General features: G+C 68.9%; 42 protein-coding genes and 1 tRNA gene (1 of these 43 running past the window's edge). 34 read left to right on the top strand and 9 right to left on the bottom strand.

What is annotated here, in order from left to right:
- Nucleotides 1–37 precede the first annotated feature (37 nt).
- A complete protein-coding gene (locus ABJF88_00005) occupies nt 38–4,978 on the top strand; it encodes an Ig-like domain-containing protein (GenBank protein ID MEP0545293.1) in 4,941 nt (1,646 codons plus the stop codon).
- Nucleotides 4,979–5,032: 54 nt separating this feature from the next.
- Nucleotides 5,033–6,166 (top strand): hypothetical protein, encoded by a 1,134-nt coding sequence (locus tag ABJF88_00010; protein MEP0545294.1) that lies wholly within the window; start codon nt 5,033–5,035, stop codon nt 6,164–6,166.
- A 290-nt stretch (nt 6,167–6,456) separates the two neighbouring features.
- On the opposite strand, the gene ABJF88_00015 is transcribed toward ABJF88_00010, so the two are convergent.
- Together ABJF88_00015 and ABJF88_00020 are read right to left on the bottom strand one after the other, a co-directional pair.
- A complete protein-coding gene (locus ABJF88_00015; protein ID MEP0545295.1) occupies nt 6,457–10,563 on the bottom strand; it encodes a YCF48-related protein in 4,107 nt (1,368 codons plus the stop codon).
- 330 nt (nt 10,564–10,893) lie between these two features.
- Nucleotides 10,894–10,967 (bottom strand) — tRNA-Arg (locus tag ABJF88_00020).
- A 181-nt stretch (nt 10,968–11,148) separates the two neighbouring features.
- On the opposite strand from ABJF88_00020, the gene ABJF88_00025 reads away from it, so the two are divergent.
- The 8 genes from ABJF88_00025 to hpt all read left to right on the top strand — a co-directional run bounded on the left by ABJF88_00025 (nt 11,149) and on the right by hpt (nt 19,617).
- Nucleotides 11,149–12,480: a DUF512 domain-containing protein gene (locus ABJF88_00025; protein MEP0545296.1), complete on the top strand. Its 1,332-nt coding sequence runs from the start codon at nt 11,149–11,151 to the stop codon at nt 12,478–12,480.
- 69 nt (nt 12,481–12,549) lie between these two features.
- The gene (locus ABJF88_00030; GenBank protein MEP0545297.1) at nt 12,550–13,590 is read left to right on the top strand and encodes a type II CAAX endopeptidase family protein; all 1,041 of its coding nucleotides are present in this window, start codon (nt 12,550–12,552) and stop codon (nt 13,588–13,590) included.
- 45 nt (nt 13,591–13,635) lie between these two features.
- A complete protein-coding gene (locus ABJF88_00035; protein MEP0545298.1) occupies nt 13,636–14,016 on the top strand; it encodes a DUF2007 domain-containing protein in 381 nt (126 codons plus the stop codon).
- Nucleotides 14,017–14,105: 89 nt separating this feature from the next.
- Nucleotides 14,106–14,924: a phosphatidate cytidylyltransferase gene (locus ABJF88_00040; GenBank protein MEP0545299.1), complete on the top strand. Its 819-nt coding sequence runs from the start codon at nt 14,106–14,108 to the stop codon at nt 14,922–14,924.
- 103 nt (nt 14,925–15,027) lie between these two features.
- Entirely contained in the window at nt 15,028–15,219 is a 192-nt protein-coding gene (locus ABJF88_00045) for a hypothetical protein (protein MEP0545300.1), read from the top strand.
- Nucleotides 15,220–15,293: 74 nt separating this feature from the next.
- The gene (gene mutL / locus ABJF88_00050) at nt 15,294–17,243 is read left to right on the top strand and encodes a DNA mismatch repair endonuclease MutL (GenBank protein MEP0545301.1); all 1,950 of its coding nucleotides are present in this window, start codon (nt 15,294–15,296) and stop codon (nt 17,241–17,243) included.
- 376 nt (nt 17,244–17,619) lie between these two features.
- Nucleotides 17,620–18,993, top strand: a complete 1,374-nt coding sequence (gene tilS, locus ABJF88_00055; protein ID MEP0545302.1) for a tRNA lysidine(34) synthetase TilS — start codon at nt 17,620–17,622, stop codon at nt 18,991–18,993.
- A gap of 42 nt (nt 18,994–19,035) precedes the next feature.
- Entirely contained in the window at nt 19,036–19,617 is a 582-nt protein-coding gene (hpt, locus tag ABJF88_00060; GenBank protein ID MEP0545303.1) for a hypoxanthine phosphoribosyltransferase, read from the top strand.
- A 30-nt stretch (nt 19,618–19,647) separates the two neighbouring features.
- Here hpt and ABJF88_00065 read toward each other — a convergent pair whose 3' ends face one another.
- Nucleotides 19,648–20,970, bottom strand: coding sequence for an HD domain-containing protein (locus ABJF88_00065; protein MEP0545304.1), 1,323 nt, complete (start codon nt 20,968–20,970; stop codon nt 19,648–19,650).
- A 123-nt stretch (nt 20,971–21,093) separates the two neighbouring features.
- Here ABJF88_00065 and ABJF88_00070 point away from each other — a divergent pair, with 123 nt between their 5' ends.
- From ABJF88_00070 to ABJF88_00105, 8 genes are all read left to right on the top strand, one after another.
- Complete coding sequence (locus ABJF88_00070; protein MEP0545305.1) at nt 21,094–22,479, top strand: polysaccharide deacetylase family protein; 1,386 nt, start codon at nt 21,094–21,096, stop codon at nt 22,477–22,479.
- Nucleotides 22,480–22,611: 132 nt separating this feature from the next.
- Nucleotides 22,612–28,218, top strand: a complete 5,607-nt coding sequence (locus ABJF88_00075; protein MEP0545306.1) for a PAS domain S-box protein — start codon at nt 22,612–22,614, stop codon at nt 28,216–28,218.
- A gap of 33 nt (nt 28,219–28,251) precedes the next feature.
- Nucleotides 28,252–29,553 (top strand): ATP-binding protein, encoded by a 1,302-nt coding sequence (locus tag ABJF88_00080; GenBank protein ID MEP0545307.1) that lies wholly within the window; start codon nt 28,252–28,254, stop codon nt 29,551–29,553.
- A complete protein-coding gene (locus ABJF88_00085; GenBank protein ID MEP0545308.1) occupies nt 29,546–29,989 on the top strand; it encodes a response regulator in 444 nt (147 codons plus the stop codon). The genes ABJF88_00080 and ABJF88_00085 overlap by 8 nt, the downstream gene beginning before the upstream one ends.
- Before the next feature lie 235 nt (nt 29,990–30,224).
- A complete protein-coding gene (locus tag ABJF88_00090; GenBank protein MEP0545309.1) occupies nt 30,225–31,655 on the top strand; it encodes a response regulator in 1,431 nt (476 codons plus the stop codon).
- Nucleotides 31,652–32,335, top strand: a complete 684-nt coding sequence (locus tag ABJF88_00095) for a TIGR04282 family arsenosugar biosynthesis glycosyltransferase (protein ID MEP0545310.1) — start codon at nt 31,652–31,654, stop codon at nt 32,333–32,335. The genes ABJF88_00090 and ABJF88_00095 overlap by 4 nt, the downstream gene beginning before the upstream one ends.
- A 62-nt stretch (nt 32,336–32,397) precedes the next feature.
- Entirely contained in the window at nt 32,398–33,453 is a 1,056-nt protein-coding gene (fbp, locus tag ABJF88_00100; protein MEP0545311.1) for a class 1 fructose-bisphosphatase, read from the top strand.
- Nucleotides 33,454–33,590: 137 nt separating this feature from the next.
- On the top strand, nt 33,591–34,571 hold the full coding sequence (locus ABJF88_00105) for a hypothetical protein (GenBank protein ID MEP0545312.1): 981 nt from the start codon (nt 33,591–33,593) through the stop codon (nt 34,569–34,571).
- Between the two features lie 13 nt (nt 34,572–34,584).
- Here ABJF88_00105 and ABJF88_00110 read toward each other — a convergent pair whose 3' ends face one another.
- Both ABJF88_00110 and ABJF88_00115 read right to left on the bottom strand, forming a co-directional pair.
- Nucleotides 34,585–35,238, bottom strand: a complete 654-nt coding sequence (locus tag ABJF88_00110; GenBank protein MEP0545313.1) for a hypothetical protein — start codon at nt 35,236–35,238, stop codon at nt 34,585–34,587.
- A 127-nt stretch (nt 35,239–35,365) separates the two neighbouring features.
- A complete protein-coding gene (locus ABJF88_00115; protein ID MEP0545314.1) occupies nt 35,366–35,920 on the bottom strand; it encodes a hypothetical protein in 555 nt (184 codons plus the stop codon).
- 220 nt (nt 35,921–36,140) lie between these two features.
- Between ABJF88_00115 and ABJF88_00120 the strand changes: the two genes are divergently transcribed.
- The 6 genes from ABJF88_00120 (at nt 36,141) to ABJF88_00145 (ending at nt 43,097) form a co-directional block, all read left to right on the top strand.
- A complete protein-coding gene (locus ABJF88_00120; protein ID MEP0545315.1) occupies nt 36,141–36,854 on the top strand; it encodes a hypothetical protein in 714 nt (237 codons plus the stop codon).
- A gap of 43 nt (nt 36,855–36,897) precedes the next feature.
- The gene (locus tag ABJF88_00125; GenBank protein MEP0545316.1) at nt 36,898–37,716 is read left to right on the top strand and encodes an enoyl-CoA hydratase-related protein; all 819 of its coding nucleotides are present in this window, start codon (nt 36,898–36,900) and stop codon (nt 37,714–37,716) included.
- 91 nt (nt 37,717–37,807) lie between these two features.
- On the top strand, nt 37,808–38,806 hold the full coding sequence (gene purM, locus ABJF88_00130) for a phosphoribosylformylglycinamidine cyclo-ligase (protein ID MEP0545317.1): 999 nt from the start codon (nt 37,808–37,810) through the stop codon (nt 38,804–38,806).
- 37 nt (nt 38,807–38,843) lie between these two features.
- The gene (locus ABJF88_00135) at nt 38,844–39,896 is read left to right on the top strand and encodes an NAD(P)H-dependent glycerol-3-phosphate dehydrogenase (GenBank protein ID MEP0545318.1); all 1,053 of its coding nucleotides are present in this window, start codon (nt 38,844–38,846) and stop codon (nt 39,894–39,896) included.
- 65 nt (nt 39,897–39,961) lie between these two features.
- On the top strand, nt 39,962–40,621 hold the full coding sequence (locus ABJF88_00140; protein ID MEP0545319.1) for an ATP-binding protein: 660 nt from the start codon (nt 39,962–39,964) through the stop codon (nt 40,619–40,621).
- A 130-nt stretch (nt 40,622–40,751) separates the two neighbouring features.
- On the top strand, nt 40,752–43,097 hold the full coding sequence (locus ABJF88_00145; protein ID MEP0545320.1) for a DNA topoisomerase IV subunit A: 2,346 nt from the start codon (nt 40,752–40,754) through the stop codon (nt 43,095–43,097).
- Nucleotides 43,098–43,172: 75 nt separating this feature from the next.
- On the opposite strand, the gene ABJF88_00150 is transcribed toward ABJF88_00145, so the two are convergent.
- Nucleotides 43,173–43,550, bottom strand: a complete 378-nt coding sequence (locus ABJF88_00150) for a hypothetical protein (GenBank protein ID MEP0545321.1) — start codon at nt 43,548–43,550, stop codon at nt 43,173–43,175.
- Nucleotides 43,551–43,950: 400 nt separating this feature from the next.
- On the opposite strand from ABJF88_00150, the gene ABJF88_00155 reads away from it, so the two are divergent.
- The gene (locus ABJF88_00155; protein MEP0545322.1) at nt 43,951–45,882 is read left to right on the top strand and encodes a DNA topoisomerase IV subunit B; all 1,932 of its coding nucleotides are present in this window, start codon (nt 43,951–43,953) and stop codon (nt 45,880–45,882) included.
- 3 nt (nt 45,883–45,885) lie between these two features.
- Here the strand turns inward: ABJF88_00155 and ABJF88_00160 are convergent, their stop codons facing one another.
- Both ABJF88_00160 and ABJF88_00165 read right to left on the bottom strand, forming a co-directional pair.
- Nucleotides 45,886–46,713, bottom strand: a complete 828-nt coding sequence (locus ABJF88_00160) for a DUF3667 domain-containing protein (protein MEP0545323.1) — start codon at nt 46,711–46,713, stop codon at nt 45,886–45,888.
- 65 nt (nt 46,714–46,778) lie between these two features.
- The gene (locus tag ABJF88_00165; protein MEP0545324.1) at nt 46,779–47,663 is read right to left on the bottom strand and encodes a DMT family transporter; all 885 of its coding nucleotides are present in this window, start codon (nt 47,661–47,663) and stop codon (nt 46,779–46,781) included.
- A 184-nt stretch (nt 47,664–47,847) separates the two neighbouring features.
- Between ABJF88_00165 and ABJF88_00170 the strand changes: the two genes are divergently transcribed.
- Complete coding sequence (locus ABJF88_00170; GenBank protein ID MEP0545325.1) at nt 47,848–50,298, top strand: M14 family zinc carboxypeptidase; 2,451 nt, start codon at nt 47,848–47,850, stop codon at nt 50,296–50,298.
- A 15-nt stretch (nt 50,299–50,313) separates the two neighbouring features.
- Here the strand turns inward: ABJF88_00170 and ABJF88_00175 are convergent, their stop codons facing one another.
- A complete protein-coding gene (locus ABJF88_00175; GenBank protein ID MEP0545326.1) occupies nt 50,314–50,811 on the bottom strand; it encodes an FxsA family protein in 498 nt (165 codons plus the stop codon).
- Between the two features lie 243 nt (nt 50,812–51,054).
- On the opposite strand from ABJF88_00175, the gene ABJF88_00180 reads away from it, so the two are divergent.
- From ABJF88_00180 to ABJF88_00215, 8 genes are all read left to right on the top strand, one after another.
- Nucleotides 51,055–51,576 carry a siphovirus Gp157 family protein gene (locus tag ABJF88_00180; GenBank protein MEP0545327.1) on the top strand — a complete coding sequence of 174 codons (522 nt, stop codon included), beginning with the start codon at nt 51,055–51,057 and terminating at the stop codon, nt 51,574–51,576.
- A 236-nt stretch (nt 51,577–51,812) separates the two neighbouring features.
- Nucleotides 51,813–52,481: a hypothetical protein gene (locus ABJF88_00185; GenBank protein MEP0545328.1), complete on the top strand. Its 669-nt coding sequence runs from the start codon at nt 51,813–51,815 to the stop codon at nt 52,479–52,481.
- A gap of 312 nt (nt 52,482–52,793) precedes the next feature.
- Nucleotides 52,794–53,276, top strand: coding sequence for a DUF305 domain-containing protein (locus ABJF88_00190; GenBank protein MEP0545329.1), 483 nt, complete (start codon nt 52,794–52,796; stop codon nt 53,274–53,276).
- A gap of 45 nt (nt 53,277–53,321) precedes the next feature.
- Complete coding sequence (locus tag ABJF88_00195; protein ID MEP0545330.1) at nt 53,322–55,145, top strand: hypothetical protein; 1,824 nt, start codon at nt 53,322–53,324, stop codon at nt 55,143–55,145.
- Between the two features lie 129 nt (nt 55,146–55,274).
- Nucleotides 55,275–55,490: a hypothetical protein gene (locus ABJF88_00200; GenBank protein MEP0545331.1), complete on the top strand. Its 216-nt coding sequence runs from the start codon at nt 55,275–55,277 to the stop codon at nt 55,488–55,490.
- A gap of 258 nt (nt 55,491–55,748) precedes the next feature.
- Nucleotides 55,749–56,867 (top strand): YHYH protein, encoded by a 1,119-nt coding sequence (locus tag ABJF88_00205; GenBank protein ID MEP0545332.1) that lies wholly within the window; start codon nt 55,749–55,751, stop codon nt 56,865–56,867.
- 94 nt (nt 56,868–56,961) lie between these two features.
- Nucleotides 56,962–57,645, top strand: coding sequence for a response regulator transcription factor (locus tag ABJF88_00210; protein MEP0545333.1), 684 nt, complete (start codon nt 56,962–56,964; stop codon nt 57,643–57,645).
- Nucleotides 57,642–57,671: the 5' portion of a HAMP domain-containing sensor histidine kinase gene (locus ABJF88_00215; protein MEP0545334.1), read on the top strand. 1,419 nt of this gene lie beyond the right edge of the window; only the first 30 of its 1,449 coding nucleotides appear in the window; it begins with the start codon at nt 57,642–57,644; its stop codon lies off the right edge, out of view. Before ABJF88_00210 ends, ABJF88_00215 begins: the two co-directional genes overlap by 4 nt.

A 57,671-nucleotide genomic window follows, 5' to 3' on the forward strand; every position in this document is an offset into this window, starting at 1 on the left:
GGCCGGGGCGCTCACGGCGTCCGGCCCCGCTGGCGGGGTGCTCCGCTTCATCGGCTTCGACGGGACGCTCCGGGTGACGGGCGGCGGCGGGGTCACGGTCGCGGGTGGGACGCTCGACATCGAGAGCGCGCTCGACAACGCCGGAGAGCTGAGCGTTGAGTCCTCCGCTATGCTAAGCCTCGAAGGGGTATTGGCGAACAGCGGCACACTCGGAGGCTCCGGCACGCTCACGGTCAGCAACGCTACGCTGTTCACAAACACCGGCACCGTCGCACCTGGACTTAGCGCTGCTGTCGCTATTCTCCCCGTCGGCATCCCATCGGGCTCGCTGCCCTTCGGCCCTGACGGAAGGTTGGAGGTCGAACTCGGCGGCCTGGAGCCGGGCACGGGCTACGACCGCCTCGCCGTCGGTGGAGCCGTCGCGCTTGGCGGCGAGCTCGCCCTCTCGGTCCTCGATGGGTTTACCCCGGAGCTGGGCCAGACCTTCGAGGTGCTGACGTTTACCTCGAGCACGGGCGATTTCGACGCCTACACCGGGACCAGCCTCGGCAACGGGACCGGCCTGGCCCCGTCATTTACCGAGACGTCGCTCGTCCTCACCGTCGTACCGGACGGCAACAATCCCCCCATCGCCAACGCTGATACGGCTTCTACGCCGGCAGGCGTCCCGGTCCTCATCGACGTGCTCGCGAATGACACCGATCCCGACGGCGATGCGCTCCTACTTGCGGGCGTGCGGCCCCCTGCGAACGGGACGGCTGAAGTCGCGGACGACGCGGTCCGCTATACGCCGAGCGCCGGGTTCGCCGGCACCGACAGCTTCACGTACACTGTCAGCGATGGGAATGGCGGAGCGGACACGGATACCGTCACCGTCACCGTTATTCCTGCGCCGAATGTGCCGCCCGTCGCCGTGGACGACGCGGCGGCCGTCGCGGTAAACGGGACCGTCCTCATCGATGTGCTCGCGAATGACAGCGATGAGGACGGCGACGCGCTCGTGCTTGAGGGCGTTGAGCCTCCCGTGAACGGGACGGGCGAAGTAGCGGACGGTGAGGTTCGGTACACGCCCAACAGCGGGTTCGAAGGCACGGACTCCTTCACCTACGCCGTAGGCGATGGGAACGGCGGCTTCGACGTGGCAACCGTCACGGTCGTGGTTACCGATTTGCCGTACGTGCTCACCGGCCCCGAGCCCGGAGCGCAGATGGGGGTGGACGACGACATCGAGATCTACGTGGGCCAGGTCCCGGTGTTCATCGACAACAACGGCTTCGCTGGGCTGTTCGGCCCCCTCGCTTTTGAGGCGCAGCCAGGAGACAGCCTCCGCGTGGTTGCGATAGACAGAGGAATATGCCAGGGCCTCACCCCTTTCTATCTGACCGTCGTCGCAACGGGAGAGCAGGTCGCGCTGGACAGCGTCGGCGTCAACTACCAGACGGGCTGCATCAGCGGCCCCACGATCTTCTACGACAGCACGTTCGTTCTGCCCTCCGACCCGGCCGGGAATACCCCGCCCGTCGCCGTGGCTGACACGGCGGCGGTGGCGGCGAATGGGTCAGTCCTCATCGACGTGCTCGCCAACGATTTCGACCTCGACGGCGACACCCTCGACCTCTTCGATACGTCGGGTCCGGGCAACGGTACCGCCGAACCCGAAGGCGAGATGGTTCGCTACACGCCGAACGCCGGCTTCGTCGGCACCGACAGCTTCACGTATGTCGTCGGTGACGGAAACGGCGGGATAGGCATGGGGATGGTGACGGTCACGGTCAGCTCCGCCGCCAACACTCCGCCCGTCGCCGTGGACGACGCAGCGGAGACGCAGGCGGCCGTGACCGTATTCATCGACGTGCTCGCCAACGACTCCGACGCCGACGGCGACACGCTACGGATCGAGGGCTTCACTTTGCCTGAGAACGGGACGGCCGTGGTGGCGGGCGGGCTGTTTCGCTACGCCCCCCGTGCCGGGTTCGTAGGCACCGACAGCTTCTTCTACACCGTGGGCGACGGGAACGGCGGGCTTGACGAGGCCACCGTCACGGTCACCGTCACGGAGGGGAGCGGCCCCGTGCCCGGCACGTGCACCCCGGGCCTCGCCTCCGCCGACCTCGCCGTCAACGACGTCAGCGCCCGGCTCTACACGACGGGAAGCCTGTTCTACGACGAGGGTTCGGGCGGGCAGTACCTCGTCCCGCAGGCGAGCGGGATCGCGCCGATCTTCGCCGCCGGCGTCTGGATCGGCGGGCAGGTCGGCGGGGAGCTGCGGACGGCCGCGTCCACGTACGCCTCCGGCGTGGCCGACCCGGAGTTCTGGCCCGGCCCGCTCGGCGACGACGGCCGCCCCGTGGACCCCGACGACTGCGCCGCCTTCGACCGGATCTACAGCGTCGACCGGAGCGCCATCACGGCGTACGAGTCCACGGGCGTCGCGAGCGACGACCTCGCGGGCTGGCCCGTCGGGCTGGGCGCCCCCGCCGTCGATGCCGACGGCGCCCCCATCGCCGCGACGAGCCTCGACCAGACGCTCGACCTGGAGGCGGGGGAGCGGCCCGTGCTCTTCGGCAGCCGGGTCTCGTTCTGGGTGATGAACGATGTCGGGAACGTGCACACCTCGTCGGGCCGGCCGCCCATCGGGCTGGAGGTCCGCGCGCTGGCGTTCTCCTTCGACGATGCCGACGCCGCCCTCGATCAGTCCACGCTCTACCGCTACGAGCTCGTGAACAAAGGCGGCGCACCGCTCGAGGAGGCCCGCTTCAGCCTCTTCCTCGACCCCGACGTCGGCGGCGCGCTCGACGACTACGTGGGGAGCGACCCGGCGCGCGGGCTCGGCTTCGCTTACAACGCCGACGCCGACGACGACCTGTACGGCTCGCCCCCGCCCGCCGTCGGCGTGGACCTCTTCCAGGGGACGGGTTCCTTCGCGTACTACAGCAACGACGTCGGCGCGGCGACGGGGGACCCGACGTTCGGCGTGGGCGCGACGTACTACAACTACATGCGCGGGGTCTGGAGCGACGGCACGCCCATCACCGAGGGCGGCACGGGCTATCGCTCCGGCGGCCCCGTGACTCCGTACGCCTTCCCCGGCGACCCCGAGGGCGAGGCGTTCTGGAGCGAGGTCAACGCCGACGGTGCAGGCGGTGACACCCCGCCCGACGACCGGCGGTTCGTGCTCTCCGCCCCGTCGTTCGCCCTTGCCCCCGGTGCCTCGCAGACGTTCGACTTCGCGATCCTCTTCGCGACGGGCGCCGACCACCTCAACAGCGTCACGGCGCTGAAGCAAGCGTCGGACCGGCTCCAGGCCCTCTACGACACGGGCGACCTCTACCGGGAGGCGAGCGAGGAGGCGAGCGTAGAGGTGGTCGCGCCGCCCCAGACCGCGGCCGGGAGTGGGTTCTCCGTCGGCGTGGCCGTCACAGGGTTCGTCCCCACGGTGGCCGAGCTGCGGTACCGCCCCGTCGGGGCGACGGGGTACGGGAGCACGCCGCTCACCGTGAGCGGCGACGGGTACGAGGGCGCCATCCCGAACGCGGCCGTCACCCTCCGCGGTGTCGAGTACTACGTGTTCCTCTCGAATGGGGCGCGGACGATCACCTTCCCCGCCGACGAGCCCGAGACGAACCCGCTCCGCGTCCGCGTCGGCGTCGCGCAGCAGGCGTCGAGCGTCATGCTGCCGGGCGATGCCAGCGCCGTCACCGCCTACCGTATGGTGTCGGTGCCGCTTGTGCTCGACGACCCCTCGCCCCTTGCCGTCTTCGGCGACGATTACGGCGACTACGGCCCGACCTCGTGGCGGCTCCTGCGCTACCTCCCCCTCGCCGAGCGCTACGCCGAGTTCCCCGATCTCAACGCTGCCGTCGTGCCCGGTGCCGCCTTCTGGCTCGCCGCCTACGCCGAGGCGTCGGGATCCTTCGACGTCGAGAACGGGCTCTCGGTCGATGCCTCCGAACCGGTGCTCCTCACGCTCGCGCCGGGGTGGAACCAGATCGGTACCCCCTTCGCGTTCCCCGTCGCGTGGGACGCCGTGCTCGGGAGCGAAACCGATGGCATTCAGACGCCCGACTTTTGGGACGGGACGCAGTACGTAGAACGAGCCGTGCTCGACCCGTGGGTAGGCTACTTCGTGCTCAACGGCACGGAGGAGACCGTCACGCTTCGGGTGCCGCCGACCGAGGCGGGCCAGACGCGCTCGGCGACGCGGCCCGCAGCGAAAGAGGGCGAGGAGGGCTACCGCCTCCGCCTCCTCGCCGAAGCGCGGGACCGCGGCCTCCGGGATACGCAGAACCTGCTCGGCTTCGCCGACGGTGCGGCCGAGGGACGTGACCGCCTCGACCGCGCCGAGCCGCCGCCGATCACGACGCACCTCCGGCTGAGCGCCGTCGAGGACGGCGTTCGCCTCGGCCGCAGCTTCCGCCCCGCCGGCACCGACGGCGCCGCCTGGGAACTCGAAGTCACCGCCACGCCGGATGTGCTCGACGCCGGGCCGCTCGCGGTCCGCGTCGCGCTCGAAGAAGTCGGCGGGCGGCCGGACGGCTACGACGTGCACGTGCTCGACCTCGACCGCGAGGTGCCGCTGACGCTGCTCGAAAGCGCCTTCGAGCTCACGCTCAGCGCCGCGCGCCCGGTGCAGCGGCTCCGCCTCATCGCCGGGACCGACGGCTTCGCCGACGCCGCACGGGGGGGCATCTCCCTCGCCCCCGTCGCCTTCGCCCTCGCCCCGGCCTACCCCAACCCGTTCGCTGGCACGACCACGCTCGCCTACGAGCTCCCCGAGCCGGCCGACGTCACGCTCGACGTGTTCGACCTCCTCGGCCGCCGCGTGGCCGTCCTCGCCGACGGGGTGCAGGAGGCGGGGCGCTACACCGCGAGGTGGGACGGGACGGTGGCGGGGGCACCCGCGGCGAACGGGGTGTACGTCTACCGGCTCCGCGCCGGGGGCTTCACCGCCTCGCACAAGATGGTCCTCCTCCGCTAGCCGGCATCCCGTCCGCGCTCCGACCGGGCTCTCTCCTCTGAAACCGTGCTCCCGATGAATCGACTTCCGATGAACCGGCTCTGTCTCGTCCTCTTCCTCACGCTTCCGTTCGCGGCACCGCAGGCGCAGGTGGTCCCGTCCGGCGGGGAGGGCTCGCTCTACATCGGGAGCCAGCGGCCGCCGGTCCGGATCACGACGGTGGGGACGTTCCAGCGCTACAGCGGCGCCCTCGCCGACGATGCGGACGAGGTCGAAGTGGCGGCGTTCTCGACGCCGTTCACCATCTTCGCTCCCGTCGCGCGCAACCTCGCGCTTAGCCTGCGCACGAGCTACACCTCGGTGGAGGGAAACGACCTCGCGGGGGTGAGCGGGCTGACGGACACGCAGGCCACGCTCAGCTACTTCCGGCCGCTCGGGCCGGGGAGCGCCGTCGTGAGCGCGAGCGCGAACCTCCCGAGCGGGACGACGGAGCTGAAGCCGGACGAGGCGGCGACGGCCTTCCTCGTGGGGCAGAACTTCTACGGCTTCCGGCTGCCGAGCCTCGGGCAGGGCCTCAACGCCGCCGCCGGGCTGACCTATGCCTTCCCCCTCGGCGAGGCCGTCGTGGTCGGGCTCGGCGCGGCGTACCAGGTCCGCGGCGCTTACGCCCCGACCGTGGGCGCCGACGATTACGACCCCGGCGACGAGCTCCTCCTCACGGGCGGGTTCGACTACGGCCTCGGGCCGGCCTCGTCGCTCGCGCTCGACGTGACGTACGCGATCTACGGCGCCGACGCCTCCGGCGACCTCGCGTTCGAAAGCGGGAACGCGCTTTCCGTCACGACGAAGTGGACGGGCGAGGTCGGCCGCCGCCGGGCGAGCCTGCTCGGGCGCTTCCGCTCGAAGGGGGGGACCGAAGTGGCGGAGGATCCCGGGGTCCGGCTCGGGCAGGACCCGGTGATCCCGACGCAGGGGCGGGTGCTCGGGGACGTCCAGCTCGTCGGCGGGGGGCGGCTCGGGCTCGGGGTGTTCGCCCAGGGTCGGTTCTACGCTGCGAGCGACCTGTTCACCGAAAAGGTGGTCTTCGACGTCGGCGCGGCGCCGTCCTTCCGGGTGCTGCCGAACGCGACGCTCCTCACGCGGTTCGCTGTGACGTTCGGGGACCTCGCCGGGTTCGAGGCCAGCGGTGGGCTGTCCTGGGAGCTGTGAGTTCTGAGAGCTAGGCCGAGAATCATGGCTTTGGAAGGAATCCCTCTCCATAGCTGATCAGCAGGCCCCCGACGCCGCCGTGCAGGGCGGGCCGTTGCGCCCGCCTCGGCCGAGGCCGTCGCCCGCGCCTTCCAAGACGCCCGCCGCACGGACATCACCGCGCTGCTCGAGACGCTCGTCGAACTCGGCCAGGCGCGCGCCACCGAGGCCCGGAGTGAACACAATGAACGACCGCAAGCGTGGCGAGGGGTCCAAGCGGGGGATCCCGCTCCGCTCACCGCACGATCCGCTCACCGCACGAGGAGCACGCGGCGCGTTGCGGCGGCGGCGTCCGTGGAGAGGCGGACGAGGTAGGTCCCGCTCGGGAGCCCAGCCGCGTCCCAGCGGACCTCGTGGTGGCCGGCGGGCTGGAGCCCGCTCAGGAGACGGGCCACGCGGCGGCCGAGCACGTCGTAGACCGTCAGCTCTACATCCGCGGGCGCGGGGAGCGCGACGCCGAACGTCGTCGCCTCGCGGAACGGGTTGGGGTAGGCCGCCTCCAGCGCGAAGGCGAGTGGGAGCATGGCATCACCTTCGGACGGCACGTCGACGCCGACGCCGAAGCGGCCCTCCGCCGCCGGGCCGCCGTTGTAAGCGGTGTCCACGGCGCGGACGCGCCATGTGTAGACGCCCTCGGGGAGCCCGCTCAGCGTCCATTCCGTCGCGGCGCGGATGGTGCCCGGCTCGGGCAGGCGGCGCGGCGTGGCGACGGGGACGCCGTCGCGGTAGAGCTCAAGGTCGTAGGTCAGCGCGGAGGCGGGCGTGCTGTCGTCCGTCGCCGGGTTCCACGCGAGCGTGACGGTGCCCGTCTCGTCGTCGACGGTCGCCTGCATCCCGGAAGGCCGGGTCGGCGCGGCGTTCGAGCCCGTAGCGTCGTAGCGGTAGAGGTGCATCTGCGCCTCGACGAGGCCGTTCCCGCCGGGCACCCAGTAGTCGCCCGCGATGAAGTAGTCGAGGTCGCCCTCGCCGTCGATGTCGAGCCAGGAGAACGTGCCGCCGCGCGTGCCGGACGAGCGGGGCGCGGGGAGGTCGTCGCCGGCGTCGGTGAACGTGCCGTTGTCGTTGACGTAGATCCGGGCGCGGCCTTCGATCTGCCCGGTGCCGGGGTTGTGCGTGCCGGTGAGGAGGATGTCGATGTCGCCGTCCGAGTCGTAGTCGGCCCACGTCGCGGCGGTGAAGTCGAACCAGCCCTCGCACGGGATGCACTCGATGACGTCGAACGGGGTGAAAACGTCGGCGTCGTTCTCGTAGATGCGGAGGGCGCGGTGCGTGAACGTCCCGTCCTTCTCGCCGAGGTTGCCGGCGATGAGGAAGTCGTAGTCGCCGTCGTTATCGTAGTCGCCCCACTGCGCCTCGCCGTGCTCGATCGTGAGGTCGCCGAGCACGTTCTCGCCGACGAACACGCCGCCGCCGTCGTTGCGGTAGCGGCGGATGAAGCCGTTCGGGGTGAGCGGGGCGAGGTGGACGAGGAGGAGGTCGAGGTCACCATCGGCGTCATAGTCGGCCCAGAGGCTCTGCGCGTGACGGGTGGGGGCGAACGTCGAGTCGGTCTCGGTGAACGTGAACCCGCCCGCGCCGTCAGGGCCGTCATTGCGGAGGAGCGCCGTGCGGTGGCGGAACGAGCCGGAGTCGTAAACGGAGGGGAGGAGGAGGTCGGGGTCGCCGTCGTTGTCGTAGTCGGCGAGCGTGATCGACTGGAGGTCGAAGTCGGCCTGGTCGTTGTCCTCGTAGTAGCCCGGCAGGCCAGAATCGGTGGCGACGAGCGTGCCGCCGTCGTTCCGGTAGATCACCGTCTCGCCGTCGGTGCCGACGACGAGGTCCTGGTCGCCGTCCCCGTCGAGGTCGCCCCACGCGAGGTCGGACGCGCCCGTCGTGAGGTCCCCGAGGGGCACGTCGATGTACTCGAAGTCCCACGCTTCGGGCGAGGCCTCGCCGTCGTTGCGGAGGAGCACGAGCCGCTCCACCACGCTCTCGCCGTAGACGACGTAGAAGCCGAGCACGGCGATGTCGAGGTCGCCGTCGCCGTCGTAGTCGGCGGGGGCCGTTGTCGCCACCCAGAAGTCCTCGTCCTGGGGCGTCACGAAGAGCGGGTCGAGTGGGGTGACCTCGGTGAAGTCACCGAAGGTGCCCCCCGGGCCGGACTGGACGACGATGACCCGGCCGCCCTGGCCCGTCGCGCCGACGTCGTCGGTGACGGTCAGGCGGACGATGTAGGTGTCGGCCTCGACGAAGGTATGCGTGGGGTTCTGCTCCGTCGAGGTGGAGTCGGGCGTGCTATCCCCGAAGTCCCAGAACCAGTCGACGACGGTGCCGTCGGGATCGGTGCTGGTGTCGGTGAACGTGACGGTGAACCCCGTGGCTTCGAACTCGAAGGACGCCACGGGCGGCCGGTTGAGTGGGGGCGGGGGCGGGCCCGTGAAGTGCTCGATGGCGCCCTGCCACCCCACCACCCACGCGTCTCCCGCCGGCGTGGCGGCGATCGCCGAGAACGAACTGAGCGCTCCTTGCCCGATCTCGAGCACGGCCCAGGTCTGGCCGCCCGTGGCCGAGTAGTAAACAGTATCGTCGTTTGTGCTGACCCACAGTTCGTCGGGGCCGAGGAGGTAGACGTCGGTGAGTTGGACGTCGGTATCGGCCGGGATCGGTAGGATGTCCCACGACACGCCCCCGTCCTCGCTGCGCGCGGCGTAGCCGTACCAGCCCACGGCGTACCCTACGTTCTCATCGGCGAAGTCCATGTCGCGGATCTGCTGGCTGGTGCTCGTCGGGAGCTCGCCCTGCGTCCACGTCGCGCCGCCGTCATGGCTGTAGTAGTAGCGCCCGCTCGTGTTGGCGGCCCAGCCATGCGTGCCCTCGATATCCACGGCGACGTACGCCCCTCCGAACCCCGGCACGGGCGTCCACGTCGCGCCGCCGTCGGTGGTGTGGAAGAGGGCCCGGCCGATGGCGCCCGACCCGATCACCCACCCGTCGAGCTCCGACGTGAAGTGGACGTCGGAGGCGTCGAGGTTGGCAGGCGCAGCGGCGGCCGCGTTCCACGACGCGCCTCCGTCGGCGCTCTGGTAGACGAGCCCGTCCTCGTCGACGGTGGCGACGCGCTCGCTGTCGACGGCCTGGACGGCCACCAGGTCCAGCGATGTGAACGGCGCGACCTGCCGCCACGGCGCGTCTCCCGTCTTGGTCAGTACAACTCCGTTATCCCCGACGGTGATCAGGCGGCCATCGGCGAAGCGGTCCACGTCGGCGAGGTGGGAGCCGGTGCCGCTGCTGATCTGCGTCCAACTGGCCCCGCCGTCGGTGGTCTTGATGACGAAGCCGTTCCCGTACCCGAAGTAGCCTGTCTGTGCATCGGCGAACGCGGGCCGGCCGCCGTTGAAGAAGGTCGGCCGGGGGCCGAGGGATGCGAACGACTGTGTCCACGTCTGCCCGGCGTCGGTAGAATAGTGCATGCTGCCCTGGAGGTCACTCGCAACGACGGCCGGCACGGCCGGCACGGCGAACCCACCGACGCCCTGCGGGATCACCTCGCCGAGGTCGGTCCACGACTGGCCGCCGTCGGCAGAGCGGAGGACGCGGTCGTCGTAGTTCTGGAACGGGCCGGTCCGTCCCCAGGCCAGCACCACGTCGGAGGTGACGGCCTGAAGCCGGGTACGGCCGAGGGCCGTAGTCCCGACGGCCGTCCACGTCTGGCCGCCGTCTACGGAGCGGAGGAACGCGTCTTCGGCGATGGCCACGGCGGTGGTGGCGTCGAGGAACGTGACGGCGCTCACGGTGTCCGCATAGACCTGCGAGAAGGTGTCCCCGCCGTCGGCCGTGCGGTAGAGGCCCGCTGTCGAGACCCCGAGCCCTGTCTGGCCGTCGGCGAAGTCGAAGGCGACGATCGCATGCGGGGCGTCCTCCCACGAGAGGCCCCCGTCCCGGCTGATCCATGCTTCGCCGTTGGTCGAGGCGAAGCCGAAGCTCGGCGAGTAGAACGCCATGAAGTAGGTCGAGCCCAGCACGGGGAGTTCCTCCCACGTCGTGCCGCCGTCGGTGGTCCGGTAGTTCCGGTTGCCGTAGGCCCAGCCGAGCTGGCTGTCCAGGAAGAAGACGCCGTGGAGGGGGTCGTGGAGGTTGAAGGGGACGTCCCGCTGCGTCCAGGTCGCGCCGCCGTCGGCCGATTCAAAGAGGGCGCCTCCGTCATCGAACGAGTCGTCCGAGGTGGCGAGGAACACGCGTTGTGGGGTGGGAGCCCCTACCCCGCGTACGTCCAGGGCGGTAGGGATCGGACTCTCCGTGGTCCACTGCGCGAGGGCGTGCGGCCCGAGGAATACGCTGAGGAGGAGAACGAGGGTGGAGGGGGCGTAGAGGTGGCGCATGAGCGCGGGGGCCGGTGGCGAAGCGGAGGGGTTAGCTTTAGTACTCCAAATGGGATGCCGGGTTTTTATGAGGGCTCCAGCTTATGACCTACCAGGGGCCAGCCAGCAGGAGAAGAGGCCAGCCGGACCTCCGCTCGGGTGTGCACCGTGCGCACCCTGCGCATCCCATGCGCAGCGTGCAGAGAGGCGTGGTAGCGATGGGGGAGGGGCGGCCAGAGACGGGGCGCGGGATCGGCGAGCCAACCGGTTCGCCGATGAGGACATGGGAGCGTTCGCCCCAAAGACAGAAGGGCCCCGGTCGACGCTAACGTCGACCGGGGCCCTTCCAGGTACGCCCGAGAGGATTCGAACCTCTGGCCTCCAGAACCGGAATCTGGCGCTCTATCCAGCTGAGCTACGGGCGCGCTTGAGAATCCCAAGCTACGCACGGTCCGGCGGCGGAATCAACCGCGCCGGGGGGATAATCGGTGAACCCGGAGCCCGAGCTAGAGGGCGGGGAGCCGGGGCGGCATGGGATTTTCACGGACCCGCACCCGACGCGCAGCGTTCGCTCATTTCGTATCGCTCTCATTCTCCCCGCCTCGCATGCCCGTTACCGTGACCGCTGTCGAACCGGGCTCACTCGCCGATGACCTCGGCTGGGCCACCGGCGACCAGATCCTCGCCATCAACGGCGAGTCGGTTCAGGACGAGCTCGACCTCCGCTTCAAGGCGGCCGAGGAGCGCTTCGTCGTGAAGGTGCGGATGGCGGGCGGGCTCCGCGAGCAGTCGGTCTCGCGCGACCTCGACGAGCCGCTCGGCGCGGCGTTCGAGGAGTTCCGCATCAAGACCTGCGGCGACGACTGCGTGTTCTGCTTCGTCGACCAGAACCCCGTCGGGCTCCGCGACACGCTCTACTTCCGCGACGGCGACTTCCGCATGTCGTTCCTCTACGGGAACTACATCACGATGACGAACCTCCGTGACCGCGACATGCAGCGGATCGTGGAGCAGCGGCTGAGCCCGCTCTACATCTCGGTCCACTGCACGACGGACGAGATCCGCCGCCGCATGATGGGCCACCGCACGCAGCAGGACCGGCTGATGGAGAAGATGGATTTCCTCCGCCGCCGGGGCATCGACATGCACGCCCAGGTCGTCCTCGTCCCCGGCTTCAACGACGGCGACGCGCTCGTCAAAACCGTCGAGGATCTGTACGCTATGAACGACCGGATGCTGTCGCTCTCGATCGTGCCCGTCGGGCTGACGCGGCACCGGCGCGAGCTGACCGACCTTCGCACGCTCACGCAGGACGAGGCGCTAGCGCTCGTCGGACGGGTCGAGGCGTGGCAGGCGCGGTTCCGCGACGAGATCGGCCGCGGCTTCGTCTACCTCTCCGATGAGATGTACCTCCTCGCTGGGCTCGACTTCCCCGACGAGGACGACTACGACGGCTACCCGCTGATGGAGAACGGCGTCGGGATGAGCCGCGACTTCCTAAACGAGCTCGACTACCAGCGCGAATTCTTCCCGGCGTCGCTCCCCGAGCCGCGCCGGCTCACGCTCGTCTCCGGCACGCTGACGGCTCCGCTCCTCGAAGAGCGCATCGCGCCCGTCCTCCGCGAGGTTGAGAACCTGGACGTGGATGTCGTCACGGCGGAGAACACGCTCTTCGGGGACTCGGTGACGGTGAGCGGGCTGCTGAACTTCAAGAGCTTCCTCGCCGCGCTCCGGCCGCTCGCCGACGCGGGGCGGCTCGGCGACCTCGTCGTGCTTCCGCCGGACTGCGTTAATTTCGAGGGGCTCTTCCTCGACAACCGCGACGGCCAGAACACGCCTGACGATCTCTCGGCCGCCCTCGGCGGCGTGCCCGTCGAGGTGTTCGGCGGCGACTGGTCCGAGGTCATCGAACGGCTCGGCGACCTCGTCCCGTGCTGAGCACCGCGCGCGGCGCATGCGTGCTGCGGGCCGGCACGCGGCCTGCCTCTCTACCCCGACCCAGTCTCCATGTCTGACCCCTTCGTGCGCCGTCCCGACGAGGCCCCCGAGCCGGCGCCGGTTCCGCCTATCGTCGCCGCGCCGCTGCCCTACACGCCGGGCGAGTTCGTCGTCCTCCGAGACCCGTTGCCGGGAGCAGAGCCGATGCGGCTGAGCGGCGTGCTGGAGCGCCAGCGGTTCCACCCGTTGCTTACGGCGTTCCTGACGTTTGTCGGCGGCTTCGTGATTTACCAACTCGTCGGGACGGTCGTGATGCTCGTCGCGGCGATCCGGTCGATGGGAGGGGAGGCGCTGGATGTGGAGAGCGTGCTGGCGGCCGTGCAGACCGATGCGTTCGCGCTTTTTGGTGGCAACGCGATCGGGCAGGTCGCCGGGTTCCTCCTCTTCGTGCTCTTCATGACGTGGCTCCACACCCCGGACGTGGCTTCGTACCTCCGCGTGCGCCGGATCGATGGGGCGCAGCTCGGGCTAGCGGGCGTCGGCCTGCTGACGTTGCTGCCGCTCGTGTCGTGGCTCGGCGAGCTGAACGCACGGCTGCCCCTCCCCGAAGCGTGGCAGGCGTGGGATGAGCAGCAGTCCGCTCTGCTCGAACAGGTACTCGGCGCCGAGCTCAACGTGTTCTACGTCCTCCTCGTCGTCGCGCTGACGCCGGCGATCTGCGAAGAGGTGATGTTCCGGGGCTATCTGCAGCGGCAGGTCGAGCGGCGGCTCGGCGTCGTGTGGAGCATCGTGCTCGTCGGCCTCGTCTTCGGCATGTTCCACCTCCGCCCGACGCAGGTGCTGCCGCTCGCCACGCTCGGGATGTACCTCGGCTTCTCGGTGTGGGTGACGGGGAGCCTTTGGGCGGGTGTGCTGATCCACCTCATGAACAATGGCCTCGCCGTGATCGTGAGCGACTACGTCAGCCGGAGCCCGGACGTGGACGCGGTGGCGCTCGAATCTCTCGCGGTGCCGTGGTATCTTGCCATCGTGAGCGCGGCCGTCGTCGCCGGCGTCGCCTTCCTCATGCTGCGGCGTCGACAGGCCCTCCTCGCCGACTTCCCCGCGTGACCCGCTAGTCCCTTCTCCTCTTTCGCCTCTCCCGACCTGACCGCTATGGCTGACGATCCCCGCACGTACCAAGACTGGGTGGCCGTGTTCAACACCTCGACCGACTACGAGGCCGACCTCCTCCGCGACCGGCTCGACGCCGCCGGCATCGCCGCCGTCGTGCTCACGCAGCGCGACCACGCCTTCAACCTCAACGTCGGCGACCTCGCGCCCGTCCGCGTGATGGTGCGGCCCGAGGACGTCGGCGCGGCGCAGGAGGTCATCAACGAGAAGCCGTTCACGGACGAGGAACTCACCGAGGCCGCGATGAACGCGGACCCCGACAGCGAGGACGCCCACACCGCCGACGAGGAGGGCATGCTCGACTCCGGCCCCGATGCCATCCGCTTCTCCGCCCCCGACGACGACGACCCGGTGAAGCGGTAAGAGGTTGCTGGTTTGGGGTTCGGGGTTGTGAGTCCTGCATCGACCCCCTCGTAACCTCGAACCCCCCAACTCCCCACCCCCGACCTCGCATGAGCAACCTCACACAGCGCGTCCTGACGGCCCTCATCGGGGCTCCGCTGGTCGTGGGGGTGGTCTACCTCGGGGGGTGGTTCTTCGGCGGGCTGATGCTGCTCGTCGGGCTGTTGGCGCAGCGCGAGTTCTACGGGCTGGCCGAGGCGGCGGGCATCCGCCCGCTGAAGAGCGTCGGCCTCGTCGTGGGGGGGCTGCTGATCGTGCGGTCGCTCGTCCCGCTCGCCGTCCCGCTCGCCGTCCTCGGACTGATCGTCGTCCTCGTGGCCGAGCTCTACCGCCGGCTCGACGGGCCGATCCCGAACGTCACGGCGACGGTCTTCGGCGCGATCTACCCCGCGCTCCTCGTCGGCTACTTCGTCGACCTCCGCGTGCTCGGGGCGACGGGCGGGCTCGGCGACATGGGCGCGTTCTGGCTCACCGTCGTCGTCGTCGTGGCAATCTGGGCGTCGGACACGTTCGCGTACTTCACCGGCCGCGCGTTCGGCTCGCACCCGCTCTTCCCGCGCATCTCGCCGAAGAAGACGATCGAGGGCTCGGTCGGCGGTGTCGTCGGGGCGATCGTGGTCGTCGTCGCGTTCAAGCTCTTCCTCGTCCCGTTCCTGACGTGGGGCGACGCCGCGTTCGTTGGCCTCGTCTGCGGGGCGTTCGGGCAGCTCGGCGACCTCGTCGAGAGCCTGCTCAAGCGGTCAGTCGGGGTGAAGGACTCGGGCCACTACCTCCCCGGCCACGGCGGAATGCTGGATCGGATCGACGCGATGCTCGTCGCGATCCCCGTCGTGGTGTTGTATTTCGATTACGTCCGTGGCGTGTGGTGATGCGGGGCCGGATGCGCGGGGCCGCGGGCGGTCCGTGACGGAACGGTGGCAGAGGGGGTCGGTATAATGGCGCCGACCGAAATCCGCCCAGGCACCCGGCTCCATGTTGACCCCGAGACACCGTCCCAAAGCCCGCCGTTTCCACTACGAACCGCGTTTTTACGACCCCAGTAAAGACGAGCGGATCAAGCAGCGGATCCGCTTCAAGAGCAAGACCCGACGCGGGAAGCAGCCGGCGTTCATCGCCGTAGCGGTACTGCTCCTCATCGCGTTCTACATCTACACCAACCTGTAAGCGAGCCGCGTTCTACCGCTGCTGCTTTTCCACCCCGTGCGAGCCCCGGCTCCACGCGCTCCCAACCCCACCGCGTGCCCCGACCCGACCCGATGGCCTCCCTGCCCGACACGCCGGACGAAGCGGGAACGTCTTCGGCCGTGCCCGACGAGTCCGCGCCGGACGGGCTGATCCGCGTGCTGCCGGAGACGCTCGCGAACAAGATCGCGGCGGGGGAGGTGGTGCAGCGGCCGGCGTCGGCGCTGAAGGAGCTGATGGAGAATGCGCTCGACGCGGGGGCGGGGCAGGTGACGGTCGTCCTCCGGCAGGCGGGGAGCGAACTCGTGCAAGTGGTGGACGACGGCTGCGGCATGGGCCCGGCCGATGCCGCGACGTGCTTCGGCCGCCACGCGACGAGCAAGATCACCTCCACCGACGACCTCGAGCGGATCCGCACGCTCGGCTTCCGGGGCGAGGCGCTCGCCTCGATCTCCGCCGTGGCCCACGTCGAGCTGAAGTCGAAGCGGCGGGGCGATGCGGCAGGGACGTGCGTGCGCTACGAAGGGGGGACGTGCGTGGCGCAGACGCCGTGCGCCGCGCCGGACGGGACCTCGGTCGCCGTGCGGAACCTCTTTTACAACGTACCCGCCCGGCGCAATTTCCTGAAGTCGCCCGCGACGGAGTTCAAGCACCTCGTCGAGACGTTCCAATTTCTGGCGCTCTCGAACCCCGAAGTCGGCTTCACGCTCGTCCACGACGACGCCGAGGTCTACCGCCTCCCGCCCTCCGAAGGCGGGTTCGACGCCGCGCTCCGCCGCCGCATCGGCGATCTGATGGGGACGCCCGACGAAGCCCTCGTCTCCGTCGCCGAGGCGACGAGCTACCTCTCCGTCCGCGGCTTCGTCGGCGGGCCGGAGCAGGCGCGGAAAGGCCGCAGCGATCAGTACCTCTTCGTCAACGGGCGCTACATCAAGAACCGCTCGCTCGACCACGCCGTCGCCGCCGCTTTCGACGACCTGCTGCCGAAGGGGACGTTCCCGCTCTTCGCCCTCTTCCTCACGCTCGACCCGCGCCACGTCGACGTCAACGTCCACCCGACGAAGACGGAGGTCAAATTCGACGACGAGCGCGGGATCTACGGCTTCCTCCGCGCCGTCGTCAAAAAGGCCCTCGGCGACGCCGACGTGATCCCGAGCCTCGGCGACGGCTTTCCGAGCAGCCGCGCCGAGCAGTCCGTCGTCACCGCATCGCCGGCCGACTTCCGTCCGGTGCAGTTCGAGACCACGACGCACGTCGAAGCCGGCGGGAGCCGGTCCGCGTCGCCGATGCCGTCCGACCCGACCGCGATCCGGTCGTTCGAGCGACAGCGGCCGCTCGGCGATGACTTTGAGTTGGAAGTGGAGTCCGCGAAGTCCATCCCCTCCGGCCCGCGCCCGATGGAGCCCGAGGGCATCGAAGACGACTTCACGCCCGGCGACCGGCCCCCCGTGTGGCAGCTCCACAACCGCTACGTCGTCACGCCGATCCGCTCGGGGCTCATGCTGCTCGACCAGCGCGCCGCGCACGAGCGCATCCTCTACGAGCAGGCGCTCGCCGCGCTCAACGGCGGCCTCGCGTCGTCGCAGCAGCTCCTCTTTCCTGTCACGCTGGAATTCCCGCCAGCCGACTTCGAACTGCTGCAGGAACTGCTGCCGAACCTCGCCCTCCTCGGGTTCGAGATCACGCCGTTCTCGGGGCGGACCGTCAAGGTCGAGGGAGTCCCCGCCGATGTGCAGGTCGGCCGCGAGCGGCTGATCTTGGAGGAGGTGCTGGAGCAGTACAAAGCGTACCGCGACGGCCTCCAACTGCAGGACCGCGACAACCTCGCGAAGAGCCTCGCGCGTCGGAGCGCCATCAAGCCCGGCAAGGCGCTCAGCGACGACGAAGCCCGCTCACTCATCGACCAGCTCTTCACCTGCGAGATGCCGTACGCCTGCCCGCACGGCCGCCCGACGATGATCAAAATTTCGATGGAAGAGCTCGAGCGCCGCTTCAATCGGGGGTGATTGGGAAGGAGCCTGCCCAATTACCTCGCTCGCCGCGCTTCGCGCCGTAGGGGCGCGAGGCGTCGCGCCCTGGTCGGGATGGATGGGCACTCTGAGGAGGAACGGCTCGGGGCACACGGCTCGGGGCTCTGTTGAGAAGCTCGAATGGATGTCATCCTGAGCGGAGGCCGCAGGCCGCAGACGAAGAACCCGTAGGGACTCGTCCCGAAGGCTCGGCGAAGCCCATCTTTCCGGGGAAGCCCGCAGCAGACTGTCGCAACTGTCTCCGCAGAGATCCCTCGGCTCCACTCCGTTCCGCTCGGGATGACCACGTAGAGAGCTCCTCACCAGAGCACTCGGCGCGGCGAGTACCTTTCTCGTCCCTGACCGCGCCGCCATGCCCTTCCTCCAGCGATTCATCGATTTTGTTGCCGAGCGCGCCTTGCTCGCGCCGGGAGAACGCGTGGTCGTCGGCGTCAGCGGGGGGCTCGACTCGACGGTGCTGCTGCACCTCGTGCGAGCGGCCGGCTTCGATCCTGTCGCGGCGCACGTCAACTACGGCTTGCGTGGCGCAGCATCGGACGCTGACGAGGCGTTCGTGCGCGAGCAGGCCGAGGCGTGGGGCATTCCGGTCCACGTCCACCGCGTCGAACTCGGAGACGGCTCGGTGCAGGCGGAGGCGCGGGAGGCGCGGTATCGGTTCTTCGACGAGCTGGCGCGTGAGGTCGGAGCCCGAGCCGTCGCCACAGCGCACCACCGCGACGATCAGGCGGAGACGCTGCTGCTGAACCTGCTGCGCGGGGCCGGTCCGACCGGTCTCGCCGGAATGCCCCACCTCCGATCGCTTGCCCCCGGCTCGCCCGCCGACCTCGTTCGTCCGCTGCTGTGGGCGACGCGGGCCGAGATCGACGTCTACGCCCGCGAGCACGGGCTCCGCTGGCGCGACGACGCGACGAACGCGACGAGCGACTACCGCCGCAACGCACTCCGGCACGAGGTGCTGCCCCTCATCGAAACCCATTTCCCCGGCGCTGCCGCGCGAATCGCGCACACGGCCGATGTGCTCCGCGACTACCTCGACAGCGGGGCCGCGCTCGCCCCCGACGTCCTCTTCGATGCGGCAGCGGAGGAGAGCGAAGAGGGGCGAGGGCTCCGCATCGATGTACTCGCGGCGCAGCCCGAGGTCGTGAGGCGGGGGCTCCTGCTCGAAGCGCTCCGGCGGTGGGCGCCGGACGCTCCTCGCACAACGGCTTCGGTGGCGGAGCTCGACGCGCTCGTTGACGCGCAGCCGGGGCGCCGCGTCGCGTGGGCAGGCGTGACGGTGTGGCGCGAGCGGGATCGGATCATATTTGCCCCGCCGCACGAACCTGCCACGTTCGCCGTCGAGGTGGAGCCTGGAGAGACACCGACGCCAACCGGCACGCTGCGAGTGGAGTTGCTAGACGGTGTGCCAGCAGCCTTCGCCGCGTCGCCGCTCGTCGAGGTCGTGGACGCGGATCGCCTGCGGTTTCCGCTCATGCTGCGGCCGTGGCGGCACGGCGACGTCGTGCGCCCGCTTGGGCTCGACGGGCACAAAAACGTTAGCGACGTGCTTACGGAAGCGCGCGTGCCGCCGCATCGCCGTGCGCGGGAGCCCGTGCTCGTTTCGGACGGGGAAATCGTGTGGGTCGTCGGCCACCGGCTTGGGTCGGCGTTCGCGGTCGGGCCCGCTACGCGCCGCGCCGTCCGGCTGACGTGGTTGCCGTCGGATTCACTGGCACCCGACGCGTAGGGGCGCTACCTTCGGGTGCCGCTCATCTCACCGCGCCCTTCCATGTCCGACTCCGCCGCCCCCGCCATCGCTGAGACCGTCACGTGTCGCGGCGAGACGTTCCGGATCTACCTCGACGCCGAGACGATCGCCCGCCGCGTCGCCGAGATCGGCCGCGCCATCAGCGAGGAATACGAGGGCCAGCGGCCCATCCTCATCGGCGTGCTCAACGGGGCGTACATGTTCCTCGCCGACCTCATGCGCGCGGTCACGATCGACTGCGAGGTGGACTTCCTCAAGCTCTCGTCGTACGGCGCGGAGAAGGTGTCGAGCGGGACGGTGACGGAGCTGAAGAAGATCGACGCGCAGATCGAGGGCCGCCACGTCATCGTCGTCGAGGACATCGTCGATACCGGGCTCTCGATGCAGTTCATCACCGATCTGATGAAGGAGGCGAAGCCCGCTTCGGTCAAGACGGCGACGCTGCTCCACAAAAAAGCCGCGACGAACCCCGACCTCAATCTGCGACTCGACTACGTCGGCTTCGAGATCGACAACCTGTTCGTGATCGGCTACGGGCTCGACTACGGCCAACTCGCCCGCAACCTCCCCGCCATCTACATTCTCGAAGATCAGGCGGCGTGACGCTCGGGCGAGACGCATCATGCTGCGTCTCTACGGTTCGGTGGGAAACGCTTCGGCGAGGTCGAGGGTGACCTGTTTCGGGGCGCAGACGTAGTGCCGCACGACGGCCCCGGTGAGGGCTCCGACGGCGGCCACATCGGTCGCGCGCGATAGCTCGCGGACGCGCCCGTCACGCTCCAAGATCGAGATGGAATCATCGGCGCGCTGGTACGCGTCGAGCGAGGAGCGGCCGACGGTGAGGTACGCACCGGCGTCGGCCACGGCATCGGACGGGGTGGAGAGGCCGGAGGTGACGAGCCACTCGGCGACGCGCTCGCGCCACAGGGCGAGGTCCTCGGGCGTCGGCTCGGCGGGGAGGTACGTCGTGCGGAAGAGGTCGCGGTCGACGAAGCGGCGGGCGAGGTCGGCGAGGATCGGGTCGGCGGCGTCGGTCCAGCGGCTCAGGCTGTAGAGGAGGTCGGTGTCGTCGAGCCGGCAGAAGGCGTCGAGCACGGCGGGTTCGTCGATCTCGGACGCGGTGACGCGGCGGCGGAGGAAGAACAGCAGGGCGGGGGAGGAGGCGAGCACGGCCGGGTCGCTGTCGGCGCAGCACCGCCGCGCGCGGGAGAACGCGGAGCGGAGGAGGTGGTCGGCCGCGATGACGGTCTTGTGGAGGTAGACCTGCCAGTACATCAGCCGGCGCGAGAGGATGTAGCTCTCGACGGCGTACGCGCCCTTCGCCTCGATCACGATGTCGGCGCCAGCCCCGCCTTCGAGCGGGTGGACGCGCATCGTTTTGATGATCCGATCCACGCCGATCACGCCCTCGGCGACGCCGGTGTAGAACGAGTCGCGGCGGAGGTAGTCGAGCCGGTCCATGTCGAGCTGCGACGAGAGGAGGCTGTGGAAAAACGGCCGGTCGTACGCGCTGTCGAAGATGGTGAGGGCGAGGTCGAGCGCGCCGTCGAAGCGCTCGTTGAGCCGTTGGATCAGCACGCGGCTCATCCGCTCGTGCCGGAACGGTCCGTTGGCGTCGGGCCCGATGAGGTCGGTTTCGAGCGTATGCGAGAAGGGGCCGTGGCCGACGTCGTGGAGGAGGACGGCGACGAGCGCCGCTTCGTGCTCGGCCTCGGAGATCGGCGTGCCCTTCTCGGCGAGGCTGAGGAGCGCCTGCTGCATCAGCGCCGTCGCCCCGAGGGCGTGTTGGAACCGTGTGTGCTCGGCACCGGGGAAGACGAGGTGGCCGAGGCCGAGCTGCCGGATGCGGCGGAGCCGCTGGAACTCGGGCGTCTCGATGAGCGGGAGCAGCAGCCGCTTGGGGACGGAGATGAACCCGTGGACGGGGTCGGAGAAGATTTTAAAGCGGCTCGCCACAGGAGGAGTCGGAGGGGGAACGTAGAGACGCAGCACGCTGCGTCAGTCGAACGGGACAGAGACCGGCGGGATCCGGCGGCAGCGTTGAATCGAGGGCCTGTTCCGGCGTATCGTGCGCTCCCGATGCCCGACTTCGCGCCCATACCCTGCTGCATCGAAGCGCCCCCGGCGTTCGTGCCGAAGGCGCGCTGGGCACTCGACGCGCTGCTTGCGCCGCTCGGTCTTGCGCCGGTGTGGACGGAGCGCGATGCGCTCGACGCCGGGCTCTACTACGGTCCGACGCCGGACGGCCTGCCCGCCGACGTGCTCGCCCTCCGCCTGCATCCCGCGACGACGGACTACTTCGACAGCGGTGAAGTCTACGACCCCAACGGCGCGAGCAAGCTGGCATGGGACGGCGAGCGCTGGCCCGTCCTGTTTCCGTACGAGCAGCCCGCGCCGGCCGACCTCATCGCCTCCGCCTTCTTCTGGCTTTCGGGCTGGCAGGAGGTCACGACGCGCGAGCGCGACGAGCACGGCCGCTTCCCGTATCGCGCCTCGCTCCAGGCCACGCTCGGCTGCGCGGCGCAGCCCGTCGTAGACGTGTACCGCGAAGTGCTCGCAGACAAGTTGGCGGCGCTCGGCGTCCCGGTTCGGCGGCAGTTGTGGGAGGGGAAGGCGTGGGCCGTGGCGCTCTCGCACGACGTGGACCTGCTGCGGAAGCGGCGGCTCGGGACCGTCGCCCGCTCGTTCGTCCGCCGGGATGGGCAGCGCGGCGCAGCGCTCCGGCAGGCCGCTCTCGCCCCCGATCCCCGGCGTGAGAGCCTCCGCCGTATGGCCGAGGCCGAGCAGGAGCGCGGGGTCGGCGCGACGTACTTCTTCAAGACGGCGGCGCGCGGGCCGTGGGACGTTCCGTATGCCCACGACAGCCCGACCCTCCGCCGCCTCGTCGCAGGCCTCGAAGCGGACGGGTTCGAGATCGGGCTGCACCCGAGCTACTTCGGGCACGACCACCCCGGCCACCTCGCCGAGGAGCGGGACCGGCTCGCCCGGCTGCTCGGTGCGCCGCCCGTCTCCGTCCGCCAGCACTTCCTCCGCTTCGACGAGGCGACGCCCCGGCTGCAGCACGCCGCCGGCTTCCGCATCGACTCGACGCTCGGGTTCTCTCGACACGAAGGCTTCCGGCGCGGGACGTGCTTCCCGTTTCGCCTCTTCGACATGCGGATGAACGCGCCGCTCGATCTGTGGGAAGTCCCGCTCGTGGCGATGGACACGACGCTGTTCATGCACCGCGGACTCGACGGGAGCGAGGCGGAGCGCGTGCTCGGCGACCTCTTCGCCGCGTGCCGCCGCGTCGGCGGGTGCTGCACCGTCCTCTGGCACAACACGACCTACGACGAGCTAGACTATCCAGGGCACGCCGCCGTGTTCGAGCGGACGCTTGACCGTGCGATCGCCGAGGGTGCCGCCGTGCTCAGCGTCCGTGACGCCGTCGCAGCCGTGGAGCCGGCCCGGGCGGGGCGAGGGTAGCGCAACGGCGTAGATTCGGGGCGTTGGGAGGATCTGACCGGTCGTTGCGCCGTTTCAGCCCTGCCCGTTCGATTCCGGCGCGGCAGGACCGTTTCTTCCGTCAGCCGCCCGCGCCCTCACTTCCCCTTCAGCATGGCCGATTCAACGCCTCCGAGCACGAGCGACGCATTGCCCAACGGCGCCGCCCTCCCCGACGATCTCGCGCTCTTCCTCGACTTCCTCGACCAGTTCTCGGTCGGCGTCAGCATCTACCACCTCGACGACCCGGACGACCCCGGCTCGCTCCGGCTCGTCCACGCGAACGACGCCGCCTCGCGCGCCGTCGGTTTCGACGTGAAGGCGGAGATCGGGAAGACGTTCAACGAGGCGCTGCCGCAGGCCCTCGAGACCGACATCCCGGCGACGTACGCCGAGGTCGCGCTTACTGGCGAGCGGCGGGACCTCGGCGAGGTGGAGTACGGCGACGAGCGAGTGCAGCGGGGTACGTTCCGCGTCGAGGCCGTCCCCCTCCCGGGCCGCCACGTCGGCGTGATCTTCGAAGAGGTTACGCAGCGGAAAGCGACGGAGGATCGGCTGCGCCTGCTCACGGCGGCGACCGAGAACGCCCGCGACTCCATCCTCATCACCGGGCCCGAAATCGACGAGCCGGGTCCGGTGATCGTCTACGCGAACTCGGCCTTCACGCGGCTCACGGGCTACGAACTCCACGAGGTCGTCGGCAAGACGCCGCGCCTCCTTCAGGGGCCGGACACCGACCGTACGGTGATCGACCGGCTCCGCGCCCGGCTCGAAGCGGGCGAGACGTTCTCCGGCGAGACCATCAACTACCGGAAAGACGGGACGCCGTTCGTGATGTCGTGGGACATCGCCCCGATCCACGGGGGAAGCGGCGAGATCACGCACTGGGTCGCCACGCAGCGCGACGTGACCGAGCGGCGGCAGGCCGAAGAGCGGCTGCGGCAGAGCGAGGCCGAGTTGCGCAGCATCGCCGAGGCCACGTTCGAGGGCGTCGTGCTGAGCGAGGGCGGCCGGATCGTGCTCGTGAACGAGACGTTCGCCGAGATGATGGGCTACGCGCCCGACGAGCTCGTGGGGATGAACCCGGCCGAGGAGGGATACATCACGGTCGCGGCCGAGTCCCACGCCGAGGTCCAGGCCCGCATCGAGGCCGGGTTCGAAGGGGCCTACGAGGCCGTGCTCCGGCGGAAGGACGGCTCGACGTTCCCCGCCGAGATCCGCGCGCGGATGATCCGCTTCGGCGGCCGGGACGTGCGGGCGACCGCGGTGCGCGACGTCACCGAGCGCGTCGCGACGCTGGAGGCGACGCGGCGGCAGGCCCTCCGCTTCCGCGGCATCTTCGACTCCGCCTTCCAACACATCTTCCTCCTCCGCCCCGACGGCACGCTCGTCGAGGCCAACCGCACGGCGCTCGACTTCGCCGGCGTCGCGGCCGAGGAGGTCGTCGGCGAGCCGATCTGGGAGGCGCGGTGGTGGGGGCTCAACCCGCGCACGCGCGAGCGCCTCGCCGAGGCCGTGGAGCGTGCCGCCGAAGGCGACCTCGTTCGCTACGTCGTCGACGTCAGCGGGCAGGGCGACCGCGTCGCCGCGCTCGATCTCTCGGTGAAGCCCGTCGCCGACGAGCACGGCCGCGTCGAGCTCCTCATCGCCGAGGGCCGCGATATCACCGAAGACGTGCGGACCGAGCAGGAGCTCCGCCGGCTGCAGGAGACTCAGCGCCGCCTCGCCCTCGAGGAGGCCCGCTACCGCCTCGCCGCCCGCGCCACGAACGACGCCATCTGGGACTGGGACCTCACGACCGACGAGGTGAAGTGGAACCCCGCCGTCGCCGACCTCTTCGGGTGGACCGACGCCGTCGACGGGACCGACGCGGCGTGGTGGAAGGAGCACATCCACCCCGAGGACCGCGAGCGCGTCGTCGTCGCCATCCACGACGTCATCGAAGGTGGTGGGGAGACGTGGCGCTCGGAGTACCGCTTCCGCCGCGCTGACGGGACGTACGCCGACGTGTACGACCGGGGCTACATGGAGCGCGACGACGAGGGAGAGCCCCGCCGGATGGTCGGCGCGATGCAGGACGTGACGGAGCGGAAGCAGGCCGAGGTCGCCGTGCGCACGGCGCTCCGCCACGCCGAGGAGGCCGAGCAGCGCAAGACGGAGATCCTCGAATCCATCGGCGACGCCTTCTTCTCGCTGGACACGGACTGGCACTTCACGTATGTCAACGAGCAGGCGGGGCCGCTCCTCCAGCGCGACCCCGACGACCTCGTCGGGAAGAACGTGTGGGAGGCGTTCCCCGAAGCGCTCGACTCCGCGTTCGGTCAGCACTACCAGCGCGCTGTCGAAACCGGCGAGGTCGTCGCCTTTGATGCGTATTACCCACCGCTGGAGCGGCACTTCGCGGTCCGGGCCTATCCGTACCCCGGCGGTCTCTCCGTCTACTTCAGCGATGTCACCGCGCAGAAAGAGGCCGAGCAGGCGCTCCGCGAGGTCGAGGAACGCTTCCGCCTCGCCACCGACGCCGCACAGATCGGGACGTGGGATTACAACCCCATTTCGGGCGCCCTCGAATGGGATGCCCGGTGCAAGGCCATCTTCGGCATCGCGCCCGGCGTGCAGGCCGACTACGACGTCTTCCTCGAGCGGCTCCACCCCGACGACCACGCCGCCACGAACGCCGCCGTTGAGGGCGCGCTCGACCCCGCCGGCTCGGGGATGTACGACGCGGTCTACCGTGTCTTTCAATCCGACGGCGACGTGCGTTGGATCCACGCCACGGGCAAGGGCTTCTTCGAGGGCGAGGGCGACGAGCGCCACGCCGTCCGCCTCATCGGCACCGTTCGCGACATCACCGAGGAGCGCGAGGCCGCCGAGGCCGTCCGCCGCAGCGAGGCCCAGCTCCTCTCGCTCGTCGACAACCTACCCGAGCTGGCGTGGAGCGCGCGCCCCGACGGCCACATCGAGTTCTACAACCACCGGTGGTACGAGTACACCGGGACCACGCCCGAGCAGATGGAGGGGTGGGGCTGGAAGGCCGTCCACCACCCCGACCACCTCGACGACGTAGTCGCCCGTTGGCAGCACTCGATCGACGCGGGCGAGGCGTTCGAGATGGAGTTCCCCCTCCGCGCGGCCGACGGGTCGTTCCGGTGGTTCCTCACCCGCATCCGCCCGCTCCGCGACGACGACGGCGAGATCACCCGGTGGGTCGGCACGAACACTGACATCGACGAGCACCGCCGCCTCCTCGCCGAGCGCGACGAGGCCCTCGCCCGCGCCGAGACCAGCGAGGCCCGCTACCGCTTCCTCGGCGAGACCCTCCGCCAGCAAGTCTGGACGGCCGAGCCCGACGGCCAGCTCGACTACGTGAACAGCTACGTCGTCGAGTTCTTCGGTCGGTCGGCGGAGGAGGTCATCGGCGCGGGGTGGCAAGCCGTCGTTCACCCCGAGGACCTCCCGCTCGTCGCCGAGCGCTGGGCGCACTCCGTCAGCACCGGCGAGCCCTACGAGGTCGAGTTCCGCCTCCGCCGGCACGACGGTGCGTACCGCTGGCACCTCGCCCGGGCGAACGCCCACGTCGATGACGGTGAGGTGGTGAAGTGGTTCGGCGCGAACACCGACATCCAAGAGAAGAAGGAGGCCGAGGAGGTCCTCACCGAGACGAACCGCGTGCTCGAACGGCGCGTGGCTGAGCGGACGCAGGCGCTCGAGGGGTTCTCCGAAGACCTCAAGGCGCTCCACCGCATCACCTCGGCCGAGCACGACCGGACCGAGGACTTCTTCCACGACTACCTCCGCGCCGGGTGCGACATCTTCGAGATGCCCATCGGCATCCTCAGCGAGACGCCGCTCCTCGCGACGGGCGAGCGGGTGTACCGCGTCCACGCCGCCGAGTCGGCCGTAGCGGGGATCGAGGCGGGGATGGAGATCCCGCTCCGCGACGCGTTCTGCGACGCCGTCGTAGGGACCGAGCAGACGATGAGCTACGGCGACACGGCCGAGGTCGAAGCGCTGGCCTGTCACTCCGCTTACACGGAGCGCGGGCTCCGCTCGTTCATCGGCACGCCGGTGTGGGTCGACGGCGAGCTGTTCGGGACGCTGAACTTCATCTCGCCGGAGCCGCGGCCGAGCGGGTTTGCGCCGCACGAGCACGAACTCGTCGAGGTCATCGCCGAGCTCGTCGGCCGCCTCCTCAGCCAGCAGCGGGCCGAGCGGGCCCGCGCCGAGACCGACGCCCGCTACCGCTCCGTCGTCCGCACGATCGACGAGGGGCTGATCCTCGTCGACGCCGAGGGGCGCGTCCTGATGAGCAACCCGGCGGCGACGCAGTTCCTCGGGCTCGAAGAGGGGACGCACGACTCCTTGACCGGGAGCGGGCGTTATACGATTGTCCGGCCTGACGGCAGCCCGTTTCCCGAAGCGGAACTGCCCGAGCGCGAAGTGCTGCACACCGGCCAGGCCGTCAGCGGCGTCATCCAGGGCATCGTCAGCCCCCGTGGCGGGACGCGGTGGTACTCCGTCAACGCCCGCGCCGCCGAGCACGACGACGAGGGCGCCGTCCGCACCGTCGTCGTGTCGTTCACGGATGTGACCGAGCAGCGGCAGGCCGAGACGGAGCTGCGCGAGAGCGAGGCCCAACTCCAGAACGCCCAGCAGATCGCCCACATCGGCAGCTGGAAGTGGCACGTCGCCGACGACGAGATCCAGTGGTCGGACGAGCTCTTCCGCATCTTCGGCCTCGTCCCCGACGCCTTCGATCCGTCGTTCGAGAGCTACCTCAACTACATCCACCCCGAAGACCGGGACACAATCCGCGAGGGGGTGGCGGGTGCGCTGGAGCGGGGCGGGGGCTTCGAGGTGAACCACCGCATCGTCCAGCCCGACGGGACGGTCCGCTACGTCCTCGGGCTCGGCGAGGCCGTACTCGACGACCGCGGCGAGATCGTCGCGCTCCAGGGCACGGCGCAGGACGTGACGCAGCAGCACGAGGCCGAGCGCGCGATGCAGCGCTACGCCGACGACCTCGAGGAGCGGAACGCCGAGCTCGAGCAGTTCGCCTACGTCGCCAGCCACGACTTGCAGGAGCCGCTGCGGATGGTGTCGAGCTTCCTCCAGCTCCTCCAGCGCCGCTACGCCGACCAGCTCGACGAGACCGCCGACGAGTACATCGCCTACGCCGTCGATGGGGCGAAGCGGATGCAGGTGCTGATCCAGGACCTGCTCGCGTACTCCCGCGTCGGCACGCGGGGCAAGGCGTTCCGGCCCGTCGACATGAACCGCACGGTCGAGACGATTCTCACCGACCTCGGCCCGGCGCTCGACGACGTCGACGCCGACGTGCGGGTCGAGCCGCTCCCGACCGTATCGGCCGACGAGACGCAGATGCGGCAGCTCCTCCAGAACCTCGTCGCGAACGCGGTGAAGTTCCGCGGCGAGGCCACGCCCGAGGTCCGCGTCTCCGCTGCGCGGATCCGCGAGGACGACCGCCCGCTGTGGCGCTTCGCCGTGGCCGACAACGGCATCGGCATTGAGGCGCACCACGCCGACCGCGTGTTCCAGATCTTCCAGCGGCTCCACACCCGCGACGAGTACGAGGGGACGGGGATCGGGCTGGCGATGTGCAAGAAGATCGTCGAGCGGCACGGCGGCCGGATCTGGTTCGAGTCCGAGCCCGGCGCGGGCACCACCTTCTACTTCACGATCCCCGACCAGCGCACGTAGCGCCCGCTCTGCTCACCCCGCGATCCCACCGCCGTGACCGCTACCCTGCCCATAAACCTCCTCCTCGTCGCCGCCGACGTGTTCGGCTGGCTCGCCGACAGCTCGCTGATGCCCCACGGCTACTGCCTCCGCTGGGACCCCGCGCTCGTCAGCCTCCACGTCGGCGCCGACACGGCGATCGCGCTCTCGTACTACTCGATCCCGGCCGGGCTCTTCTACTTCGTGAAGAAGCGCGACGACATCGCCTACTCGTGGATCTTCGTGCTATTCGGCATCTTCATCCTCGCGTGCGGGACGACGCACCTCATGGAGATCTGGACGCTGTGGCAGGCGAAGTACGGGCTCGAAGCCGTCGTCAAAGTGGTGACGGCCGTGGCGTCGGTCGTGACGGCGGTGATGCTGTGGCGGCTGCTCCCGGCGGCGATCGCGCTGCCGTCGCCCGAGCAGCTCCGCGTGGCGAATGCGCAGCTCGAAGACGCGAACGCGCAGCTCGAAGCGGCCGTCGCCAAGCTCGAAGAGGCGAACGCGCGGCTCGAGCGCGAGGTGGTCGAGCGACGCCGCGCCGAGGCCGCGTTGGAAACGACGACGGTCAAACTCCAGCGTAGCAACGCCGAGCTCGAGCACTTCGCCTCCGTCGCCAGCCACGACCTCCAGGAGCCGCTGCGGATGGTGTCGAGCTTCCTCCAGCTCCTCCAGCGCCGCTATGCCGACCAGCTCGACGAGACCGCCGACGAGTACATCGAGTACGCCGTCGATGGGGCGAAGCGGATGCAGGTGCTGATCCAGAACCTGCTCGCCTATTCCCGCCTCGGGACGCGTGCCGAGCCGTTCGAATCGGTCGACACCGAAGCCGTCGTGCGCGACGTTGCCGACGACCTTTCCGTCGCGATCGAGGAACACGGCGCCTCGCTCACGGTGGACGACCTGCCCACCGTTCAAGCTGACCCGACCCAACTCCGGCAGGTGTTCCAGAACCTCATCGCGAACGCGCTGAAGTTCCGCGGCGAGACGGCCCCTGCGGTCCGCGTCTCGGCCGTGCACACCGAGCACGTCCTCGCCGACGACGCCTCGGCGGAGGGCTGGCGCTTCGCTGTGGCCGACAACGGCATCGGCATCCCCGCCGAGCACGCCGAGCGGATCTTTCGCATCTTCCAGCGGCTCCACACCCGCGACGAGTACGAGGGGACGGGGATCGGGCTGGCGATGTGCAAGAAGATCGTCGAGCGCCACGGCGGCCGGATCTGGTTCGAGTCCGAGCCCGGCGCGGGCACCACCTTTTATTTCACGCTTCCACTCCGTCCTGCACCCATTCAACCCGACCATGCTGATGGTTAACGCAACTCCCCGGCCCATCGAGATCCTCCTCGTCGAAGACAGTCCCGGCGACGTGACGCTCACGATCGAGGCGCTCCGCGACGCGAAGGTCGCCAACAACCTCCACATCGCGCGCGACGGCGAGGAGGCGCTCCGCTTCCTCCGCCAGGAAGGCGAGTTCGCCGACCGCCCACGCCCGGACCTCATCCTGCTCGACCTCAACATGCCGCGCAAGGACGGCCGCGAGGTCCTCGCCGACATGAAGGCCGACGACGAGCTCAAGCGGATCCCCGTCGTCGTGCTGACGACATCGCAGAGCGAGGACGACGTGGCGGCGGCCTACAACCTCTCCGCGAACTGCTACGTCGCCAAGCCCGTCGACCTCGACCAATTCCTCGGCGTCGTCCGCGCCATCGACGACTTCTGGCTCTCCCTCGTCAAGCTCCCTTCTGAGTAACTGAAACGTAAAACGTGAAGCGTAAGGGTATGCTTGAGTCCTCCCCCTGGACAGGGGGAGTCCCGGAGGGGAGGGGGTAGACCTGGCGTGGCACCGGCCCTCGTTCGACCACCCCTGGCCCCTCCTGTCCAGGAGGGGGACTGCTCCTTCGACTTCGCAGACGCATCCCTAGGGCGTTCCGTCTCGACGCTTCGTGCCCGGCACCCTCCCGTTTTACGCATCACGCACCCGCCCCATGCCCACGCGCATCCTGCTCGTCGAGGATAACCCCGGCGACGCCATCATCTTCCGAGAGAAGCTCAACGCGAGCGACCTCGACTACGAACTCACGCACACAAAACGGCTGAGCGAAGGGCTGGAGACCCTCGGCTCGGCCACGTACGACATCCTCCTCGTCGACCTCTCGCTCCCGGACGCGCAGGGGCTCGAGGCCGTGACGAAGGTGCGTGAGGCAGCGCCCGACCGCCCGCTCATCGTGCTCACCGGGCTCGACGACGCCCGCGCCGCCGCCGAAGCGAAGAAGCTCGGCGCCGTCGACTACCTCGTGAAGTGGTACGTCGATAGCGTCTCGCTCGCGCGCTACATCCGGTACGCGATTGCGCAGTACCAGATGTACGAGACGGGCGCCTCCGACGAGGCCGGCTTCCGGCCGACCTCGGCGGAGATCACGCCCCGTCCGGGCCGGTCGGGCATGAGCGGGACCGTCGTGGAGGGGAAGATCGTCGAGCGGCCCGCGCCGGTGACCGAGCGCGCCGAGCCGGAGGCGGGCACCGCCGTCGCCGAACCCGGGACGCAGACGGACGATGCCCTCCGCGACGCGCTCACCGCTGTCGATACCGCCGTGCTGATCGTGACGGAGGGGCGTGAGATCGTGTTCGCCAGCGACGCCGCGCGGGCGTGGGTCCGCGAGGACACGTACCCGTGGCCGGTGGAGGAGGGACGACGGCGCATCCCGCGGAAGGGACGGCCGCTGGAGCAGCGGGCCAGCCGGACGACGTGGGAGGGCCGCGCGGCGCTCCTCGTCACGCTCGCCCTCGCGCCGGACGAGACGCCGAAGCCCGCCCCGGAACCGGCCCCACAGACCGCGACGCAAGCGGCGCCGTCGCCCGCCGAGGCCACGTTGCGGAGGTCTACGGAAGCGGCGCTCGCGTTCGTGGAGCGGGCCGAGCAGCGCAGCGCGTGGATGGCCGACGTGCTCCGCTCCGCCCTCGACCTCCACCGCACGACGCACGGTGACGTGACCGCACAGCCGACGGATCTCGACGCGCTCGAACTGGCGCAACAGGTCGTCCGCGAGCATCGCTCGCTCGCGATGAGCCTCGGTCTCCCGCTCCGCGTCACCTCGCCGCGGAAGAAGGTGATGGCCTACGGCGACCGCAATCTCGTCAACGCCCTCCTGAATCGCCTCATCGTAGACGCCGTGCAGAGCGCGGGGCCCGAAGGCGTCGAGGTCCGTGCCGACGTGGACCGGAGCGTCTCCACGCTCGAAGTCGAGTGGGCCGAGAGCAGCCGGGCGGCGGACCCCGCCGTGGAAGCGTGCGCCGGGCTCGGCCGCGACCTCGTGGAGCGGATGGTCGAGGCGGTGGGCGGCGAGAGCGAGCACGAGCGGCGGGCGGGCGGGCACCACCTCGTCACCGTCCGGCTCCCCGGCCGGGCCGAGGCATGATCGGGGGAGAGCCCGCGCTCATCGTCTTCGCGAAGGTGCCGGAGCCGGGCACCGTCAAAACCCGCCTGACCTCGCTCCTCACAGAAGCAGAGGCAGCGCGGCTCTACGACGCCTTCCTCCGTGACGCGCTCGACGCCTACCGCGGCCTCGGCGTCGCCGTCCGACTCTACCTCGGTCCATCGATCCATGCGGCGCCGGAAGGGCTCGTCCCCGGCGGCGTCTCGCTGCACGCGCAGCGCGGCGACGGGCTCGGCGAGCGGATGCTCAACGCCTTCGTCGAGACCTTCGTGGCGGGGCACGACCGCGCCGTCGTCATCGGGACCGACCACCCGACGCTCCCGCTCGCGTTCGTCGCGCAGGCGTTCGAAGAACTCGCGTCGCCCTTCGCCACCGTCATCGGGCCGAGCGACGACGGGGGGTACTACCTGCTGGGGATGAACGAGGTCTACCCACAGCTATTTGAGGGGATGGACTACAGTCACCCCGACGTGTTCGCCGATACCCTGCAACGTGCCCACACGACGCCCGCCGCGATCAGCATCCTCCCGACGTGGTACGACGTGGACACGCCCGCCGCGCTCGAACGGCTCGCCGCCGACCTCGACCGCGAGCCCGGCGGGGCGAGCAAAACCCGTGAAGTCATGGCGGAGCTTCGTGAGAAGTACGAGCGCCTAGCGTAGCTTGTGGCGCAATCATATGACTGGATAGGCCGTGTTAGGCTATCCCCCAGAATCCGAGGATCATGGAAACGGTGTCCGTCCCCCAGAGCCAGTCCCTCGCCACGAACGGCGGCGAGCTCAAAACGCTGGAGCAGTTCATCATCGAGCGGCAGGGGGACGTGCCCGGCTCGACGGGCCAGTTCTCGCGCCTCCTGCGCGACCTCTCGCTCGCCGCAAAGATCGTCGACCGCGACGTGCGGAAGGCGGGCCTCGTCGACATCTTCGGCGAGGCGGGCGGCGAGAACGCCACCGGCGACACGCAGAAGAAGCTCGACATGCTCGCGCACGAGGAGTTCGTCCGCGCGCTCCGGCGCGGCGGCGAGTGCTGCCTCATCGGGAGCGAGGAGCATGCCGAGGCGATTCCGCTCAAGACGAACGGCCACTCCGGCCGCTACATCGTGCTGATGGACCCGCTCGACGGCTCCTCGAACGTCGACGTCAACGTCTCGATCGGGACGATCTTCTCGATCTACCGCGTGCCCGACGGGTGCGAGCCCGCCGCCGAGCACGCGCTTCAGCCCGGACGAGACCAGGTTGCCGCGGGCTACGTCGTCTACGGCTCGTCGACGATGCTCGTTTACACGACCGGCAACGGCGTCAACGGCTTCACGCTCGACCCCTCGATTGGCGAGTTTCTCCTCTCGCACCCCAACATCACCACGCCGCCGACGGGCCGGATCTACTCCATCAACGAGGGGAACTACCGCTCGTGGGAGGACGGCACGAAGGAGTACATCAAGTGGGTCCAGATGGAGGACGAGGCGACGAACCGGCCGCTGACGTCGCGTTACATCGGCTCGTTCGTGGCGGACTTCCACCGCAACCTCCTCAAGGGCGGCATCTACATCTACCCGGCGAACGTGCGCGACCCGCGCGGCAAGCTCCGCCTGATGTACGAGGCGAACCCGATGGCCTTCATCGTCGAGCAGGCCGGTGGCCGGGCCTCCACGGGCAGCCGGCCCATCCTCGACGTGACGCCGACGATGCTCCACCAGCGGACGCCGGTCTACATCGGCTCCCCCGACATGGTGGAGATGGCCGAGGACTTCGTCGCCGGACGCCGCACGCACAACGACTGACGGAGAGACGGCCAAGTGTAGAATCGTGGGGGCGGCGGAGGCGCTGCCCCCACGACGTTTCGTTCGGCCACGGCGGTCCGTGCGGTACCTTCCGTACAGCTATCCTCGTTGCACTCCCTCCCTCGCTACCTACCCCCGTGCGCCCGCTGCTCCTGCTCGCCCTGTTCTCCGTGCTCGCCGCGCCTCCGCTTCGGGGGCAATCTGGAACGGACTCGACCGTGAAGGCCACGGTGCCGTCGCCCGCCGTCCGGCTCCCGTTCATGCGCCGCCCTGGCGACCGCGCTACCGTCCGCATCGTGAAGAGCCGTGCGGAACGCGACGGCGGCGTCCTCGTCGACAGCGTGAGCGGAACGTGGCTCGTCGACACCCGCGTGCTCGCCGCCCGCCCGCGCGGCTATACGATGGCGTGGACGTACCAAGCACCGGGGCGCGACGACGAACGGCGCTTCGACCTCGCCACGAACACGCTCGAAGGCGTCCCCATCGTGTTCCGAACCGATGCCACCGGGCAGCCTTACGAGATCGCGAACGGCGATAGCCTCCGCGCCGCCATCAACGCGGCGCTGCGCGAGATGGCGCCGGGGCTCGGGCGGGAGGCGCGCGCCGCACTCGACAACGTCCGCGCCACGGCCGCCACCGACGCCGGGCTCGAAGCGCTCCTGCTCGCCGACGTCGAGCGGTTTCACCTCGCCTCGGGCGGGCGTTATCCGGCCGGCCGCGCCGTGACGTACCGCTCCGCGCTGCCCAACCCCTTCGGCAGTGCGCCGATCCCCGCCGTCTCCAGCTTCCGCCTCGAACCCCTCGCTGCGCGGGACTCGGTAGCGACGGTGCGGTGGCGACAGACGCCGGACACCGAGGCCCTCGCCCGCATCCTCATCGACCTCCTCAACGAGGTCACGCCGGGCCGCCCGCCGCTCACCACGGCCGAAGTCGTCCGCCGCTTCGGCGTCGAAGAAGAGGCGACGTACCGGGTCGGGACGAAGCGGGGCCAGATCTCTAGTGTGCGCTACAGGAAAGCCGTCCGCTTCGGCGACCGGGTGCGGACGGAGCGCGTGGCGATGGAGACGCAGGCTGCGCCGAAGCCGGCGCTGCCCTCACCCCCGCCCGAGCGGCCGTAGTAGCCGACGGGCTTCAGAGCGCGATGCTGACGCCCGCTACGGCCGAGAACCCGTTGTCGAGGTCGGGGCCGGGGCGGTCGCTGCTGAAGTTCGGCTCGGGCGTGGCGAAGCGGTAGCGCGCCTGCACGAACGGGTTCAGCGACCCGCGGCCGAACCGGAGCCCGGCCGTGAGGCTCGGCCCCAGCGCCCACGCCGTGACGTGGTCGTTGCCGACCACGGCGGCGCCGTCCGAGGCGTCGAAGTCGGCCGCGTAGCGGGCGTACGAGAGCCCGAGCCCGAGCGACGGGACGACCCGCGCGCCGGAGAGGGGGAACGAGCCGACGACCTCGGCGCTCGCCCGCAGCACGAACTGGCTGAAGTCGAGGGACTCGCCGCCCTCGAACTGCCGGGACTCGCCGGGGAGGAACGTCGCTTCGAAGGAAGGCTGGACCGCGAGGTCGAAGGGGAAGCGGCGTTCGAGAATCGGGAACGCCGCTCCGACCCCCACGAGGACGCCACCCCGCGTGTCGAGGGCGGTCGTCGGGTCGGCGAGGAACGACGCGCCGTTGTCGTAGCCCGCGTCGAAGGCGTAGCCGGCGTAGGGCAGGATGCGGACCTGGGCTTGCGCTGGAGGGGAGAGGAGGCAGCCTACGAGTAGGGCGAGAGAGAGCGTCGAGAGCGTGCGCATGGGCAGCAGACCAGGGAGGTGAGCGACGGGATCGGTCTCAAGAAACGACGGACCGGGCGGGCGGAGAGAAAATAAAACGCCCCGGTCAGCAGAGGCCGACCGGGGCGGAGTCGCAGGGCGCAGCGGTTTAGTTCGCGCCGAGCGGGATCGTGAAGCCACCGAGGATGGAGATTGCGCTGCCATCGAGGAGCGTGAGACGGCCCTGGACGAAAGGAGCACCGAAGCCGATGCTGTCAAACTCCAAGCCCCCGACGATGTTGAGGCCGACCTCGGTTCCGCCCGCCTCGTCTTCCACGGCTTCGCAAACGGGGTTCCCCTCACAGTCGAAGCTGAAGCTTTGCGACAGGATAGCGAGGCCCGCGCCTACAAAGGGGTTGAGGCTGGCCGATTCGAGGCGTGCGATTACGTCTCCGTTGATCTGAAGAGCCGTCACGCTCACATCGCTGCCGAACCCAAAGTTTTCGTCACCGATGAAGAGGTATTCAATCGAAGGGCGGATGCCTAGGGCAAGGTTTCCGGCACTGAAGGGTGCATCGAGCTCAGTACCGATGCCAACGAGGAACGACTCCGCGTCGAGGTTATAGCCGAGGTAGGGTATCAGGCTGAACTGGGCTTCGGCGCGGTTCGCCGTCATGGGCAGGGCGAAAGCGACGAGGAGGGCGAGGAGAAGCGATTTGCGCATTGCGGTTGGGGTGTTGTTGAGAGGGTAGGAAGTGGCGGGGGAGAGCGGGGCGCGGTCATGTCGTAGCAGAACATGCGCCTAAGACCCTCACGAAAAAGATAGGGTAATCAGTTCATCCAAAGAACAAAGACTTCCCCCGAGGGTCGTACGGGGCGATACACGAACTCGGCCCACCGAAGTTGCACGCCCCGCAGTGAAACGCTTTTCGACCCCCGACCCGTTGGACCTCCGGTTCGCCGGTTTTGCTCCCGAAGCGTTCGCCGTGCTGGAGCGGTTGCGCGAGCACCCGCACATCGAGCAGTACCGCGCGGAGAAGGACACGATCGCGGCGCACGTCACCGCGCCGCTCAAGGCGTATCGCGACGACCTCGTGGTCAACTGGGTCCTCCCGAACCGCCTCCCGTTCGAGACGGAGAAGAACGTCTTCAGCCGCCTGCTCAAGAACGACTTCGGCGCTGGCGGCTGCCACCACCATCAGTGGATGGCGTTTTACCGTCCGCCGCGGCGCCGTCTCACGGACGTGCAACTCTCGCACAGCCTCTACCCCGACGGCTTCGTGTTCGGGCTCTACCTCGGCGAGTACGCCAAAGGCCTGTTTCGCGAGGCGAAGGCGTGGATGCTCGACGACCCGGCGCGGACGCTGGGCCTCCTCAACGGGCTGATTGAGCGCGGCTACACCTTCACGTACGCGCCCACCGTCACGAAGTCGCTGGCCTCGCCGACCTACGCCGAGCCGCTTGCCGCGCTGCCCGACGACCTCGCTAGGGCGAACGGAATGTGGGTTCGCCGGAAGATGACGCGGGATGCCGTGCTCGGTGCCGGGCCGGATCTCGTGCGCTATGCCATCGAAGCGCAGTCCGAACTGTGGCCGTTGTTTGTCGCGTGGGCCGGGGCGGAGGGGAAACCGTGGGCACAGGGGATGCCGCCGCAGTAAGTTTCCGCACGCCTTCCTGTCGCCCGTCACCATTCCCACTCGTATGTCCGACCCTTCGACAAGCTCAGGGCAGGCTCTCGTCCTGCGCCGCCGTGAGGGCCGCGTCCTCACCCTCACGCTCAACCGGCCCGACAAGCGCAACGCGCTCAGCGCCGACCTCGTCGGCGCGCTGAAAGACGCGCTCGCCGAGGCCGCCGAAGACGACGCGGTCCGCGTCGTCGTGCTGACGGGAGCGGGGAAAGTGTTCTCGGCCGGGGCCGACCTCGCCGCGCTCGAAGCCCTGCAGACGGCGTCGCCGATGGACAACCTCGCCGACTCGCAGCACCTCGCCGGGCTGTTCGAGGCGATCTACCGTCACCCGAAGCCGGTCGTCGCCCATGTCAACGGGCACGCGATCGCAGGCGGATGCGGGCTCGCCGCGGTCTGCGATTTCGCGCTCGTCGCCGACGGGGCGAAGCTCGGGTTCACCGAAGTGCGAATCGGGTTCGTCCCCGCCATCGTCTCCGTCTTCGTGCTCCGCAAGCTCGGCGAGGCGGCAGCGCGCGACCTCATGCTTCGCGGCCACCTCATCTCCGCTGCGGACGCCGCCGCGGTCGGCCTCGTCACGCGCGCCGTCCCCGCCGCCGACCTCGACACCGCCGTCCGAACACTCGCCGACGAACTGGCGACGGAGACGAGCGAGACGGCCGTGGCGCTCACGAAACGCCTCCTCGCTGACGTGCCGGGGATGGGCCTCAGCGAAGCGCTCGACCACGCCGTCCAACTCAACGCACTCGCCCGCGGTACCGACGACTGCAAAGCCGGGATCGCGTCGTTCCTCGGCAAAACCGATCCGCCGTGGCGAGCGGCGAGCGGGGAGTAAGGCTACCCGGCAGCGGGATGCGCGCCCCTGTTTCTGCTATCTTCCGTGACTCCGCATTTCCGCTTCCGCACCGCTCAGCACGTACTGCACCATGACCACCTACCGTGATGCCGGCGTCGACATCGCCGCCGGGGAAGAAACCGTCGGCCGCATCAAAGGGCTCGTCCGCCAGACGTTCACGCCGGGCGTGCTCGCCGACATCGGTGCGTTCGGCGGGTTCTTCGCGCTCGACACGGCGGCGTACCGCGAGCCCGTGCTCGTTTCGTCCATCGACGGCGTCGGGACGAAGCTGAAAGTGGCCGTGCGCGCGGGGCGGCACGACACCGTCGGTCAGGACCTCGTCAACCACTGCGTCAACGACATCGCCGTCTGCGGCGCGCGCCCGCTGTTCTTCCTCGACTACCTCGGGACCGGGCGGCTGGAGCCCGATGTGGCCGAGCAGATCGTGACGGGCTTCGTGACGGCGTGCAAGGAGAACGGCTGCGCGCTCATCGGCGGCGAGACGGCCGAGATGCCGGGCATCTACAGCGACGGCGATTACGACCTCGCGGGGAGCATCGTCGGTGTCGTCGAACGGGACGGCGTGATCGACGGGCGCCGCGTCGAGGCGGGTGACGTCCTCCTCGGCCTGCCGTCGACGGGGCTGCACACGAACGGGTACTCCCTCGCCCGCGCCGTCCTCTTCGAACATTTCGGCGTGGATGACCGGCCCGGCGAACTCGGCGGCGAGACGGTGGGGGAGGTGCTCCTCCGCGTCCACCGCTCGTACCTCGACGCGATTCAAGCGCTCGTCCGCGACGACCTCGCGCACGGCTTCGCGCACATCACCGGCGGCGGGCTCGAAGGCAACACGAAGCGCATCCTCGCCGACGGCCTGCGCCTCGACGTCGACTGGAATGCGTGGGAGCGACCCGCGATCTTCGAGCTGATCGGGCGCCTCGGCGACGTACCGGAGGACGACATGCGGAGCACGTTCAACCTCGGCGTCGGGCTCGTGGCCGTCGTGCCGCCGTCGCGCGTCGCGGACGCGAAGGCCGTGTGGACGGCGATGGGCGAGCAGCCCATCGAACTCGGCCGGATCGTCGGCTAGCGCCCTTTCTCCTCCTCGCCACAACCGACGCGCCCCCATGCGAAACCTCGCCGAGAACTCCATCGCCGTGCTCGGAGCCGGGAGCTGGGGGACCGCACTCGCACACAGCCTCGCCGTTTACGGCGCGCACGACGTCAAGCTCTGGGCCCGCCGCCCCGACCTCGTCGAGATGATCCAGCGCGAGCGGCGCAACCTCGAATACCTCCCGAACGCCGTGCTGCCGGACCGGGTGACGGTCACGTCGAGCGTAGCCGAAGCGGTGGAAGGATGCGCGCTCATCGTGTTCGCGACGCCGTCGCAGTCGGTCCGGCCCGTCGCGGGCCACCTCGCCGACCGGATCGGGCGGGAGCACACGGTCGTCTCCGTCGCCAAAGGGATCGAGGTCGACACGCTGATGACGACGACGCAGGTGCTCCGCGACGTGCTCATCGAGGCGAACCCCGACCGGATCGGTGTGCTCTACGGGCCCAGCCACGCCGAGGAAGTGGGCGCAGGCCGGCCGACGACGGTTGTGGTGGCGATGCCAGACGTGGAGGCGGCGCACGCGGCGCAGCACGCGTTCATGACGGACCGGCTGCGGGTCTACGTCAACATGGACCTCATCGGCGTCGAGATCGCAGGCTCGGTCAAAAACGTGATGGCCCTCGCGGCCGGGATGGGCGACGGCGTCGGGCTCGGCGACAACGCGAAGGCGGCGCTCGTCACGCGCGGCCTCGCCGAGATCAAGCGGCTCGGGCTTGCGCTCGGTGCGGACCCGCACACGTTCTCCGGGCTCGCCGGGCTCGGCGACCTCATCGTGACGTGCTTCAGCCGCCACAGCCGGAACCGCTACTTCGGCGAGCAGATCGGGAAAGGCCGCACGCTGGAGGAGGTGGAGCAGGAGATGAAGATGGTGGCGGAAGGGGTCAAAACGACGCTCTCGGTCCGCGAACTGGCCGAGCGCCACGGCGTCGAAATGCCGATCACGGAGGCCGTGCACAACATCCTCTTCCACCACCTCCGCCCGGAGGACGCCGTCTACGAGCTGATGACGCGGGCGGCGAAGCGGGAGGACATGCTGAGCGCGATGCGGGAGGCGGAGGAGGGCTGATTTATTGCCTCGGCCGTCGTGCGGCTCGCGCGAAACCTCCCCGGCCCTTCAGCCATACTTGCGCTATGGACCTGCACGATCTCAAGCGGTACGTCGGCTTCGGTGAAGGATTCCACATCGAGTTCAAGCGCCGCGCGCCGCAGCCCGAACGCCTCGCCAAAGAAGTCATCGCCCTCGCGAACGCCCGCGGAGGCAAGCTCTTCGTCGGCGTCGACGACGACGGGACGATCCGTGGCGTCCGCGACGCCGAGGAGGAGCGGTTCGCGCTCCGCCACGCCCTCGACACCCACTGCGACCCGCCGGTTGCCGTCGAGATCGAAGCCGTCGAGGTGTCCCGGCGCCGGGACGTGCTCGTCGTCGACGTGCCCGAGAGCGCGGAGAAGCCGCACTACCTCGTCAACGCCGTGAACGGGAGCGGGCGTCCGCGCACGCCGTACGTCCGCGTCGCCGACCAGAGCATCGAGGCGAGCCGCGAGGCCGTCCGCCTGATGAAACACGAGCGGGCGCCGACCGACGTCCGCTTCGAGTTCGGCGACAAGGAGCGGGCGCTGATGCGCTACCTCGACCGCCACGAGCAGATCACCGTTGAGGGCTTCGCTCGCCTCGTCGACATTCCGCCGCGGCGGGCGTCGCAGACGCTCGTGCTCCTCGCGAAGGCGAACCTCCTGCGGCTCCACCCGAGCGAGCGGGCCGACTACTTCACGCTGGCCTACGACGTGGCGTAAGGGGCGGGGGCCGTTTTTGCGCCGCGGCGGGTGTCACGGGTTGACACCCCCATGTTGTATGTTCGGGGGGAGCACGGGCCTCGGCAGGATGCGGCGGCCCTTTTAAGCTGTTATTGCAAAGAAAAAAGATATGCCCGTCGTCGACGTCATCCCGCTTCACGAGACCGCCCGCGAGCGCTACCTCAACTACGCCCTCTCGGTCATCACGAGCCGCGCGCTCCCCGACATCCGCGACGGGCTCAAGCCGGTGCAGCGGCGGATCCTCTACGCGATGTACACGAACCTCCGGCTGACGCCGGACTCGCGCTTCCGCAAGAGCGCGACGGTCGTCGGCGAGGTGATGGGGAAGTACCACCCCCACGGCGACACGGCGATCTACGACGCCGCCGTGCGGATGGCACAGCCGTTCAGCCTCCGCGCCCCGCTCGTCAACGGCCACGGCAACTTCGGCTCGCTCGACGGCGACAGCCCGGCGGCCATGCGCTACACCGAGGCCAAGTTGACCCCGCTCGGCGCGTCGTTCTCCGAGGAGATCCGCAAGCAGACCGTCCCGTTCCGGCCGAACTACGACGGCACGCTCTTCGAGCCCGTCGTCCTCCCGGCGCAGTTCCCGAACCTGCTCGTCAACGGCGCGACGGGCATCGCCGTCGGGATGGCGACGAACATGCCGCCGCACAACCTCGGCGAGGTCATCGACGCTGCGATATACCTCATCGGCAGCCCGAACGCGTTCGTCCGCACGCTCGTCGAGAAGTACGTGCAGGCGCCGGACTTCCCCACGGGCGGCCGCATCCTAAACACGCCCGAGGAGCTCGTCACGATCTACGAGAACGGCGAGGGCGCGATCGACCTACGCGGGTCCTACGAGGTGGAGGGCAAGAGTCGCGTCATCATCACGTCGATCCCGTACGCGCTCTCGAAGGGCGATCTCATCGAGAAGATCGCCGATCACATCCGCGAGGGGAAGGTCCCGCAGATCGTCGACATCCGTGACGAGAGCACGGACGACGTCCGGATCGTCCTCGAGATCAAGCGTGGCGCCGATGCCGAGGCGGCGATGGCGTACCTCTTCAAGCACACGCCGCTCCAGAGCCGTTTCCACGTCAACATGACGTGCCTCGTGCCGACGGAGAACCCGGAGGTCGCCGCGCCGAAGAAGGTCGACCTCCGCGAAGCGCTGCAAGCCTTCCTCGACTTCCGTTTCGAGGTCGTCACGAAGCGGCTGCAGTTCGACCTCGAGCAGCTCGAGAAGCGCATCCACATCCTCAAGGGCTTCGTCAAGATCTTCGACGCGCTCGACGAGGCTATCAAGATTATCCGCTCCTCGAAGAACAAGTCCGACGCCGCGCAGCGGCTCATGCACCGCTTCGGAATCGACGATCTGCAAGCCGACGCCGTCCTCGAGATCAAGCTCTACCGGCTGGCCCGGATGGAGATGAGCGCGATCCGAGCCGAACTCGCCGACAAGGAGCAGCAGGCCGCTGCGCTGCGCAAACTCCTCGGCGACGACAAAGCGCTCTGGAGCCTCATCAAGAAAGAGCTCCGCGAGCTGAAGAAGCAGTACGCCGACGAGCGCCGCACGATCATCGCCGGCCCCGACGCCGTGCTCGAATACTCCGCCGAGGATTACATCACGAAGGAGGACGTCTACGTCATCGTGACCCGCGACGGCTGGGTCAAGCGGCAGCGCTCGTACACCGAGCTCGACGCGATCCGCGTGCGCGAGGGCGACCACGTGGCCTACGCCCTAGCCGGCTCGACGCGAGCGACGGTCTGCTTCTTCACGAGCGCCGGCCGCGCTTACACGATCCGCATCGACGACCTGCCGCAGACGACGGGCTACGGCGACCCGGTGCAGAAGTACTTCGACTTCAAAGACAAGGAGCGCGTCGTCGGCGTGATCTCGCTCGACGAGCGCGTGCTACCGGAGAGCCTGCCCGACGCCGCCTTCGTCGACCTCGACCTGTTCCAGGGTGACGGGGCGCTGCCCGACGGCGTCGAGGCCGGGCCGTTCGGCGTGGCGATTACGGACGAGGGGATGTCCGTCCGGTTCACGCTGGAGAGCTTCGCCGAGCCGTCAAACAAGAACGGCCGCGTGTTCGTGCGTCTGCCGAAGGGGTCGAGCGCGGTGGGGGTCGAGGTCGCGCGCGGCGACGAGAACGTGTGTCTTGCCTCGAAGGAAGGGCGCGGGCTCGTCTTCCCCGTCAGCCAGATCCCCGTGTTCAAGAGCGCCGCGAAGGGCGTGATCGCGATGCGGCTCGACGGCAAGAGCGACCGCGTGCTCGGGTTCGTCGTGAGCGACGCCGCGCGCGAAGGGCTTGAAGTCGAGACGAGCCGGGGGCGGAAGGAGATCGTCCGCACGACGAAGTTCGAGGTCACGAACCGGGGCAACAAGGGCCGGACGATCATCGAGCGCGGCACGCTCCGCGCCGTCACCCCGCCGCCGGTGGAGTTGCATCTGGACAGGGGGAACTAGGCATTGGCGAGGCGTACCCGCGGCGAGCTTCCGCCACGGGAGAGTGTCGGAGGCCACGGAGCCGGTGTCGGAACGCTAGCGGGTGCGGGGCGGATCGCCGATGATCCCGTCGATCACGAACGTACGGATGCTGTCGATCGCCTCGTTCATGTCGCCGTCGAAGACTTCGAGCGTGCGGCGCACGTCGTGCGTGATCTCATGGTCCTGCGCGTAGACGTAGAGGATGTTGCCTGCGCCCTGAGCGGGGATGAGGTCTTGCTCAAGCTCGACGATCGTCAGCACCATGACGGCCTGCACCATGCGGTCGGTGATGGGCGTGCGTCGGATCACGACGGGAGAGCGCTCCAGTTTGGCGTGCGGGGCTTCGCTCGTGGACGTGCTGGAGTGCACGTTGAGTTGGGGAGATAGCGGCGCGTGGTGCGTCGACGAGGTGCGCGCTGGATGGAGGGGCATGGCGGGGGTGGGAGAAGAGATGGAGAGAGGGGGTGAAAGAGTATAAGCGTCTGGTTTGAAATAGGTAAGGCGAAGCCATCGGGACTAGCCCGTCATTGCTCATGGGGGAAATACCCAGAACGAGCATGGGGGAGTAAATCCCTAACGAACAGCATAGTGCGGGTGTAGGTGCGAGGCGTAGTCCAAGCTCGGGGGGGTGGTTTACGGTTGGACAGATCCCGCCAGGGGCGGTCCGCGCTTACCCGTGTCGTCAACGAAAAGGTGGGGAGGGAGAGGACGCCTAGCAGACGGTTCTCGTACCCACTGCACGTCTGGCTTCTGACGAATGTGACAGGGTGGGGGCACACCCGCTCGGTATATTGAGCCTACACCGTCCACCACCCGTCACCAGCATTGCCTCATGGCCGAGACCGCCGCCCGCACGTACACCGGCAAAGACATTCAAGTCCTCGAAGGGCTGGAGCCCGTCCGCCGCCGCCCCGGCATGTACATCGGCGGGACGGGCAAGTCCGGCCTCCACCACCTCGTCTGGGAGATCGTCGACAACGCCGTCGACGAGGCGACGAACGGGTTCGCATCGCTCATCGAGGTGACGCTCCACAAAGACGGCCGCAGCCTCACCGTCACCGACAACGGGCGCGGCATCCCCGTCGATAAGCACCCGACGAAGAAGGTGCCGACGATCGAGGTGATCCTCACCACGCTCCACGCGGGCGGCAAGTTCGACCACGGCAGCTACATCACCTCGGGTGGGCTCCACGGCGTCGGCTCGTCGGTCGTGAACGCGCTCTCCGAGGAGCTCGTCGCCGAGGTCAAGCGCGACGGGAAGCTCTACCAGCAGACCTACGAACGCGGTGCGCCGACCTCCAAACTGAAGACGGTCCGCAGCAACGTTCGCGGCACGGGCACGAGCATCTTCTTCCGGCCCGACCCCGACATCTTCGAGACGGTCGAGTTCGACGCGGCCCTCATCGCGGACAATCTCGAAGTCAAGACGTACCTCAATGCCGGGCTCCGCATCGTCTTCAAGGACGACGTCAACGGGCAACGGTACGAGTACGAGCACGAGGGCGGGATCGCCGAGTACCTCGACACGCTGACGGCGGCGGACAAAGCGCGGCCGGTGCACCCCGAGGCGTTCGTCGCGCGCGAGGCGATGGAGGACGGCGGGCGCGTCGAGATCGCGCTCCACTGGACGGAGGCGCCGAAGGAGCAGGTGCGCTCGTTCGTCAACGGGATTCCGACGAAGTTCGGCGGGACGCACGAGCAGGGGATGAAGGACGCCGTCACGAAGGCCGTCCGCAACTACATCGACACCCACGACCTCGGCCAGAAGAAGCTCGATATCACGGCCGACGACATCCGCGAGGGGCTCTACAGCATCGTCAACCTGTTCATCGTCGAGCCGCAGTTTCAGGGGCAGACGAAGGAGCGCTTGAACAATCCCGAGGCGCGGAGCATGGTCAGCGGCGCCCTGCGGATCGACTTCGAGCAATACTTGAACGCGCACCCGACCGTCGCCGAGGCGATCGTGACGCGGATCGTGCAGGCGGCGCGGGCGCGCATGGCAAGCCGGGCCGCCGCGACGCAGGCCCGACGCAAGACCGCCGTCAGCCACCGGCTCAACCTCCCCGGCAAGCTCACCGACTGCGCGAGCACCGACCCCGCCGAGAGCGAGCTGTTCCTCGTCGAGGGCGACTCCGCCGGCGGCTCGGCGAAGCAGGGGCGCGACCGCGCGACACAGGCGATCCTCCCGCTGCGCGGCAAGGTCCTCAACGCCGAGCAGGCCACGAAGTCGAAGGTCAACGCCAACAAAGAGCTGTCGAACATCGTCGACGCGCTCGGCTGCGGGCTCGGCGACGACCTCGACGTGTCGAAGCTCCGTTACCACAAGCTCGTCCTGCTGATGGACGCCGATTCTGACGGCCACCACATCACGACGCTGCTGCTGACGTTCCTCTACCGCTACATGCGTCCGCTCATCGACGAGGGCTACGTCTTCATCGCGCAGCCGCCGCTCTACCGGATCGACGCGGGGAAGGAGACGCACTGGGCGCTCGACGAGGCGGACCGGGCGCGCATCCTCAAGAAGCTGCCGCGCAACGTGAAACCGGAAATCCAGCGCTTCAAGGGGCTCGGCGAGATGATGCCCGAGACGCTGAAGGAGACGACACTCGACCCCGCTAAGCGCCGCCTGCTGCAAGTCACGATCCCCGACGGCGAGCGGCTGACGACGGAGAACACGATCTCCGACTTGATGGGGAAGGACGCCGCGCCGCGCTTCGCCTTCATAATGTCCCACGCCGCAGAAGCCGATGATCTCGACGTGTAGGGCTCACGTGCTCAGCACCCAGAGCAGGAGGGCGCCGTCGCGGATGATGCCGAACATGAGGTAGGCCAGCACGTAGGCCCCGATGGTTTTGAACGCCGTGCCCACCCGCCCGCCGAAGAACCCGACGGCGCCGAAGCAGAGGAAGAACAAGCTGAGCATGATGGTGAGCCAGGGCGGGGTCGCCGAGCCGGTAAACGCCAGTAGCGGGAGCGAGAGAAGGCCGTCGATTAAGTGGTAATGGCCGGTCACGAACAGGGCGTAGACTGAGATCTCGGCGAGGTTGAAGCCCGAGCGGCGGAAGAACAGCCGCATGAACAGCACGAAAGGGACGTAGAGCAGGATGACCTGGTACGCATACGTCACCCCGATCAGCTTGAGGTTTAGCTCGACGAACTCGGGGACTTTGTCAGCCGGAAGCAGGCCGAAGAGCGGGGTGCCGTCGCCACGCTCCATCATCTCGATCATCCACTCCTTCATCCCGTCGATCTGAAACGAGAAGGCGAAGAGGACGACGGCGGTGCCGAGGACGAAGTAGCTGAGCGGGCTGACGTAGCGCTTGCGCTCGCCCGCGACGTAGCGGCGGCAGACGCGGCCCGGCGCAACCGTCAACGTGCGCACGGTCAGCCCCAGCCCGCGTTCCATCTTCAGGAAGCGCTCGGCGAACTCGCTCCACAGCGTTCCGAGCGTGAGGCGGCCATCGAGGTAGTGCTGCCCGCAGCGCTGGCAGTAGTCGCCGAGGCGTTCGGCCTCGCAGTTGGGGCAGGTCTCAGGGCGGAACTGCTCGGGTTCGTCGCGGAGGACGTCGGGCGGGGAGAGGGGAGCGGTGAGCATCGGCGAGGGTGCGGGTGGTGCCCGCGAAGTAACGCACGGCCGACCACGCATGCAAGCCGGAGGGCCTACTTCCGCCGCGCGATCAGCAGGACGCTGCCGACGATGAGCATGGCTCCGGCGAGGCTCTGGAAGTCGGGCACGGTGCCGAAGACGAGGGCGCCCCACACGAACGCGAAAACGACCTGGAGGTAGCCGACGGAAATCGCCCGGCCCGCTTTTTCGAGGTGGAGCCCGCGCGTCAAGCAGAGCTGCCCGACGAGCGTCGAGACGCCGGCGCCGAGGAGCCACAGCCATGCCCAGCCGGTCGGCATCACCCAGTTCCCTGCGAAGGGGAGCGCGCCGACGACGCCGATCCACGAGAGGTAGAAGATGATGACGTCCGGCGCGTCCGTCGCACGCAGCTTGCGGACGATGGTGTACACGAGCCCCGAGAGCATCGACGCCGCGACGACGGCCGCTACGGCCAATCCGTCGAGCGCGTCGAGTGAGCCGAAGAGGAACGACGGCTCGGAGATGAGCACGACGCCGACGAGGCTCACGGCCATCCCGACAAGCACGAGCCCCGCCGTACGCTCGCGGAGGACGAACGCCGCCGAGAGCGCGGTCCAGATCGGGGCCATGTAGAACAGCGCCGTCGCGTCGCCGAGCGGGATGCGGGGGATCGCGAAGTAGAACAGGCTCAGCGCGGCGACGCCGATCACGCCGCGCGCGAACAGTAGCGCCCGGTTGTGGCCGAGCGGGGCGAGGCCGGCGCGGCGAACGAGGACGTAGATCATCCCTGCCATCAGGACCGAGCGCGCGAACACGATCTCCATCGTCGGGATCGTCTGCCCGGCCAGCTTGACGAACAGCGTCATCAGGCTGAAGGCCAGCGCGGACCCTGCCATGTAGCGGAGGCCGAGCGGAATGCGGAGGAAGAAGCCGGGGCGAGGCGTAGCGGTAGCGGGCACGGACAGGAGATCTCGGGCGAGCGTTGGCAACCGGATTCCCAGCGGCGAGTTCGCCGGCAGGTGTCATTTACGCCCCTCTTCACGCGTCGAGCGAGGGCAAGCTCAACTGTCTGATGCGGTTGGCTTTGACTCGGGGGCCGCGTACTTTTGGGCCCCGCCGTCTCTCCGCCATCGCACTGCCCGCATGCGCCGTCTCTCCGCTTCCCTCTGTTTCCTCGTCGTCACGCTCGCCGGCTCTTCTGTCCTCGCGCAGTCCGTAGCGCCCCGCTACAGCGAAGTCCGCATCGCCCTCACGGATCGGGCCGACCTCCGCGCGATCGCCGAGCGCGTCCCCGGCCTCGGACACGTCGATCTGCAGAAAGAGGGCGGCCGGTTCGTGGCCGTCACGGTGCTAAGCGAGGTAGACCTCGCCGACCTCGCCGCGAGCACGTTTCCGTTCGAGGTGTCGGTGCCGGATGTCGCAGCGGCGTACGCTGCCCGTCCGCCGGCGACCGAGGCTGATCGCGCCGCCGGCCTCGCAGCGAGTCGCGTCGGTGGCGGGTTCGGCTACGGATCGATGGGCGGCTACTACACGTTCGACGAAGTCCTCGGGAAGCTCGACGAGCTGGCGGCGGACTACCCCGGCCTCATCTCCGAGCGCGTCTCCATCGGGCAGTCGTGGGAGGGGCGCGACCTGTGGATGGTCAAGATCTCCAACGCCCCGACCGTCGACGAAGACGAGCCGGAGGTGCTCTACACCGGCCTCCACCACGCCCGCGAGCCGCAGGGCATGACCTCGGTGCTCTATTACATGTACTACCTGCTGGAGAACTACGGCAGCGACCCCGAGGTGACGTACCTCGTCGACAACCGCGAGCTCTACTTCGTGCCCGTGCTCAATCCCGACGGCTACGTGTACAACGAAACGACGAGCCCGAACGGCGGCGGCTTCTGGCGGAAGAACCGCCGGGACAACGGCGGGAACAGCTTCGGCGTCGACCTCAACCGGAACTACGCGTACGAGTGGGGGCGCGACAACACCGGGTCGAGCCCGAGCCCGGGCGGCGAGACGTACCGCGGGCCGGGGCCGTTCTCCGAGCCCGAGACGCAGGCCATCCGGGACTTCGTGGAGAGCCGGGAGATCGTGGCCGCGTTCAACTACCACTCGTACAGCAACGTCCTGCTGCACCCGTGGGGCTACGAGGAAGGCGTGTACACCCCCGACCAAGACGTCTTCACCACCATCTCCGGCGACATGACGCGGGTCAACGGTTACGAGTTCGGGCAGGCCGCTGACGTGCTCTACCCCGCGAATGGGGACTCCGACGACTGGTACTACGGCGAGCAGACGACGAAGGGGAAAGCCTACGCGTGGACGCCCGAGGTAGGGAGGTCGGGCGACGGGTTCTGGCCCGACGAGGACCGCATCGTCCCGCTCGCCGAGGAGAACCGCGTGGCGAATCTCAGCCTCGCGTGGTTCGCGGGCGCTTACCCCCGCGTGCAGGCCTTTGAGATCGCTGAGACGCACGCCGCGCCGAACGGCTACGTCGACCCCGGCGAGCCGGCGGCGCTCACCCTCACGCTTCAGAATCTCGGGCTGGCAGGCGTTTCCGACGCACGGGCGCGGATCGTCAGCACGAACCCCGCGCTCCCCATCGAATCGGGCGCGCTGAGTGCGCCGTTCTCGCTCGGCCCCGAAGGCATGGTGGAGCTCGAAGGGCTCGCGTTCACGCTCGGGCTCGACGCCGCCGTCGGCTTGCAGGACGGGCTGGCGGTCGAGATGACGTTCGATGGGACGACGCTCGTTCAGCCGCTTGGACCGATCTCGGTGGGCACGCCGGTCGCGGTGTTCGAGGACGCGGCGGGCTCGATGGCAGCGTGGGATACGGGCACGGGGTGGGGCCTCGCGAGCACGAGCACGTCGCCGCCGACCTCGTTCGCCGACAGCCCGACGGGGTCGTATGGGAATAATGTCTCGAACGCGCTGACGCTAGCCGAGCCGCTGGACCTCAGCGACGGCGTGAGCCCGCAGCTACGGTTCAGCGCGCGCTGGGACATCGAGTCCAACTATGACTTCGTGCAGGTCCGTGCTTCGACGAACGGCACGAACTGGACGCCGCTGGCGGGCCGCTACACCCGGCCCGGCTCCGGCTCCGGCGATCAGACTTCCGGCGAGCCCGGCTACGACGGCACACGGACGCAGTGGGCCGAGGAACTGATGGACCTGAGCGCCTACGAAGGCGAACCGGAGGTCTACCTCCAGTTCCGGTTGCAATCCGACGGCTCCGTCACCGGCGACGGGTTCTACCTCGACGACCTCGCGGTGGAGACGTTCTCGAACGGGAGCACGGTGGCGAACGAGACAGGCACGGCTCCAACCCGGCCCGCGCTCTACGATAACTACCCGAACCCGTTCACCAACTCGACGCTCATCCCGTTCGACCTCCCCGAGGCGGGTCCAGTGACGCTCACGGTGTACGATCTGCTCGGCCAGCGCGTCCGCGTGCTCACCGATGGAGACCGTGCTGCAGGTCCGCACAGCGTGAGGTGGGACGGTCGGGACGCCTCGGGTCAGGCCGCGGCGAGCGGGGTTTACGTCTGCACGCTCCGTGCCGCCGGGGCCGTGTCGACACGCAAGCTCCTCGTGGTCCGGTAGCGTCCTCGGCGAGAGCTAAGCGTCGCGGCGGATCTCTTCGTACTCCACGTCGATAACCTCGTCCTGCGCGGGGGGCTGCGCGGGTGCTGCGGCGGGCGGCCACGTCGCGACGTGGACCGTGCCGCCGAGGATTCCTCGCTGGAACCGCTTCATGACGATCCGCTTGATGACGGCGCGCGTCGGCGGGAAGAGCCCGAGGAATCCGACGACATCGGTCAGCACGCCGGGCGTCAGCAGGAGGGCGCCGGCGATGAGGATGATGAGGCCGTCGGTGATCTCGCTGCCCGGCATCGCGCCGGAGGCGACGCGGGCGCGGAATCGGGCGAGGACGGAGAGCCCTTCGCGGTGGGCGAGGAACGAGCCGAGCAGCGCCGTGGCTGCGATGATCCCGACCGTAGGCCAGAACCCAATCTGCTGCCCGAGCCATACGAGGAGCGCGAGTTCCAGGATCGGGACGAGCGTGAACAGCAGCAGGAGGCGGCCGAAAAGGGATCGGTTCGGGGCAGGGGGCATCGGGGTGAAGATCGAGTCCGCGTCGGGAAGAGGGAGCCGGGGCCGTGTAACGCGCGGTGCCGCTAAATATTCCGGTGCGACGCGCTTTCACGCGTGCGGCAGGCGAAGGCTGACCCGGCGGCGTCACGTCGGGCGTACGAGAGATCGGCGGTGCTGGTTGCTGGCCGGAGACGGGGCCGCATGCGTAGTCTTGTCTGCTCGAATAACCGCGTCTCTCCGAATCCTCCTGCTCCTATGACCGACATGAAAGCCCTCTCCCTCTACGCTATCGACGCCGACCTGCTCGCGCTCGAAGACGCCCTGCTCGCGGCCGGCGGAGAGATCACCGATGAGATCGAGGCCGAGCACAACCACCTCCTCGATGTGCGGGACCAGAAGGTGGAGGGTTACCTCCGGGTCCTCCGGCGGCTCGAGACGACGGCCGAGGCGATCAAGGTCGAGCGGCAGCGGCTGCAAGAGGCCGAGCGCAGCATGACGAACGCGGCGCAGTCGCTCAAGGACCGCCTCGCCGCCTCGATGCAGCAGCACGGCGACAGCGAGTACCTCACCTCGCTCGGCCGCGTCAAGCTGCAGCGCAGCGGCACTGTGCCCGTCGAACTCCTCGTGGACGTGGACGGGCTGCCCGATTCCTACGTCCGTGTCAAGCGCTCGGCCGACCTCACGGCGCTGCGGGAGGCGTTGCAGTCAGAGGATGCGGCGGAGCGGGCGGACGCCGAGCGGCTCGCCCAACTCGGCGAGGCCAAGCACTACGTGCGGATCTACTGACCCCACCGCGCAACGACGGGGACCTAGATCACGCTGAGACGGCGAGGGGAGAGCCCGTCGCAGACGTGGGCACACCGTCGCGAAAGGGGCTATGGACGGGGTAATTCGGAGTTCGAAGCGGACAACACATCGGCATGAATGACGTATGTTTCCGGGCGTCCGGTGTTTGCAAGAGGCCGTGTCGAACCCTCACCACGCCCTCCGCTCCACAGCCCAAACCTCGACCTCCACCTGGCATGAGATTCCCCCTCGCCCTTCTCTTCTCGACCGCGCTCCTCCTCTCCGCATGCGACGCCGTCGTCGACGTGCCCTCGGATCAGGTGGCGGCATACACCGCGAGCCCGGCTACGGATGCGGCCTCGCGCATGGCGACGGCGCCCACCGCCTCGTGCCCCTGCTTCTCCCGCTCTTCCCTCGGCGATTCTCCGGTCGTGTCACAGTACCGCGGCGTCGGCGTGCCGGCTCCGTACCTCTTCTTCGACGCCTTCAACTACTACGGCCTAGACATGCGTCGGACCGAGGTTCGGGCGACTCTCCACTCGAAAGAGGGCACGTTCGAGGAGGTGGCCGCCGTCTACATCACACCGGACAATGACGGCCTGCACCTCATCTGCACGCGGCAGGAACTCGTCCGTCACCCGGCCTCCGGCGACTTGACGTACCGCTATCAGACCCTCTCGCCGACCGTCGATGAAGCGGAGGCGTGCCGGCAGGACCTCGCGGGGTTTGTGGCCGAGCGCGAGCCGTGCCAGGGGGGCGCCTGCGGCATCCCGTACTCGGACGCCCAACTCGACCCGGATTACCCGCCGTACCACGACGGCAACTTCGACACGCCGAAGCCGGTGCTCGACCGGATGCGCCTCGAAGTCGAGCGCGTCGGCCGGATGCTGCAGGTGCTTTCCTGACACGGCTCCTACCTGTTGACGAATTGGAAGCGCCTCGGGACACACGTTCCGAGGCGCTTCTCCGTTGTTGTAAACGGCAGGACCAGAGCCCGACCCGTCGCGTATTTTGGCGACGGACCTGTGCCCGCCCTGTGCTACTGAGTGATCGCTTTTCCCCGAACCTATATGTACCGACCCCGGCTGCCACGACTCCTCATTTTGTGCATTTTCGCAGGTGGATGGGCCGCCGGCACGACGCCTGCCGCCGCTCAATCGGAGTCGAGTCCTGCGGAGGTCGTAACGCGCACGCACACGCCTGCCGACGCGCTCTTCATGCGGGGAATGATCCCGCACCACGCGCAGGCCCTCGACATGACGGCGCTCGTGCCCGCCCGGACGACCCGCCGCGATCTCCTCCTCCTCGCCGAACGGATCGAGGTGGCTCAGGGCGATGAGATCGCGTGGATGCAGCGGTGGTTGCAGGACCGGGACGAAGAAGTGCCGATGGTAGGCGCCGGCCACGCGCACCATGGTGCCGGGCACCACACCCTCATGCCCGGCATGCTGACGCCCGAGCAACTCGCCCAGCTCGCCGAGGCGTCGGGCCCCGCGTTCGACCGCCTCTTCTTGGAGTTCATGATCCAGCACCACGAGGGCGCGCTCGTCATGGTCAACGACCTGCTAGCGAGCCCAGGCGCCGCCCAACTCACGGAGGTCTACCGCTTCGCCTCCGACATCGATGCGGACCAGCGCGCGGACATCCAGCGGATGAAGGCCATGCTCGAGGGCCCGCTCGCCGCGCCGGACGAACGATAGCCTCACTCCATCCCCCACATCTCCCCACCCCCATCCCCGTCGCCCATGACCGCCCTCCCGATATCCCTCGTGCGCCGCGTCGTTGCTGCGCTCTGCCTCTGCACCTTTGCGCTCGGCGTCTCTTTATCGGCGAGCGCGCAGACGATGACCGCAGGTGAGAAGGCGCAGGACCCCCGCGTCGGACTCAAAGCTGGGTGGCAGGACGCGGAATCGGCGGCGATGAATATGGAACTGGTCGCCCACGTCCCGCGCCCCGACGGGTTCTTCAACCCCGACGATCCGGGCGACTTCAGCTATATGAATTCCGACTTCGCCTTTCGGGGGGACCACCTCTTCCTCGGGAGCTTCCACGGGCTCCAAATCTGGAACATCGCCGATCCGAGCCAGCCTACACTGCGCCTCACGCTCCCATGTCCGGGCGGGCAGGGCGACGTTTCCGTCCACGGCGATCTCCTCTTCATGTCGGTCGAAGAGACCCGCGGCCGTCTCGACTGCGGCCCGCAGGGCGTCTCGGAGGTGGTCAGCGACGAGCGCTTCCGCGGCGTGCGCGTCTACGACATCAGCGACGTCGACCGCCCGAAGCAGGTCGCGGCGGTGCAGACGTGCCGCGGCTCGCACACCCACACGCTTGTGCCCGACGTAGAGGATGACTCCCGCGTGTTTATCTACGTCTCCGGCACGAGTCAGGTGAGGCCGAGCGAGGAGCTGCCCGGCTGCTCGGGCCGGTCGCCCGACGAGGACCCGAACACCTCGCTGTTCCGCATCGAAGTCATCGAAGTGCCGCTCGACGCTCCTCAGGACGCGCGCATCGTCAGCACGCCGCGCATCTTCGCCGATGCGACCTCCGGTGACATCGCCGGACTCTGGCCGGGCGGCCCCCACGGCGAGGGCACGCAGGAGACGAGCACGACGAACCAGTGCCACGACATCACGGTCTATCCCGAGCTCGGCCTCGCGGCGGGCGCGTGCTCCGGCAACGGCATCCTCCTTGACATCAGCGACCCCGCGAATCCGAAGCGGATCGACGAGGTGATCGACCCCAACTTTGCCTACTGGCATTCGGCGACGTTCAACAACGACGGCAGCACGGTGCTCTTCACCGACGAGTGGGGCGGCGGGCTCGCCCCGCGCTGCCGCGATACGGATCGCCCGGAGTGGGGCGCGAACGCGATCTTTACGCTCGAGGACGGGGAATTGGAACACGCCAGCTATTACAAGCTGCCCGCGCCGCAGACATCGGAGGAGAACTGCGTCGCGCACAACGGCTCGCTCGTTCCGATCCCCGGCCGCGACGTGATGGCGCAGGCGTGGTATCAGGGCGGCGTCTCCGTCCTCGACTTCACCGATCCCGCCAACCCGCAGGAGATCGCCTACTTCGACCGGGGCCCGATGAATGCGAAGCGGATGGTGATGGCCGGATACTGGTCGGTGTACTGGTATAACGGCTACCTCTACGCCTCCGAGATCGGTCGCGGGCTCGACGTGTTCAAGCTGACGCCGAGCGAGCACGTGTCGCAGAACGAGATCGACGCGGCGGAGTCGATCCACGACGAAGAGGTGAATCCCCAGCTTCAGACGCGGATCGTGTGGCCTGCTAGCTTCTCCGTCGCGCGGGCGTACCTCGATCAGCTAGCGCGCCACGAACACCTCACGTCCGAGCAGGTAGCCCGCGTGGGGGGTGAGATCGATCAGGTGGAGCAACTCGCTGCGCGGTCGAAGGGCGGCGCGGCAGTGGCTCGGCTCGCGAGTACGGCCGCGATGGTCGAGGGCGAAGCCGGGGTCGCTGAGGCGGGCGCGTCGCCCGAAGCCGCGCGCCGGCTCCGTCTGCTCGCCGCGACGCTACGCGAATTGGGAGGCGCGCTGCCGTAATGCTGCGTTGGCACATCCGATGGGGTAGTGTCTCTTCCGCGACATGGGAGCGCTTGTTGTAAGCCGGTGTATGGTGGGTCGACCGCTCTGCGAGTCAATACGCCACCTGCTTTAGAACGATCCGAACGTATGAAGACCTACGAAGCCCCTCGCTTAATCCCCTACGGCACGGTCGCCCACGTGACGGCGTATGCGGGGGCCCCGGGCACCGGCGACGTTCTCGTTGATGTCAACGGGACTGTGATTGCTACGGATGCCCTCTCGGGCGCCGATTTCTGTCAGGTCATGGGCTCCAATGGCACCCCCGTGCTTTATCCCATAGAGACATGCCCGCTGAACCCATAGTAGTCTAACAAGCTCGCCTCGAGCACATCAAGAGCGTGACGGATCCCCATGGAGGCCGCTTCCAACTGGAAGCGGCCTTCTGTATTTCTCCCTTCATCGTGCAGGTACCGAACCGGGTATGCGGGAGACCATGCGGCTGTACGAGGCAATGCCCGTGGGTGCCCGTGAAAGGGGGGGGGCTTCTGCACAGGTTCTGGATATCGCTCGATTAAGTTGAGCCACTCACCTGACCTCTGCACCGAGAACGCTTCCCCCGCCATGAGACCACACTCGTACGTGTTCGCCATCGTAGTTGCCCTGTTCACGCTGGGCGCTTTCTCCGCCTGCGACTCGTCGACCACATCTGGAAACATCGATGACCCGACACTCGGCGAGGTCGATCCGTCGCTCTTCGTCGACGCCGCGATTGTCGGCGAGATCACCGAGGAGGCCTGCGTGCTCTCCGGCGGGACCGAGACCACGTGCATCCGCTTCTCTGTGAACACGGACCCGGTGGACCACACCGCCGGGCCGTGGTGTCCGGGGACGATCCAAGCCGACGCCTCTGAGGGCGGGATCTGGCCCGAGGGCGGGATCGCCTACGAGGTCGACGGCTCATTCATCGAGAACCTCGACACCTTCTATGACGATCCGTTCTGGCAGATGTACGATGACGAGGGCGACGTCTTTATCACGGACTCGCAGGAGGACTGCGCCGCTGCGGCGAATCCGAACGTCGGCGAGGAGTACGCCAACTTCTGCGTCGAATGCCAGACGTCGTACCTCGAGCCGGAGGCGCAGATCACGTACGTCATCCCGAAGCAACCCGTTTCCGTGAATGGTACCGGCCCCACGAGCGACCCGATGGGCGTGGCCTTCAACGGCATCAGCTTCGCCCCGCCGGCCCCGACCGACCGCATCCTCGGTGCCTACACGCTCGCCCCGTTCGACGACTGCGGCGGCCACGTCAACCTCAACGTTGGCTACCACTACCACGAGGCGACGGGGTGCGGGACGCAGGTGGCCCAGAGCGACGGGCACGCCCCTATGATCGGCTATGCGCTCGACGGCATCCCGTTCTACGCGCAGATGGGCACCGACGGCCAGGAGCCGACGGACCTCGACGAATGTCGCGGCCACACGGATGACGAGCGCGGGTACCACTACCACGTGGCTTCGCCCGGGGCGAACCAGTTCGTCGGCTGCTTTCGCGGCGAGTACGGGTGCGCTCTCGCCGGCGACGGGGCGGGGCTTACGTGCGATGCGACGCAGGGTCCGGGAGGCCCGCCTGGTGGGGGCCCGCCCGGAGGCCGCCCCGGCCCGCCCGAGGGCAGGACGTCAGCAGACGCTGAGGCGGCGCACACCCACGCGTTCCCGGGGCCTCACGACCACCACTAGATCGCCTGTGCTCTCTGCTGCTGGCCTACCCGCCCGTCGCGCGGTTGCAGGTCGGTGGCGGTATCATGGTGTCCGGACTCCTCCCCCTTCTCCGATGCCCCGCACCCTCCTCGTTGCCGACGACGAACCGGCCATCCGGGACCTGCTCCGCGACTTCTTCGAGGCGGAGGGGTATACCGTCGTGACGGCCTCGGATGGGAGGGAGGCCCTCGCCGTGGCTCGCGAGGCCGCGCCCGACCTCGTGCTCCTCGACGTGATGATGCCGTGGGTGGACGGGTTCGACGTCGTCCGCGAGCTCCGGCGCGAGGGCCAGACGCCGGTCATCCTCCTCACGGCCCGCGTGGAGGAGGCCGACAAGGTGAAGGGGCTCGGGCTCGGGGCCGACGACTACGTCACCAAGCCGTTCAGCTTCCACGAGGTCGCCGCCCGCGTCCAGGCCGTCCTCCGCCGGAGCGAACCGAAAGGCGTGCTGAGGGGCGGGGACATCGCTCTGGACGTGGAGGCGTACCGCGTCACCGTCCGAGGCGAATGGGCGGAGCTCACCCCGGCCGAGTTCAATATCCTCCGCGCCCTCATGGCAGCGTCTGGTCGCGCCTTGTCCCGCCTCGACCTCCTCGAAGTCCTCGGTCGTGACTACGACGGCTCGGAGCGGACCGTCGACTCCCACGTCCGCAACCTCCGCGTCAAGGTTGAGGTCGACCCCAAGACTCCGGCGCACATCGAGACCGTGTTCGGGACCGGATACCGGTTCGCGCCACGGGTGGGAGGCGCCCCGTGACCGGTTCGCTGAGGGGGCGGTGGACG

The organism is Rhodothermales bacterium (assembly GCA_039944855.1).
In the GTDB taxonomy this organism is placed as follows: Bacteria; Bacteroidota; Rhodothermia; order Rhodothermales; family JANQRZ01; genus JBBSMX01.

What these genes read in the sequence shown, in the direction of transcription:
- ABJF88_00010 (MEP0545294.1), top strand. Translation starts at nt 5,033, where the DNA reads ATGAATCGACTTCCGATGAACCGGCTCTGTCTCGTCCTCTTCCTCACG.
- ABJF88_00015 (MEP0545295.1), bottom strand. Translation starts at nt 10,563, where the DNA reads ATGCGCCACCTCTACGCCCCCTCCACCCTCGTTCTCCTCCTCAGCGTA.
- ABJF88_00025 (MEP0545296.1), top strand. Translation starts at nt 11,149, where the DNA reads ATGCCCGTTACCGTGACCGCTGTCGAACCGGGCTCACTCGCCGATGAC.
- ABJF88_00030 (MEP0545297.1), top strand. Translation starts at nt 12,550, where the DNA reads ATGTCTGACCCCTTCGTGCGCCGTCCCGACGAGGCCCCCGAGCCGGCG.
- ABJF88_00035 (MEP0545298.1), top strand. Translation starts at nt 13,636, where the DNA reads ATGGCTGACGATCCCCGCACGTACCAAGACTGGGTGGCCGTGTTCAAC.
- ABJF88_00040 (MEP0545299.1), top strand. Translation starts at nt 14,106, where the DNA reads ATGAGCAACCTCACACAGCGCGTCCTGACGGCCCTCATCGGGGCTCCG.
- ABJF88_00045 (MEP0545300.1), top strand. Translation starts at nt 15,028, where the DNA reads ATGTTGACCCCGAGACACCGTCCCAAAGCCCGCCGTTTCCACTACGAA.
- tilS (MEP0545302.1), top strand. Translation starts at nt 17,620, where the DNA reads ATGCCCTTCCTCCAGCGATTCATCGATTTTGTTGCCGAGCGCGCCTTG.
- hpt (MEP0545303.1), top strand. Translation starts at nt 19,036, where the DNA reads ATGTCCGACTCCGCCGCCCCCGCCATCGCTGAGACCGTCACGTGTCGC.
- ABJF88_00070 (MEP0545305.1), top strand. Translation starts at nt 21,094, where the DNA reads ATGCCCGACTTCGCGCCCATACCCTGCTGCATCGAAGCGCCCCCGGCG.
- ABJF88_00075 (MEP0545306.1), top strand. Translation starts at nt 22,612, where the DNA reads ATGGCCGATTCAACGCCTCCGAGCACGAGCGACGCATTGCCCAACGGC.
- ABJF88_00085 (MEP0545308.1), top strand. Translation starts at nt 29,546, where the DNA reads ATGGTTAACGCAACTCCCCGGCCCATCGAGATCCTCCTCGTCGAAGAC.
- ABJF88_00090 (MEP0545309.1), top strand. Translation starts at nt 30,225, where the DNA reads ATGCCCACGCGCATCCTGCTCGTCGAGGATAACCCCGGCGACGCCATC.
- ABJF88_00095 (MEP0545310.1), top strand. Translation starts at nt 31,652, where the DNA reads ATGATCGGGGGAGAGCCCGCGCTCATCGTCTTCGCGAAGGTGCCGGAG.
- fbp (MEP0545311.1), top strand. Translation starts at nt 32,398, where the DNA reads ATGGAAACGGTGTCCGTCCCCCAGAGCCAGTCCCTCGCCACGAACGGC.
- ABJF88_00110 (MEP0545313.1), bottom strand. Translation starts at nt 35,238, where the DNA reads ATGCGCACGCTCTCGACGCTCTCTCTCGCCCTACTCGTAGGCTGCCTC.
- ABJF88_00115 (MEP0545314.1), bottom strand. Translation starts at nt 35,920, where the DNA reads ATGCGCAAATCGCTTCTCCTCGCCCTCCTCGTCGCTTTCGCCCTGCCC.
- ABJF88_00125 (MEP0545316.1), top strand. Translation starts at nt 36,898, where the DNA reads ATGTCCGACCCTTCGACAAGCTCAGGGCAGGCTCTCGTCCTGCGCCGC.
- purM (MEP0545317.1), top strand. Translation starts at nt 37,808, where the DNA reads ATGACCACCTACCGTGATGCCGGCGTCGACATCGCCGCCGGGGAAGAA.
- ABJF88_00135 (MEP0545318.1), top strand. Translation starts at nt 38,844, where the DNA reads ATGCGAAACCTCGCCGAGAACTCCATCGCCGTGCTCGGAGCCGGGAGC.
- ABJF88_00140 (MEP0545319.1), top strand. Translation starts at nt 39,962, where the DNA reads ATGGACCTGCACGATCTCAAGCGGTACGTCGGCTTCGGTGAAGGATTC.
- ABJF88_00145 (MEP0545320.1), top strand. Translation starts at nt 40,752, where the DNA reads ATGCCCGTCGTCGACGTCATCCCGCTTCACGAGACCGCCCGCGAGCGC.
- ABJF88_00150 (MEP0545321.1), bottom strand. Translation starts at nt 43,550, where the DNA reads ATGCCCCTCCATCCAGCGCGCACCTCGTCGACGCACCACGCGCCGCTA.
- ABJF88_00155 (MEP0545322.1), top strand. Translation starts at nt 43,951, where the DNA reads ATGGCCGAGACCGCCGCCCGCACGTACACCGGCAAAGACATTCAAGTC.
- ABJF88_00160 (MEP0545323.1), bottom strand. Translation starts at nt 46,713, where the DNA reads ATGCTCACCGCTCCCCTCTCCCCGCCCGACGTCCTCCGCGACGAACCC.
- ABJF88_00170 (MEP0545325.1), top strand. Translation starts at nt 47,848, where the DNA reads ATGCGCCGTCTCTCCGCTTCCCTCTGTTTCCTCGTCGTCACGCTCGCC.
- ABJF88_00175 (MEP0545326.1), bottom strand. Translation starts at nt 50,811, where the DNA reads ATGCCCCCTGCCCCGAACCGATCCCTTTTCGGCCGCCTCCTGCTGCTG.
- ABJF88_00180 (MEP0545327.1), top strand. Translation starts at nt 51,055, where the DNA reads ATGAAAGCCCTCTCCCTCTACGCTATCGACGCCGACCTGCTCGCGCTC.
- ABJF88_00185 (MEP0545328.1), top strand. Translation starts at nt 51,813, where the DNA reads ATGAGATTCCCCCTCGCCCTTCTCTTCTCGACCGCGCTCCTCCTCTCC.
- ABJF88_00190 (MEP0545329.1), top strand. Translation starts at nt 52,794, where the DNA reads ATGCGGGGAATGATCCCGCACCACGCGCAGGCCCTCGACATGACGGCG.
- ABJF88_00195 (MEP0545330.1), top strand. Translation starts at nt 53,322, where the DNA reads ATGACCGCCCTCCCGATATCCCTCGTGCGCCGCGTCGTTGCTGCGCTC.
- ABJF88_00200 (MEP0545331.1), top strand. Translation starts at nt 55,275, where the DNA reads ATGAAGACCTACGAAGCCCCTCGCTTAATCCCCTACGGCACGGTCGCC.
- ABJF88_00205 (MEP0545332.1), top strand. Translation starts at nt 55,749, where the DNA reads ATGAGACCACACTCGTACGTGTTCGCCATCGTAGTTGCCCTGTTCACG.
- ABJF88_00210 (MEP0545333.1), top strand. Translation starts at nt 56,962, where the DNA reads ATGCCCCGCACCCTCCTCGTTGCCGACGACGAACCGGCCATCCGGGAC.